This is a genomic window from Sanguibacter hominis ATCC BAA-789 (assembly GCF_012396185.1).
Classification (GTDB): domain Bacteria; phylum Actinomycetota; class Actinomycetes; order Actinomycetales; family Cellulomonadaceae; genus Flavimobilis; species Flavimobilis hominis.
Map to the genome: position 1 here is coordinate 517,935 of NZ_JAAXOW010000001.1, position 57,671 is coordinate 575,605.

51 protein-coding genes and 2 pseudogenes (2 of these 53 cut by a window edge) are annotated in these 57,671 nt (G+C 71.4%); 21 read left to right on the top strand and 32 right to left on the bottom strand.

Annotated elements, in window-relative coordinates; all coding sequences use genetic code 11:
- A protein-coding gene (gene pcrA, locus HF995_RS02380; RefSeq protein WP_168446206.1) for a DNA helicase PcrA crosses the window boundary here: on the bottom strand, window positions 1-2,505 show its 5' portion. 33 nt of this gene lie to the left of the window's left edge; 2,505 of the gene's 2,538 nt are visible here — the first part of the coding sequence; its start codon is at window positions 2,503-2,505; its stop codon lies off the left edge, out of view.
- Window positions 2,506-2,582: 77 nt separating this feature from the next.
- On the opposite strand from pcrA, the gene HF995_RS02385 reads away from it, so the two are divergent.
- Complete coding sequence (locus tag HF995_RS02385; RefSeq protein ID WP_168446207.1) at window positions 2,583-3,068, top strand: hypothetical protein; 486 nt, start codon at window positions 2,583-2,585, stop codon at window positions 3,066-3,068.
- Between the two features lie 9 nt (window positions 3,069-3,077).
- Here the strand turns inward: HF995_RS02385 and HF995_RS02390 are convergent, their stop codons facing one another.
- The 6 genes from HF995_RS02390 to HF995_RS02415 all read right to left on the bottom strand — a co-directional run bounded on the left by HF995_RS02390 (window position 3,078) and on the right by HF995_RS02415 (window position 8,023).
- Entirely contained in the window at window positions 3,078-3,728 is a 651-nt protein-coding gene (locus HF995_RS02390; RefSeq protein ID WP_168446208.1) for a hypothetical protein, read from the bottom strand.
- The gene (locus HF995_RS14025) at window positions 3,728-4,768 is read right to left on the bottom strand and encodes an OmpA family protein (protein WP_168446209.1); all 1,041 of its coding nucleotides are present in this window, start codon (window positions 4,766-4,768) and stop codon (window positions 3,728-3,730) included. Before HF995_RS14025 ends, HF995_RS02390 begins: the two co-directional genes overlap by 1 nt.
- A gap of 96 nt (window positions 4,769-4,864) precedes the next feature.
- Window positions 4,865-5,347 carry a DUF456 domain-containing protein gene (locus tag HF995_RS02400; protein ID WP_168446210.1) on the bottom strand — a complete coding sequence of 161 codons (483 nt, stop codon included), beginning with the start codon at window positions 5,345-5,347 and terminating at the stop codon, window positions 4,865-4,867.
- A 112-nt stretch (window positions 5,348-5,459) separates the two neighbouring features.
- On the bottom strand, window positions 5,460-5,816 hold the full coding sequence (locus HF995_RS02405) for a hypothetical protein (protein WP_168446211.1): 357 nt from the start codon (window positions 5,814-5,816) through the stop codon (window positions 5,460-5,462).
- A gap of 55 nt (window positions 5,817-5,871) precedes the next feature.
- A complete protein-coding gene (locus HF995_RS02410) occupies window positions 5,872-6,564 on the bottom strand; it encodes a LuxR C-terminal-related transcriptional regulator (RefSeq protein WP_168446212.1) in 693 nt (230 codons plus the stop codon).
- 133 nt (window positions 6,565-6,697) lie between these two features.
- Window positions 6,698-8,023, bottom strand: coding sequence for an ATP-binding protein (locus HF995_RS02415; protein ID WP_168446213.1), 1,326 nt, complete (start codon window positions 8,021-8,023; stop codon window positions 6,698-6,700).
- A 138-nt stretch (window positions 8,024-8,161) separates the two neighbouring features.
- Here HF995_RS02415 and HF995_RS02420 point away from each other — a divergent pair, with 138 nt between their 5' ends.
- Window positions 8,162-9,700 (top strand): PspC domain-containing protein, encoded by a 1,539-nt coding sequence (locus HF995_RS02420; protein ID WP_168446214.1) that lies wholly within the window; start codon window positions 8,162-8,164, stop codon window positions 9,698-9,700.
- On the top strand, window positions 9,697-10,365 hold the full coding sequence (locus HF995_RS02425) for a hypothetical protein (RefSeq protein WP_168446215.1): 669 nt from the start codon (window positions 9,697-9,699) through the stop codon (window positions 10,363-10,365). The genes HF995_RS02420 and HF995_RS02425 overlap by 4 nt, the downstream gene beginning before the upstream one ends.
- Window positions 10,366-10,381: 16 nt before the next feature.
- On the opposite strand, the gene HF995_RS02430 is transcribed toward HF995_RS02425, so the two are convergent.
- The 4 genes from HF995_RS02430 to HF995_RS02445 all read right to left on the bottom strand — a co-directional run bounded on the left by HF995_RS02430 (window position 10,382) and on the right by HF995_RS02445 (window position 15,073).
- Window positions 10,382-12,061: an alpha/beta hydrolase gene (locus HF995_RS02430; protein ID WP_210727059.1), complete on the bottom strand. Its 1,680-nt coding sequence runs from the start codon at window positions 12,059-12,061 to the stop codon at window positions 10,382-10,384.
- A 123-nt stretch (window positions 12,062-12,184) separates the two neighbouring features.
- A complete protein-coding gene (locus HF995_RS13570) occupies window positions 12,185-12,793 on the bottom strand; it encodes an aromatic ring-opening dioxygenase LigA (protein WP_210727060.1) in 609 nt (202 codons plus the stop codon).
- Window positions 12,794-13,042: 249 nt separating this feature from the next.
- Window positions 13,043-14,620 (bottom strand): glutamine-hydrolyzing GMP synthase, encoded by a 1,578-nt coding sequence (gene guaA, locus HF995_RS02440; protein WP_168446216.1) that lies wholly within the window; start codon window positions 14,618-14,620, stop codon window positions 13,043-13,045.
- Between the two features lie 42 nt (window positions 14,621-14,662).
- Window positions 14,663-15,073, bottom strand: a complete 411-nt coding sequence (locus tag HF995_RS02445) for a DUF3817 domain-containing protein (RefSeq protein WP_350308702.1) — start codon at window positions 15,071-15,073, stop codon at window positions 14,663-14,665.
- 78 nt (window positions 15,074-15,151) lie between these two features.
- Here HF995_RS02445 and HF995_RS02450 point away from each other — a divergent pair, with 78 nt between their 5' ends.
- Together HF995_RS02450 and HF995_RS02455 are read left to right on the top strand one after the other, a co-directional pair.
- Entirely contained in the window at window positions 15,152-16,927 is a 1,776-nt protein-coding gene (locus tag HF995_RS02450) for an ABC transporter ATP-binding protein (RefSeq protein ID WP_350308703.1), read from the top strand.
- Window positions 16,924-18,678, top strand: coding sequence for an ABC transporter ATP-binding protein (locus tag HF995_RS02455; RefSeq protein ID WP_168446218.1), 1,755 nt, complete (start codon window positions 16,924-16,926; stop codon window positions 18,676-18,678). Before HF995_RS02450 ends, HF995_RS02455 begins: the two co-directional genes overlap by 4 nt.
- 34 nt (window positions 18,679-18,712) lie before the next feature.
- On the opposite strand, the gene HF995_RS02460 is transcribed toward HF995_RS02455, so the two are convergent.
- Window positions 18,713-19,696 carry an SURF1 family protein gene (locus tag HF995_RS02460; protein ID WP_168446219.1) on the bottom strand — a complete coding sequence of 328 codons (984 nt, stop codon included), beginning with the start codon at window positions 19,694-19,696 and terminating at the stop codon, window positions 18,713-18,715.
- A 147-nt stretch (window positions 19,697-19,843) separates the two neighbouring features.
- Between HF995_RS02460 and HF995_RS02465 the strand changes: the two genes are divergently transcribed.
- The 3 genes from HF995_RS02465 to HF995_RS02475 are packed head-to-tail and all read left to right on the top strand — an operon-like array spanning window position 19,844 to window position 25,670.
- Window positions 19,844-22,360 (top strand): phosphoketolase family protein, encoded by a 2,517-nt coding sequence (locus HF995_RS02465; protein WP_168446220.1) that lies wholly within the window; start codon window positions 19,844-19,846, stop codon window positions 22,358-22,360.
- Entirely contained in the window at window positions 22,357-24,441 is a 2,085-nt protein-coding gene (gene pta, locus HF995_RS02470; RefSeq protein WP_168446221.1) for a phosphate acetyltransferase, read from the top strand. The genes HF995_RS02465 and pta overlap by 4 nt, the downstream gene beginning before the upstream one ends.
- Before the next feature lie 20 nt (window positions 24,442-24,461).
- Complete coding sequence (locus HF995_RS02475; RefSeq protein ID WP_168446222.1) at window positions 24,462-25,670, top strand: acetate/propionate family kinase; 1,209 nt, start codon at window positions 24,462-24,464, stop codon at window positions 25,668-25,670.
- Window positions 25,671-25,828: 158 nt separating this feature from the next.
- Here the strand turns inward: HF995_RS02475 and HF995_RS02480 are convergent, their stop codons facing one another.
- From HF995_RS02480 to aceA, 12 genes are all read right to left on the bottom strand, one after another.
- The gene (locus HF995_RS02480) at window positions 25,829-27,517 is read right to left on the bottom strand and encodes a putative PEP-binding protein (RefSeq protein ID WP_168446223.1); all 1,689 of its coding nucleotides are present in this window, start codon (window positions 27,515-27,517) and stop codon (window positions 25,829-25,831) included.
- Window position 27,518: 1 nt separating this feature from the next.
- Window positions 27,519-27,791, bottom strand: coding sequence for an HPr family phosphocarrier protein (locus HF995_RS02485; RefSeq protein WP_098457481.1), 273 nt, complete (start codon window positions 27,789-27,791; stop codon window positions 27,519-27,521).
- 141 nt (window positions 27,792-27,932) lie between these two features.
- The gene (locus HF995_RS02490; protein WP_168446224.1) at window positions 27,933-29,438 is read right to left on the bottom strand and encodes a PTS fructose transporter subunit IIC; all 1,506 of its coding nucleotides are present in this window, start codon (window positions 29,436-29,438) and stop codon (window positions 27,933-27,935) included.
- Window positions 29,435-29,890 (bottom strand): PTS sugar transporter subunit IIA, encoded by a 456-nt coding sequence (locus HF995_RS02495; RefSeq protein WP_098457483.1) that lies wholly within the window; start codon window positions 29,888-29,890, stop codon window positions 29,435-29,437. The genes HF995_RS02490 and HF995_RS02495 overlap by 4 nt, the downstream gene beginning before the upstream one ends.
- Before the next feature lies 1 nt (window position 29,891).
- Window positions 29,892-30,911, bottom strand: coding sequence for a 1-phosphofructokinase family hexose kinase (locus tag HF995_RS02500; protein ID WP_168446225.1), 1,020 nt, complete (start codon window positions 30,909-30,911; stop codon window positions 29,892-29,894).
- Window positions 30,908-31,678, bottom strand: coding sequence for a DeoR/GlpR family DNA-binding transcription regulator (locus HF995_RS02505; protein WP_168446226.1), 771 nt, complete (start codon window positions 31,676-31,678; stop codon window positions 30,908-30,910). The genes HF995_RS02500 and HF995_RS02505 overlap by 4 nt, the downstream gene beginning before the upstream one ends.
- Window positions 31,679-31,894: 216 nt before the next feature.
- Window positions 31,895-33,004, bottom strand: a complete 1,110-nt coding sequence (locus HF995_RS02510; protein WP_168446227.1) for a S1 family peptidase — start codon at window positions 33,002-33,004, stop codon at window positions 31,895-31,897.
- 220 nt (window positions 33,005-33,224) lie between these two features.
- Complete coding sequence (locus tag HF995_RS02515) at window positions 33,225-34,853, bottom strand: succinic semialdehyde dehydrogenase (RefSeq protein WP_168446228.1); 1,629 nt, start codon at window positions 34,851-34,853, stop codon at window positions 33,225-33,227.
- 53 nt (window positions 34,854-34,906) lie between these two features.
- Entirely contained in the window at window positions 34,907-35,344 is a 438-nt protein-coding gene (locus tag HF995_RS02520) for a GNAT family acetyltransferase (protein WP_168446229.1), read from the bottom strand.
- A 63-nt stretch (window positions 35,345-35,407) separates the two neighbouring features.
- The gene (locus HF995_RS02525; RefSeq protein ID WP_168446230.1) at window positions 35,408-36,532 is read right to left on the bottom strand and encodes a GuaB3 family IMP dehydrogenase-related protein; all 1,125 of its coding nucleotides are present in this window, start codon (window positions 36,530-36,532) and stop codon (window positions 35,408-35,410) included.
- Between the two features lie 109 nt (window positions 36,533-36,641).
- Window positions 36,642-38,279 carry a malate synthase A gene (gene aceB, locus HF995_RS02530; RefSeq protein WP_168446231.1) on the bottom strand — a complete coding sequence of 546 codons (1,638 nt, stop codon included), beginning with the start codon at window positions 38,277-38,279 and terminating at the stop codon, window positions 36,642-36,644.
- Between the two features lie 25 nt (window positions 38,280-38,304).
- On the bottom strand, window positions 38,305-39,645 hold the full coding sequence (aceA, locus tag HF995_RS02535) for an isocitrate lyase (protein WP_168446959.1): 1,341 nt from the start codon (window positions 39,643-39,645) through the stop codon (window positions 38,305-38,307).
- 210 nt (window positions 39,646-39,855) lie between these two features.
- Between aceA and HF995_RS02540 the strand changes: the two genes are divergently transcribed.
- The 5 genes from HF995_RS02540 to HF995_RS02560 all read left to right on the top strand — a co-directional run bounded on the left by HF995_RS02540 (window position 39,856) and on the right by HF995_RS02560 (window position 46,954).
- Window positions 39,856-41,352, top strand: coding sequence for a helix-turn-helix transcriptional regulator (locus HF995_RS02540; protein ID WP_168446232.1), 1,497 nt, complete (start codon window positions 39,856-39,858; stop codon window positions 41,350-41,352).
- A gap of 145 nt (window positions 41,353-41,497) precedes the next feature.
- The gene (locus tag HF995_RS02545) at window positions 41,498-42,259 is read left to right on the top strand and encodes an exonuclease domain-containing protein (RefSeq protein ID WP_434060839.1); all 762 of its coding nucleotides are present in this window, start codon (window positions 41,498-41,500) and stop codon (window positions 42,257-42,259) included.
- 6 nt (window positions 42,260-42,265) lie between these two features.
- On the top strand, window positions 42,266-42,721 hold the full coding sequence (locus HF995_RS02550) for a pyrimidine dimer DNA glycosylase/endonuclease V (RefSeq protein ID WP_168446233.1): 456 nt from the start codon (window positions 42,266-42,268) through the stop codon (window positions 42,719-42,721).
- Between the two features lie 120 nt (window positions 42,722-42,841).
- Entirely contained in the window at window positions 42,842-43,204 is a 363-nt protein-coding gene (locus HF995_RS02555; protein WP_168446234.1) for a zinc ribbon domain-containing protein YjdM, read from the top strand.
- A gap of 387 nt (window positions 43,205-43,591) precedes the next feature.
- Window positions 43,592-46,954 (top strand): NACHT domain-containing protein, encoded by a 3,363-nt coding sequence (locus HF995_RS02560; protein ID WP_168446235.1) that lies wholly within the window; start codon window positions 43,592-43,594, stop codon window positions 46,952-46,954.
- Window positions 46,955-47,099: 145 nt separating this feature from the next.
- On the opposite strand, the gene HF995_RS02565 is transcribed toward HF995_RS02560, so the two are convergent.
- Window positions 47,100-47,735, bottom strand: coding sequence for a hypothetical protein (locus tag HF995_RS02565; RefSeq protein ID WP_168446236.1), 636 nt, complete (start codon window positions 47,733-47,735; stop codon window positions 47,100-47,102).
- Between the two features lie 102 nt (window positions 47,736-47,837).
- Between HF995_RS02565 and HF995_RS13575 the strand changes: the two genes are divergently transcribed.
- Both HF995_RS13575 and HF995_RS14030 read left to right on the top strand, forming a co-directional pair.
- Entirely contained in the window at window positions 47,838-48,341 is a 504-nt protein-coding gene (locus tag HF995_RS13575) for a recombinase family protein (RefSeq protein ID WP_210727061.1), read from the top strand.
- A pseudogene (locus HF995_RS14030) lies at window positions 48,341-48,637 on the top strand (recombinase family protein); the annotation flags it as partial. The gene HF995_RS13575 and the pseudogene HF995_RS14030, both read left to right, overlap by 1 nt.
- Window positions 48,638-48,772: 135 nt before the next feature.
- Here HF995_RS14030 and HF995_RS02580 read toward each other — a convergent pair.
- Window positions 48,773-49,420: an SAM-dependent methyltransferase gene (locus tag HF995_RS02580; RefSeq protein ID WP_168446238.1), complete on the bottom strand. Its 648-nt coding sequence runs from the start codon at window positions 49,418-49,420 to the stop codon at window positions 48,773-48,775.
- Window positions 49,417-50,361, bottom strand: coding sequence for an NAD(P)/FAD-dependent oxidoreductase (locus HF995_RS02585; protein ID WP_168446239.1), 945 nt, complete (start codon window positions 50,359-50,361; stop codon window positions 49,417-49,419). The genes HF995_RS02580 and HF995_RS02585 overlap by 4 nt, the downstream gene beginning before the upstream one ends.
- A 70-nt stretch (window positions 50,362-50,431) precedes the next feature.
- Between HF995_RS02585 and HF995_RS02590 the strand changes: the two genes are divergently transcribed.
- A complete protein-coding gene (locus HF995_RS02590) occupies window positions 50,432-50,992 on the top strand; it encodes a helix-turn-helix domain-containing protein (RefSeq protein ID WP_168446240.1) in 561 nt (186 codons plus the stop codon).
- 86 nt (window positions 50,993-51,078) lie between these two features.
- On the opposite strand, the gene HF995_RS02595 is transcribed toward HF995_RS02590, so the two are convergent.
- Window positions 51,079-51,741: a TetR/AcrR family transcriptional regulator gene (locus HF995_RS02595; protein WP_350308704.1), complete on the bottom strand. Its 663-nt coding sequence runs from the start codon at window positions 51,739-51,741 to the stop codon at window positions 51,079-51,081.
- Window positions 51,742-51,766: 25 nt separating this feature from the next.
- Here HF995_RS02595 and HF995_RS02600 point away from each other — a divergent pair, with 25 nt between their 5' ends.
- The 3 genes and pseudogenes from HF995_RS02600 to HF995_RS13735 form a co-directional block, all read left to right on the top strand.
- Entirely contained in the window at window positions 51,767-52,615 is an 849-nt protein-coding gene (locus tag HF995_RS02600; RefSeq protein WP_168446241.1) for an alpha/beta fold hydrolase, read from the top strand.
- A gap of 154 nt (window positions 52,616-52,769) precedes the next feature.
- The gene (locus HF995_RS02605; protein ID WP_168446242.1) at window positions 52,770-53,513 is read left to right on the top strand and encodes a hypothetical protein; all 744 of its coding nucleotides are present in this window, start codon (window positions 52,770-52,772) and stop codon (window positions 53,511-53,513) included.
- An 11-nt stretch (window positions 53,514-53,524) separates the two neighbouring features.
- A pseudogene (locus tag HF995_RS13735) lies at window positions 53,525-53,620 on the top strand (alpha/beta hydrolase); the annotation flags it as partial.
- A 59-nt stretch (window positions 53,621-53,679) separates the two neighbouring features.
- Here HF995_RS13735 and HF995_RS02615 read toward each other — a convergent pair.
- Both HF995_RS02615 and HF995_RS02620 read right to left on the bottom strand, forming a co-directional pair.
- Complete coding sequence (locus HF995_RS02615) at window positions 53,680-54,351, bottom strand: GOLPH3/VPS74 family protein (protein ID WP_168446243.1); 672 nt, start codon at window positions 54,349-54,351, stop codon at window positions 53,680-53,682.
- A 29-nt stretch (window positions 54,352-54,380) separates the two neighbouring features.
- Window positions 54,381-54,776: a winged helix-turn-helix transcriptional regulator gene (locus tag HF995_RS02620; protein ID WP_350308705.1), complete on the bottom strand. Its 396-nt coding sequence runs from the start codon at window positions 54,774-54,776 to the stop codon at window positions 54,381-54,383.
- Window positions 54,777-54,855: 79 nt separating this feature from the next.
- On the opposite strand from HF995_RS02620, the gene HF995_RS02625 reads away from it, so the two are divergent.
- Together HF995_RS02625 and HF995_RS02630 are read left to right on the top strand one after the other, a co-directional pair.
- The gene (locus tag HF995_RS02625) at window positions 54,856-55,263 is read left to right on the top strand and encodes a RidA family protein (RefSeq protein WP_168446244.1); all 408 of its coding nucleotides are present in this window, start codon (window positions 54,856-54,858) and stop codon (window positions 55,261-55,263) included.
- A gap of 145 nt (window positions 55,264-55,408) precedes the next feature.
- Window positions 55,409-55,777, top strand: a complete 369-nt coding sequence (locus HF995_RS02630) for a VOC family protein (RefSeq protein ID WP_168446245.1) — start codon at window positions 55,409-55,411, stop codon at window positions 55,775-55,777.
- Between the two features lie 48 nt (window positions 55,778-55,825).
- Here the strand turns inward: HF995_RS02630 and HF995_RS02635 are convergent, their stop codons facing one another.
- Both HF995_RS02635 and guaB read right to left on the bottom strand, forming a co-directional pair.
- A complete protein-coding gene (locus HF995_RS02635) occupies window positions 55,826-56,740 on the bottom strand; it encodes a pseudouridine synthase (RefSeq protein ID WP_350308706.1) in 915 nt (304 codons plus the stop codon).
- Window positions 56,741-56,765: 25 nt separating this feature from the next.
- Window positions 56,766-57,671: the 3' portion of an IMP dehydrogenase gene (gene guaB / locus HF995_RS02640; protein WP_168446246.1), read on the bottom strand. The gene runs 621 nt beyond the window's last position; only the last 906 of its 1,527 coding nucleotides appear in the window; its start codon lies off the right edge, out of view — the gene reads right to left on this strand; its stop codon occupies window positions 56,766-56,768.

The window sequence follows — 57,671 nt, forward strand, 5'->3', positions numbered from 1 at the left end:
CAGGCGCTTGACGCCGTCGACGCCGAAGTCGACCTTGGCGACCGCGTTGCGGCCGGCCCCCTCGACGAGGACGACCGTGCCGAGGCCGTACGAGTCGTGGGTGACCCGGTCCCCGATCGCGAGGTCCGGGACGTCCCCCTCGGGCCGTGCGTTGCCCGAGCCGAACGACGGCGACGGCGGGTCCTCACGCCGGGTCCGCACCGGACCTGAGCGCGCACCGCTGCCACCCGCAGAGCCGTAGCCGCCTGACCCGTACCCGCCCGAGCCGTACGAGCCCGACCCGCCCGACGAACCGCCGTAGAGCGATCGCCCACCGCCGTAGCCGCCCCGGAGGGTCGACATGCTCGACTCCCGCCGACGCCAGTCCATGAGGTTCTCAGGGATCTCGTCGAGGAACCGGCTCGCGGGGAACTCGTTCGCCTGGCCCCACGCCGACCGGACGGCGGACCGCGTCAGGTAGAGACGCTCGCGCGCGCGGGTGATCCCCACGTAGGCGAGGCGCCTCTCCTCGGACAGCTCGCTCTCGTCGTGCAGCGAGCGCATGTGCGGGAACGTGCCGTCCTCGAGGCCCGTGAGGAACACGACCGGGAACTCGAGACCCTTCGCCGTATGCAGGGTCATGAGCGTGACCATGCCCTGCTCGACGACGGGCCGGCCGTCGCCGTCGCCCGCCGCGTCGTCGGCGGACGGGATCTGGTCCGAGTCGGCGACGAGCGAGACACGCTCGAGGAAGTCGGCGAGGTCGCCCTCGGGGTCGAGCTGCGAGAACTCCGTCGCGACGGCGTGCAGCTCGGCGAGGTTCTCGACACGCGTCGCGTCCTGCGGGTCCTCGCTGCCACGCAGCTCGGCGAGGTAGCCCGTACGGTCGAGGGCGGCCGCGAGCACGTCAGCCGGCTTGGCGCCGGAGTCCGCGAGCGCGCGCAGCTCGGCCATGAGCTCCGCGAACGCGCGCAGCGGGTTGAGCGTGCGGTTCGTCAGACCAGGGATCTCGTCCGCGCGCTCGAGTGCTGCGCCGAAGGACACACGCTCGCGCGCAGCGAAGCCCGCGACCGCGGCCTCGGCGCGGTCACCGAGCCCACGCTTGGGGACGTTGAGGATGCGACGCACGTTGACGTCGTCGTCCGGGTTGGCAATCGCCCGCAGGTACGCGACCGCGTCCTTGATCTCCCGGCGCTCGTAGAAGCGCGTGCCACCGACCACCTTGTACGGCAGGCCGACACGGATGAGCACCTCCTCGAGCGCCCGGGACTGCGCGTTCGTCCGGTAGAAGATCGCGACGTCGCCCGGACGGACGCTGTCCGAGTCGTGGAGCCGGTCGATCTCCTCCGCGACGAAACGCGCCTCGTCGTGCTCGTTGTCCGCGGTCCAGCCGACGATCTTTGCGCCGTCGCCCGAGTCCGTCCAGAGCTTCTTCGGGCGGCGGTCCTCGTTGCGGGCGATCACGGCGTTCGCCGCCGACAGGATCGTCTGCGTCGAGCGGTAGTTCTGCTCGAGGAGGATCGTGCGCGCGTCCGGATAGTCGGCCTCGAACTCGAGGATGTTGCGGATCGTCGCGCCGCGGAAGGCGTAGATCGACTGGTCCGAGTCGCCGACGACGGTCAGCTCGCCCGGCGGCAGCGCGTGCGGTGCCTCGGCCGTCGGCCCTGTGCCCGTGAGCTCGCGGACGAGCATGTACTGGGCGTGGTTCGTGTCCTGGTACTCGTCGACGAGGATGTGCCGGAACCGGCGGCGGTAGTGCTCCGCGACGGCGGGGAACGCCTGCAGCAGGTGCACGGTCGTCATGATGATGTCGTCGAAGTCCAGGGCGTGCGCCGCGCGCAGCCGCGCCTGGTAGCGCGTGTACGCGCTCGACAGCACCGAGTCGAAGCTCGCGCCGCCCTGCGCATCCTCGGTACCGCCGACCTTCTTCGCGTAGTCCTCCGGGTCGACGAGCTCGTTCTTGAGGTCCGAGACCTTGTTGAGCAGGACGCGCGGCGGGAACTTCTTCGGGTCGAGGTCGAGCTCGCGCGCGACGAGCGTCATGAGCCGCTGCGAGTCCGCGGCGTCGTAGATCGAGAAGCTCGACCGCAGGCCTGCGTGCTCATGCTCGCGGCGCAGGATGCGCACGCACGCCGAGTGGAACGTCGAGACCCACATGCGCTGCGCCTGCGGGCCGACGAGCGCCTCGACACGCTCGCGCATCTCGGCGGCGGCCTTGTTCGTGAACGTGATCGCGAGGATCTGGCTCGGGTATGCCCGGCCGGTCGCGAGGAGGTAGGCGATCCGGTGCGTGAGCACGCGCGTCTTCCCCGAGCCGGCACCCGCGACGATGAGCAGCGGCGAGCCTGCGTGCTCGACCGCGGCACGCTGCTCCGGGTTGAGCCCCGTGAGGAGGGCCTCGGCGTCGGCGCCCGGTGCGTCCTCCGGCTCCGTGTCCTCGAAGGTGCGCGGCGCGACCGTCGGCAGGCGTGCCTCGCCGAGCTGGCCGAATCCGGGCAGGGACAAGGAGTCGAAGAGAGATGTCATAGCCCGTCAAGGGTACGTCGAGCCGCTGACACCGTGGAGGTGGCCCCGACGCGCGGGCCGCCACACGCTGGCACATAATGTCGACGCCGACCACCGTCGGACCCGACCCCACCCTGGAGAAGAAGTCGATGCAGGCCACGACGCCGGAACGACCGAGCACGATCCGCACCGTCCTCGCGCTCGTCGCCGGTGCGCTCACATGGGTCCCGATGTACTTCGTGGCCGTCGCGGTGATCAGCGCGACGGTCGGGGACGACCTGTCGAGGCTCGGTGGCGCCCTGCTCCTGGCGGGCATCGCCGCACCGCTCGTCTCGGCGACGGTGACGGTGCTCGTCCTCCCGCCGTCGACCCGGCGCCGCCTCCTGCCGGCGACCGTCCTCGGCACCGTGCCCTCGGCGCTCGTCATGACCGGCGTCGCGTGGAGCACCAACGTGGAAGCGAGCGGCCGCGGGTTCGACGTCGGGAGCGGGCTCGGTCGGAGCCTCGCGTTCGTCGTCGTGATCGCAGCGGTGACCGCGCTCGTCGTCGCGTGGCTCAGCCGACGCTCCTCGCGCAGCGCCTGACCGGCGCGGTCAGGAGCGCGTGACGGGCACCTCGGTCACGGTGGGGAAGCCCGGTACGTCGACGGAGACCGTCGTGGTCGCTGGATCGAGCGGCGGCAGCGTCGCGTACACCGTGACCCAGTCACCGTCGAGCGTCTTGGGCGAGGCCGAGCACAGGCAGAACGTGCCGTCAGGCGGCGTCTTCCCTTCGGCAAGACCGAGGTAGGGCAGCAGCACCGTCTGCGCGGCCGGGTCGGTGACCGACAGGTCACGGACGTCCATGGTCAGCGGGGACCACTCGTTGAACGCGTCGAGCGGAACCGTCTCCTCGGCTCCGGACGTCGTGCGCAGCGTGACAACGAGCCGGGTGCTCGACTCCCCTGCCTCGACCGCGACGACACCGGCCTGCGCGTCGAAGGTTCCGTCGCCGGTGTCGGGGATCTCGCCCTCGACGACCTTCATCGGCTCCGTCTCGCCGACCTGCTCCCCCGCCATCGCCTCGACGTCGGCGACGGTCGGGCCCTCGAGCTCGGTAGCCGTGGCCCCGGGAGTGGGCGTGCTCACCGAGCCAGATGCCGTGGGTTCGGGCGCGTCGTCGCCCGTGCAGCCCGCGACGAGAAGTGCCGCGGCGAGGAGGCAGAGCGCTCCGCGCGCCCTCTGGGCGCTTCTCGGCGTGGTCATCACTTCGCCACCTCGTAGTCGACGGTCACGCGCCGGTTCTTCGCCTTGCCCGCGTCCGTCCCGTTCGAGGCGACGGGCTCCGACTGACCGCGCCCCGCGACCGTGATCGTGACGCCCGGCACGGTCGTCGTGATGAGGTCCGCGACCGTCTGGGCGCGGCGCTCCGACAGCTCCTCGTTGCCGATCCGCTCGTCCGGGACCGAGTCTGTATGACCCGTGACCTTGACCGTGGTCGCGCCGCGCTCCGCGATCGTCTTGCCGAGCGCCTCGACCTTGGCCTTGCCCTTGGCTGACAGCGTCCACTCGCCCGACGCGAAGAAGAAGTCGGCGGCGAGGTTGACCGAGACCTCCTCGGTCGTCTCCTCGGTCGTCGTCGCCTCCTCGGTGTCCGCGACGCGCGACATGAGCGCGAACGTCGACCGTCCAGGGTCCGCGGACGCCACGACGTCGGCGGGAGGAAGGGCCGGCCATCCCTCGCCGAGCGGGACGAGATCGCTGTCCACCGCGGGTTCCAGCGCGCCGTCCTCGACCGGGACGTTCGTGACGCTCACGCCCCACTCGAGCTGGACGTCCACCGTCGTCGTCGAGGCGGGCAGCTCGGGGAGCATCGCGTACACGACGACGAGACGGCCCGGGTCTGCCGTCAGCTTCGTCGTGTCGGACACGAGACCGCCAGATCCCTCGACGATCAGCGGACGGTACGCCGTCAGCCCGACAGGGTCCGTCACCGTCACGGCCGCCGCCTGGCCGATCTTGAAAGGGTGCGTGCCTGGCTGGAACGCGAGGTTCGTGCGCAGCTGCGCGCCCGACGCCGTCGCTGTTCCCACCGAGTAGTACACCGCCGTCGCACCAGGGACCCGCCGCACGGCGTGCACGGCACCGACGACCCGGACGCCCGACGCCTTGCCGAAGTGCGGATAGGTGAAGGTCCCAGCGACCGGAATCTCGGGTGCCGCGGGAGCCCCCTCGCCGGCTGCCTGGGTCGCGCCGAGGGTGAGGCCGACCAGGACGGTCGCTGCCACGAGCCATGTGCGTCTCACGAAAGAATGCCCCCTGAGGACTGGTCGGACGGCCAGGTCGGGGACCATCGTCCACCGGCGTGAGAGGTGCGGCAACCGCGGGCTCGATGCTGCGCCTCAGGTCAGCAGCACGCCGACGACCCAGGCGCCCGCGGCGACGAGCGCACCCGCGAGCTCGACGAGGATCGTGATGCCCGTCGCGTGCAGCGCGACGCGCGTCGCAGCCCACGCGGCCTGAGCGTCCTTGCGGCGGGCGAGCTCGGCGAGGAACACTCCGAGAGGGAACCCGAGCAGCAACCCGACGACAGGGACCACGAAGAACCCGACGATGCCGACGACGGCGCCCCACACGAGCGTCGAGCCGGGGACGTCCGCCTTGCGCAGGTGCTTCCCGGCGAGGACGTACTTGCCGACGGCCGCGAGCGCGACGGCCGCGACGCCCACGGCGAAGGCGGTCCACGCGACCCAGCCGCCCGTGAGGATCGCCCAGACGACCACGGCGCCGAGCACGATGAGCGAGCCCGGCAGGACCTGGACGACGACACCGACGAGCCCGAGCAGCACGACCAGCCCGACGAGCACCTCTCCCCACGCATCCACGGGACCACACTAGGTGCGGGTACGGGGCCGCGCCCGTGTCGGAGCCGTGCCCGGACGCACGAGACCCGGAGCACCGTCGTGGCGCTCCGGGTCTCGTCGGTGCTGTGCGGCGTCAGGCCGTGTGGGTGTTGCCCCAGCCGATCGCGAGCGAGACGTTGAGGACGACGAGGGCGAGGATGCCGCCGATGTAGCCCTTCGTGACGCGCTCGGGCTTCTTCTCACCCAGCACGGTCATGACCGTGATGACGATCGTGACGAGCAGCTTGATGCCGATCTTCACCTGGTTGACGGAGCCGTCGTTCATCTCTTTGAGGCCGACCATGAGGACGCCGGTCACGAGCGCGGTGAGCGCGGCGTGGAGCGCCCCCTTGGCGATCTTCGCGTCCTTGAGGTTCGCGACGAGCGAGCCCAGGATGAAGGCCCACGAGAGGAGGTGGAGCACGAGCATGACCTTGTAGACGATGTCCATGGGCTCATCCTAGGAGAGGAACCGACGCGGTGTCAGTAAAACGTGATGACCTTCGTCACAGGAGCTTTCGTGCGGCCGCCCACCGCGTCAGCTCGTGCCGGGACGACAGCTGCAGCTTGCGCAGCACCGCCGACACGTGCGTCTCGACGGTCTTGATCGAGATGAACAGCTCGCTCGCGACCTCCTTGTACGAGTAGCCGCGCGCGATCAGCCGCATGACCTCCTGCTCGCGGGCCGAGAGCCGGTCCAGCTCGTCGTCGTGCACAGCGACGTCCGCCGCAGCCGTCCCGAACGAGTCCAGCACGAAGCCCGCGAGGCGCGGCGAGAACACCGCGTCGCCCGACGCGACCCGCACGACGGCGTCCGACAGCTCCGGCCCCGAGATCGCCTTGGTCACGTACCCGCGAGCGCCCGCCCGGATGACCGCCACGACGTCCTGCGCCGCGTCAGAGACCGACAGCGCGAGGAACCGCGTCACCGAGCGGACGTCCTCGCAGCGCGCGAGCACCTCGGCACCGCCGCCACCCTGCCCGCCCGGCAGGTGCACGTCCAGCAGCACGACCGACGGCCGCAGCCGCGAGACGAGCTCGACGGCCTCGTCGACGTCCGACGCCTCCCCGACGACGCGCACGCGTCCGTCGAGGCTCGCCCGGACACCAGCCCGGAACATCAAGTGGTCGTCCACCAGCACGACGTCGACCGGGAGACCCTCCCCGTCCCGCACCTGCGCCGACACCTGATCGTTCATCGCCCGCTCTTCCCGTACAGCCACCCGCGCGCCGATCGGCGCACCGGGACCACCGTACCGGGACACAGGGAGGCAGTGGAGGGCATTGCGACTGGTCAGGCGGCCAGGCCGCCGCAGGGCGCGTCGCGGCCGGTCAGCCCTCCGCGCTGCCCGGCGTCGGCGCGCCGACCGGGTCGTCGCGATGGATCGGCACGCTCAGGTGCACCTCGGTGCCCCGCTCCGGGCGGCACGTGATCGTCGCCTCCCCGCCACGACGCCGCACCCGGCCGAAGATCGACTCGCGCACCCCGAAGCGGTCCGAAGGGACCTGGTCGAGGTCGAAGCCCTCGCCACGGTCCCGCACGAACACCTCCGCGCGGTCGTCACGCACCTCGAGGTACAACGACACGGGGGGGCGGCCGTGCGCGACCGCGTTGACGAGCGCCTCGCGCGTAGCCTGCAAGAGCGCCGTCGTCGCCGCCGTCGGCACCCCGTCGCCGACGACGACCGTGTCGATCACCGCCGACGACGCCGTCTCCTCGTCGTCACCCCGACGGCCGTCCTCGACCTCCGCGACGAGCGCGCGCAGCTGCGCCGCGATCGACGTCCCCTCAGGCGGACGGTCCGCGTACAGCCACTCGCGCAGCTCACGCTCCTGCGCACGCGCGAGACGCGCGACGTGCTCCGGCCGGTCCGCCGAGCGGCGGATGAGGGCGAGCGTCTGCAGCACGGAGTCGTGCAGGTGCGCCGCGATGTCCGCACGCTCCGACTCGCGTGCACGTGCCTCCTGCTCCGACCGCAGCTGCCGCACCAGCCGCACCCACCAGGGCGCGAGCACGAGCGCGAGGCCCGCGATCACCGCGACTGCCGCGACCGCCGCGTCGACCACGACCACCCACGGCCGGCCGCCACCGACGAAGAGCAGGACGCCGACGAGGACGAGCAGCAGCCCGCCCGCGAGCTGGAGCAGCCCGTTCGGCGACCGCCCGCCCGCACGCGACAGCCAACGGCCGCGCTCGACCGAGTCGAGCTGCCCCCACGCGAGCGCGGCGCCCGCCACGACGATCATCGTCGGCAGCACCCACTTCACGTCGACGTGATGACCCGTGCGGTCGGCGACGAGGAGGACCGCACCCGTGAGCAGCAGGGCACCGACCGCGACGTCCTTGACCGGGATCGACCGGAACCGCTCCTGGAGGGAACGGCTGAGCCGCTGCGCCGAGACCGGCTGCGCGCTGCGCGCCGCCTCGGCCGGGTCCCCCTCGGGGACGAACAACCACAGGAAGAGGTAGAGCGCAGGGCCGGTCCCGCCGACGAGGGTCAACGCGACGAAACCCAGACGGACGAGCCGCACGTCGAGCGTGAGATGGGCCGCGAGACCTGAGGCGACACCGCCCACCCATCGGCCACGGCGCGGCCGCCGCAACGGCAGCCCGCCGGTGCGGGCCGCCGGTCCGACGCGGGGCGGAGGTGCGTTCATGGGACTGATCCTCGCACCGCAGCCGCGCTCTCCGGGACCCTGAGGCCGCAGGACCAGGGTCTCGGGGAGCAGAAGTCAGGGTCGGTTCAGGGAGACACCCGATGGTCCCGCCCGCACCGCCGGCGGCAGGCTGGAGCCATGGACACGACCAGCACCCCTCCCAGCCAGCCGGACCCGTCCGGCGCGGGCCCGGCCTGGCAGCCGGGGTCCCAGCAGCCGCCATACGGCTACACCGGCCAGACGCCGAACCCCGGCGCCGTGCCGCCCCCCGGGGGCGCACCCCGCACCCCGTCCAGCCCGTCGCTCGACGGCTTCTTCGACTCGATCCGCCGCTACGGCATCGTGCGGACGGACGAGCGGTGGGTCGCGGGCGTCTGCGGCGGGATCGCGCGGCGCTGGAACGTCGACGTCGCGCTCGTGCGCGGCCTCGCCGTCGTCTCCCTCCTCCTCGCCGGCGCCGGGCTCGTCCTGTACGGCGCCGCGTGGCTGCTCCTCCCCGAGGAGGCGGACGGCCGCTCACACCTGCAGGAGCTGTTCCGCGGCAACTTCGACATCGCCGTGGTCGGCGGCTTCCTCGCCGTCGTCATGGGCCTGTCGTGGGACAACCCGTGGCGCTGGTTCACGCCGTGGGGCGGCCCGATCGAGGGCCTCGCCTGGGCCGTGCTCGTCGGCATCGTGATCGTCGCGACGATCAGCGCGGTCTCCGGACGCCAGAACGGCCCCAAGCCGGGACCGGGCCCCGTGCCCCCGCCTGGCCAGGCCCCGTTCTCCGGCCCGACGCCGCAGCCTGGCCCGTACGCCGCAGCACCCTCGCAGGCGGGCCCCACCGCGCACGCGACGCCCCAGCAGGGGCCGTACACGACGCCGCCTCCCGCGGGCGCGTGGGCAGGCAGCCCTGCGCCCGCTCCGTCCCCGTCGACCGGGTCGTCGCAGTGGGACGAGCTGAACTCGTTCGTCGGCAGCAACCTCGGCGGCACCCCGCCGAGGCCCGCACCAGCGCCGAAGCCCCGCGGTCCCGTCGTCAAGGGCGCGGGTCCGGTCACGGTCAGCATCGTCGTCGGCGTCTCAGCGATCGTCGCGGCCGTCCTCCTCGCGCTCTCGCGGACCGGCGACTTCACGGGCCCCGTGCTGCTGACGTCGCTCGGTGTCCTCATCGGGCTCAGCGGGCTCGCGACCATGATCTCCGGCATCCGCGGACGCTCGACGGGCGCGCTCGGCGGGATCGCAATCCTCGCGATCCTCGCCGCCGGCCCGACAGCCGCGTGGCACTCGCTCGACCTCAACATCTCCGAGGCGCAGGGAGTCGTCATGGGCGACGAGAACTACTCGCCGACGTCGGTCGCGACCGCCGAGAAGGGCTTCGCGATGGGCCTCGGCAACTGGGTCCTCGACCTCACCGAGGTTCCCCTCACCCCGGGCACGACAGTCACGGTGCCCGCGACGTTCGCCGCAGGCGAGCTCACGATCCTGGTTCCGGAGGGCTCCGCGTGGACGGCCGGAGTCCGGCTCAACGCGGGCTCGGTGAAGGTGGTCGCGGGCGACGACCTGCACGGGTCCGACGGCGTGAGCGGCTCCGAGCGCCGCTACACCTCCAGCGCCGTCGAGGACGGCGCCACCCCGACGCTGGACCTGTCCGTCTCCGGGCTGGCCGGCCAGATCAGGATCGAGGAATCATGAGCACCGACGACACGACGCAGCCCCTGCCCACGACGCCGGGCACCTACGCCACGCGCCCCCTGCCCGCCGCCGACGCCGCCAAGGCCAAGGAGGGTGCAGACGGGTACGAGCAGGCACCGACGACCGAGGTCCTCCCCACCACGGACGCCGGCGACCTCGGCGAGCCAGCGGTCACCGCCGTGGACGACCACTCCGTCGATGCCGACGCCGCAGCCCAGGAGGACGACGCGACCCAGGACGACGACGACGCGGCCCCGGTGACCGAGGCCGCGAGCACCACCGAAGCGAGCCCCGCAGGCTCGGGCACGCCGGGCAGAGACGCCAGCGGCACCCCCGCCGGGTACGCCGCGAGCACCCCGGGCGGGTACACGACGGGCGGGTACACGACAGGCGGGTACCCGACGGGCGGCTACGCCCCCGGCTCCCCGACCGGCGCCTGGACGCCCTCCTCCCCCGCGCCGCGCGAGCCGCGCCCGGTCTCGACCGCGGTACGCACGTCGACGATCGTCTGGGGTGCGATCCTCGTGGTCGCCGCGATCGTCGTCCTCGCGACGGCCGCCGGGATGAGCCTCGACCTCGAGCTCGTCGGGATCTTCGTCCTCGGCGGTGCGGGCCTCGCCCTCCTCGTCGGGACGGTCGCGACGCAGGCGCGCCGCCAACGCTGAGGCGCCCGGCAGACGCTCAGCGGGACTCGGCCAGGGCCGCGCGCACGCGCGCGGTCGCCTGGCCGTCCCAGCCCTCGGGCTGGACGATCGCGGCCCACAGGTCGACGGCGTCCAGCCCGTAGGCGTGCCCGTGCCCGTCGGGGACGTCGAGCGAGAACACCATGTCGAGCGAGACCTGCCAGAACGTCACGACCGGGAACCAGCGCACGCCCGGGTCGACGTCGGGCCCCGACGGCTCATGGAGCCAGTCGGGGCGCTTCAGCAGCAGATCGGTCGACCACCACGTGACGGGGTCGCTCGCGTGCTGCCAGAACACGATCCGATGGTCGCCCCAGGGCGCGCCGTCGAGCTGAAGGTCCTCGGGTGAGGCTGCGAACCTGATCGCCGCGCCGCCGTCGACCACGGGCAGTCGCTCGAGGGACCCGGCGTCACGGTTCGCGGTGATCGTCGCCCACGGTTCGGCGAACCCGGGTGTGCCGACGAGCAGCGCTCCGTCGACGCCGGTGACGAGCGCCTCCGCGTCGGGGAAGGCCGCCTGGCTGCCGTACGACCCGAGGCTCTCGCCGAACACGACGAGCCGCGGTCGCTGCGCCTCAGGGATCGACGCGAGGCGGACCTGGACCGCCTCGAGGAGCGCCTGCCCTGCGGCGCGCGGGGTGTCGCGGTCGACGACGAACGCGACCGGGCTCGGCAGGTAGGAGTACTGCATCGCGGCGATCGCGCTGTCGCCGCTCGTCACGTGCTCGAGCGCGGACGCGATGGTCTCGTTGACCCAGCCGGTTCCCGTCGTCGTCGCGACGGCGAGCGTGCCTCGTCCGAACGCGCCCGTGCGGTCGAGCTCGGCGACGACGTGGGCGGCGACGTCGTGCACGTCGCCTTCTGGCCCGGCCGCGTCGCGGCCCGCGTAGACGCGGATCGGTTCGAGCGCCGCGCGCCGGGTGACCGCCGCGAGCGCCTCGGCGTCGCTGCCGCCTGCGACGAAGCGCCGTCCTTCGCTGCCGAGCGTCTCCCACCGCTCAGGGGACTCGGGAGACCCGGAGCGCAGCGGGCTCGTCGGTCGGACGACGCCTTGCGGAGTGTCCCGGTCGGCGACCTGGGCCGCCCGCTCGGCGGTAGCGACGAGGCCGCGCCGGACGGTCGCGTCGGCTGCGAGCACGACGAGGACGACGACGAGCATGACCCCGATGAGCCGCGCGACCGGCGCGGGCAGGAACCGGTCGAGGCGCAGGATGATCCGTTGGCAGAGCGCGCGGATACCGCGTGCGACGAACAGGATCGTGGCGGCGATCAGGAGCGCGAGCGGCAGCACCGCGAGGTACGTCCCGTACGGTGCGCTGGTCCTGCCGACGAGCTCGCGGACGATCTTCTGCCAGTACGTCCCCATGACGAGCGCGAGCGGGACGACGACGGCGCTCGTCCACCCGAGCACACGCCACCCGAGACGCCGGGTGCGCACGGAGAACCGAGGGCTCACGCCGCAGCCCCGCACCACCCACACGACGAGGCACCCCAAGCCGTACCCGATCACCGAGCTGAGCCCCGTCGCGACCGCCTGGAGGTACCAGGCGCGTGGGAGCAGCGACGGCGTCATCGACGCCGCGAAGAACGTGAGCGCGAAGGCGAGCGCGACGGGGTGCAACCTCTCGGCGTGCCCGTAGGCCCAGCCGATGACGGCGGTGCGTGCACGTGCGGGCATCTCCCGATGCTAGCGAGTGGCTCGCGCGGCACCCGGGGCGGCCGTGGAGATCTCTGGCTGCGGACGCAGCGAAGGGCCGCACCGTCGTGGTGCGGCCCTTCGTCAGGGGTGGTGCAGGGTGCGTCAGACCGTGTCGACGCGGGTCGCGGCGACCGGGGCGGCGGCGAGGCGCTGGAACGCGAAGCCGATGACCAGGAACATCACGCCGAGGCCCATGACCAGCGCGGAGACGCCGTAGGCAATGACCGAGCTGAAGAGCGAGGCGCGGAGGAAGGAGCCGTTCATGACCGTGTTGCGCTGGCCCTGGGCGGCGGCAGCCTGCTCGGTGTTGGAGATGACCTCGGGAGCGGCGGCGAGCTCGTTGAGCTTCGCGATGTCCATCTTGTCGACCGCTGCGGCGATCTCCTCGGAAGCGGTCGCGTCAGCGGCCTTCGCGGCGTCCTTGAACTCGGTGACCTTCGCACCGAGCTGGGCGTACGTGAGGCCGTCCGATGCCTTGAGCGCGTGCTTGTTGATGACCTCGGCCTGGGCGTAGGCGGTGAACGGGCCGCCGACCTTCTTGCCGGCGAGCATGTCGGCGTCGGCGGAGATCGTGATCTCCTCGGCCTTGAGCTGGCTGGTGATCATGCCCCAGACAGCGCCACCGGCGATGATCAGGACAGCACCGGCGATGAACGAGATGATCGCGACGATCGCGACCGGCTTGCTGGACTTGGCGACTGCAGCAGTCATGGTGTTTCCCCTCGTGGGCCGTCCCCCTTCTCGAGGGCCGGACTGTTTTCCGATGCCTCAAAACTAGAACGCCTCGCGGTCCCGCCAGGGGGACCAAGGGCTCAATTTTCACGGCTCTTCCAGACGAGTCTGGCAGCAAGGGCCCTTGGATCAAGACCAAGGTCCCGGCTCGGCGCGTCGAGGGCAGGACGAAGGGCCCGCCCCCTTGCGGGGGCGAGCCCTTCGTCATGCCACGACGTCAGATCGTGGTCACTCCCACTCGATCGTGCCCGGCGGCTTGCTCGTCACGTCGAGCACGACACGGTTGACGTCCTTGACCTCGTTCGTGATGCGCGTCGAGATCGTCGCGAGCACCTCGTAGGGCAGGCGCGACCAGTCCGCCGTCATCGCGTCCTCGGACGAGACGGGACGCAGGACGATCGGGTGACCGTAGGTCCGGCCGTCGCCCTGGACGCCGACCGAGCGGACGTCGGCGAGCAGCACGACCGGGCACTGCCAGATCTCCCTGTCGAGACCAGCCTTCGTCAGCTCCTCGCGCGCGATGAGGTCCGCGGCGCGCAGCGTGTCGAGGCGCTCCTGCGTGACGTCGCCGACGATGCGGATGCCGAGCCCGGGGCCCGGGAACGGCTGACGCCAGACGATCGCCTCGGGAACGCCGAGCTCGAGACCGACCGCGCGCACCTCGTCCTTGAACAAGGCACGCAGCGGCTCGATGAGCGAGAACTGCAGGTCGTCCGGCAGGCCGCCGACGTTGTGGTGGCTCTTGATGTTCGCCGTGCCCTCACCGCCGCCCGACTCGACGACGTCGGGGTAGAGCGTGCCCTGGACGAGGTACTTGACCTCGCCGCCGTGCTCGCCCGCGTCCGCGACGACCTCACGCGCAGCGTCCTCGAAGACGCGGATGAACTCGCGGCCGATGATCTTGCGCTTCGTCTCCGGGTCGCTCACGCCCGCGAGCGCGTCGAGGAAGCGCTGCCGCGCGTCGACGACCTTGAGCTGGACGCCGGTCGCCGCGACGAAGTCCTCCTCGACCTGCTCTGCCTCCCCCGTGCGCAGCAGACCGTGGTCGACGAACACGCACGTGAGCTGGTCGCCGATGGCACGCTGCACGAGCGCGGCTGCGACGGACGAGTCGACGCCGCCCGAGAGACCGCAGATGACACGGTCGGAGCCGACCTGCGCGCGGATCGCGGCGACCTGCTCCTCGATGATGTTGCCCGGCGTCCAGCTCGGCTCGAGGCCGGCGCCCACGTAGAGGAAGTTCTCGATCGCGTCCTGGCCGAGCGGGGAGTGCTTGACCTCGGGGTGCCACTGCATGCCAAACAGGCGGCGGTTCGTGTCCTCGAACGCGGCGACGGGCGAGCCCTCCGACGTCGCGAGCACCTCAAAGCCCGCGGGCGCCTCGTGGACCGCGTCGCCGTGGCTCATCCACGTCGTCTGGGCGCCCGGCGACCCCTTCAGGAGCGAGCCGGTGCTGCGGATCTCCACGCCGGTGCCGCCGTACTCGCGGGCGCCCGTCTGCGCGACGGTGCCGCCGAGCGCCTGGGCCATGGCCTGGAATCCGTAGCAGATGCCCAGGACCGGCACGCCGGCCTGGAACAGGGCCGGGTCGACCGAGGGGGCACCCTCGGCGTACACGGACGCTGGTCCGCCCGAGAGGATGATCGCGGCGGGGCGCTTCGCGAGCATCGCGTCCACCGGCATCGTGTGCGGCACGATCTCCGAGTAGACGCGCGCCTCGCGGACGCGTCGCGCGATCAGCTGGGCGTACTGGGCGCCGAGGTCGACGACGAGGACGGGACCGTCAGGGTTCGAGGTGGTGGTCACCCGACAAGGATAGTGGGCGCCCCCACGGCCGGTCGCGGCGTCTCAGGGCGCCTGCGTCACACCCGGGGCTGCGTCGCTGCCGCCGCCCGCCGCGGCGCGCTCCGCGCCGTCGAGCAGCGCCGTCGCCTCCGCGTGGACCTTCTTCTCGACGACGAACGACATGACGGGCACGACCCCCGCGAGCACCATCGTCACGAGGCGGCCGAACGACCACCGCATCTTCGACCACAGGTCGACGACCGTGACGAGGTACACGACGTAGATCCAGCCGTGCGCGAACGGGATCCACCTGAGGTACCGCATGACCGAGTCGGGCGCGTGGAACGCGTACTTCAGCAGCAGCTCGACGCACAGCACGAGCAGGAAGGTGCCCGTCACGAGCGCGAGCACGCGGTACCGGGACACCGCCCCGCGGGCGCGGGCGATCCTCGTGGGCAGGTCGATCGCGGTCACTCGTGCTCCTCCAGGCTCGGTGCGGGCCGTGCGGAAAACATGTTCGTGGATGTCAGGCCCACCGCCCATGCTAGAGGGGTGCGACACCTTCCCCTCCCCCGGCTCGGAACCCCCGACACCCGTTCCCCGGCGCGCTTCCTGTGGTGGCAGGCGCGCCAGCAGAAGGGCGTGCTCGCGCTCGCCCTCCTCATGGGCGTGCTCACGTTCGGGGCGCAGACGGTCATGCCGTACGTGGTCGGGGCCGCGCTCGACTCAGGCCTGGAGTCGGGGCTCGACGCGGAGCTCGCCCGCTGGGTGCTGATCCTGCTCGCTGCCGCCGTCGTGCAGGTCGTGACGGCTGCGCTCGGCCACCGCGCCGACGTCGTCAACTGGATGCGCGCCGCGTTCGCGTCGGCGGAGCTCGTGAGCGACCGCGTGACGGTCGCGGGCCACACGATCAGCGAGGAGCTGCCGACGGGCGAGGTCGTCACGACCGTCGCGAACGACGCGCTGCGCCTCGGCGAGGTCTACGCGAGCGCCGCACGCCTCGTGGGTTCGGTCGTCGCGTACGTGGTCGTCGTCGCGGTCATGGTCCCGATGTCGCTCGAGCTCGGGCTCGTCGTCGCGCTCGGCCTGCCGGTCGTCGCGGCCGTGCTCGCGCTCCTCGTCAAGCCGCTGCAGGCCCGCCAGGCGACGCAGCGCGAGACGCAGGGCCGGCTGACGACGCTCGGCTCGGACACCGTCTCGGGCCTGCGCATCCTGCGCGGCATCGGTGGCGAGAAGGTCTTCGCCGACCGCTACCGCGCGCAGTCCCAGAAGGTCCGCCGGGCGGGAGAGCACGTCGCCGTCACGCAGTCGTGGCTCGACGCCCTCCAGGTGCTGCTCCCCGGGCTCATGGTCGCGCTCGTGCTGTGGCTCGGCGCCCGTCAGGCGGTCGCGGGGACGATCACGCCCGGCGAGCTCGTGACGTTCTACGGTTACGCGGCGTTCCTCACGTGGCCGTTGCAGAACATCACCGAGTGCATCCAGTTCCTCACGCGCGCCGTGATCGCGTCGCGCAAGATCATCCGCGTCCTGTCGACCCAGCCCGCGACGGGCACGACGCCCGTGCGCGCGGCGATGCCCGCGCCGGGTGCCGAGCTCGTCGACGAGACGAGCGGCGTGACCGTCACCCACGGGCGCGTGACCGCCCTCGTGTGCGCGGACCCGGACGAGTCGGCGGCCGTCGCGACACGCATGGCGCGGCTCGACGACGACGCGGAGGCAAGCACGCCCGTGCGCCTCGGCGGGGTGCTCCTGCGTGACCTCGACAAAGCCGGGCTGCGGTGTCGGGTCGTGCTGAGCGAGGCGACACCGCACCTCTTCTCCGGGACGCTGCGCACCGAGCTCGACGTGCGCGGCACGGCGTCCGACAGCGACATCCTCGCCGCGCTGCACGTCGCGGACGCGCAGGACGTCCTCGACTCCACGCCGGGCGGGCTCGACGGAGAGCTCGCCGAGAAGGGCCGCACCCTCTCGGGCGGTCAGCGCCAGCGCGTCTCGCTCGCCCGCGCGCTCCTCACGGACGCCGACGTGCTGCTCCTCGTCGAGCCGACGAGCGCCGTCGACGCCCACACCGAGGCGCGCATCGCCGAGCGGCTCGCCGCTGCACGGCGGGGCCGCTCGACGCTCGTCGTCACGGCGAGCCCCCTCGTCCTCGAGCACGCCGACGAGGTGCTCTTGCTGCGCGACGGCGTCGTGCGCGCCCGAGGCACGCACCACGAGCTCCTCGCCGCGACCACCGAGGCCGGGCACCACTACCGGACGATCGTCGGGCGCTCGCTCGACGAGGACGACGACCGCGCCGACGAGCGCAGGACGGAGGTCGCACGATGAGCGCGACGAAGCTCCCTGTCGCCGACAGCGCGACCGTGCGCCGGCGGACGGCCGCGCTGCTGCGCAAGCACTCCCGCACGCTCGCGGGAGTCACCGGCCTGCACACCCTCGCGGCGCTCGCCGGGCTTGTCGGGCCGCTCCTCGTCGGGCGTCTCGTCGACGACCTGTCCGGCGGCACGACGGTCGCGCACGTCGACCGCACGGCGCTCGTGCTCGTCGCCGCGGTCGTCGCCCAGGCCGTCCTCGTGCGGTACGCGCAGCGCAACGCGCGGATCTACGGCGAGTCGCTGTTCGCCGAGCTGCGCGAGGACTTCGTCGACACCGTCACCGGGCTGCCCCTGTCGACCGTCGAGAGCGCCGGCACCGGCGACCTCGTCGGCCGCACGACGAACGATGTCGACCGCATCCAGTACGCCGCCCGCTTCGGGGTGCCGCGCGTGCTCGTCGCCGTCGTGACGATCGTGTTCACGCTCGCCGCGTCGTTCGTCCTCGCGCCGCAGGTCGCAGTGATCATGCTCGCGCCGGTGCCGCTCGTCGTGCCCGTCGTGCGGTGGTACCTGAAGCGTGCGACGCCGGGCTACCAGCGCGAGTCCGCCTCCTACGCGCGCCTCAACGGGACGATCACCGAGACGGTCGAGGGCGCACGCACGGTCGACGCGCTCGACCTCGGTGCGTCGCGTCGCGCCCGCGTGCGCGACGACCTGAGCGAGGCCTTCCAGGCTGAGCGGTTCACGCTCTACCTGCGCACCGTGCTGACGCCCGGCATGGACTCCGCATTCATGCTCGCGCCGATCCTCACCCTCGTGTGGGGCGCGTTCCTCGTCTCCCAGGGCTGGGCGACGATCGGTGCGGTCACCGCGATCGTCCTGTACGGGCGCCAGATGGTCGGGCCCGTGTGGGAGCTCGTGTTCTGGTTGGACGAGATGCAGGTCGCCGCGACGTCGCTCGCGCGCCTGTTCGGTGTCGACCTCGTCGACGACGACCGCACCGCGTCGGGCGAGGTGCCGACGGCGGAGGACGTGCGGGCACGCGCCGTGCGCTACGCGTACCGCGAGGGCCACGACGTGCTCCACGGGATCGACCTCGACCTGGCCCCGGGCGAGCGCCTCGCGGTCGTCGGGCCGTCGGGAGCGGGCAAGTCGACGCTCGGACGCATGCTCGCCGGCATCCACCCGCCCACGGGCGGCTCGGTCTCGGTCGGTGGCGTCCCGCTCGTCGAGCTCCCGCTCGAGGACCTGCGCGGGCACGTCGCGCTCGTGACGCAGGAGCACCACGTGTTCGTCGGGACGGTCGCGGACAACCTGCGGCTCGCTGCCGCGGACGCGTCCGAGGAGGACCTGCTCGCGGCTCTCGACGCGGTCGCCGCCCGCGGGTGGGTCGAGGAACTGCCCGAAGGCCTCGACACCGCGGTGGGCTCGGGTGGCCACGCGCTCACGCCCGCGCAGGCGCAGCAGGTCGCGCTCGCACGTCTCGTGCTGCTCGACCCGCACACGCTCGTCCTCGACGAGGCGACGTCGCTCCTCGACCCGCGCGCCGCACGGGACCTCGAGCGGTCGCTCAACGCTGTGCTCGAGGGCCGCACCGTCGTCGCGATCGCGCACCGCCTGCACACGGCGCACGACGCCGACCGCGTCGCCGTCGTCGACGGGGGGCGCATCACGGAGATCGGTCCGCACGCCGAGCTCGTCGCAGCTGGCGGCGACTACGCGACGCTGTGGCACTCCTGGCAGTCGGACTCCCCGACCAGGTGAGACCGGCCGCGGGCGGGCCTGGTGCTCTCGAGCGTCAGGCCCGCTCGTCGTCCCGCGCCGGCGAGGCGTCCCCGCTCGTGGGCGCGGGCTCGGGCTCGGCGCGCGGCTGGAGCGCCTCCCAGCCCGTGAACGCGTCGTCGTCACGCTCGGCTCGGGACTCGTCGCGCACGGCCTGCAGCCACAGGCCGACCGCGAACAGGCCGAAGATCCACCACTGCACCGCGTAGAACAGGTTCTGCAGGTTGAGGCCGCCGTCAGAGCCCTCGAGGCGCGGACGGTCGAGGAGTGCGAGGCTCTCCGCCCCCGGGTCCGCAGGATCGCTCGCCGACTGCACGAGGTACCCCGAGTACACGGGGCCGCCCCACACGTTCGCGAGGTGGCCCGAGCTGATCGAGTCGGTGATCCCCTCGCCGACCATGCCCGTGCCGACCGACTCGGACGTCTGCAGGTACCCGGTCACCGTCACGGTCCCGGGCGCGGGCGCGACCGCGTCTCCCGGCGACGCGACCCAGCCGCGCACGACGGGCAGGACGGGCGGGCCCGAGAGGTCCGCCCACGTCGCTCCGCCGGCGCCGTCGTCCGACACCCGGAGCGGAGAGAGCACGAGGTAGCCCGTGAGGCCGGCGTGGGCGCGGCCCTCGACGAGGAGCTGGCCGTCCTCGAAGGTTCCCGTCACGCTCACGGTCTTGCCGACGAGCGCACCGCTCATCCCGACCTGCGGCGCGAGGACGTCCCCGATGGGCACGGGGCCTGCGGAGGTGAGCTCGTCGATGCGGTGCTGCTCGGCCTGCGCGCCGCGCTCCTGCGCGCGCTCGAGCTGCCAGCGACCGAGCGCGCCGCACCCGACGGCCACGACGACCACGACGACGAGCAGGACGAGCATCCGGGGGCTCAGCGCCGTCCGGACGAGATCTGCGGGTGAGAACCTCCCGCCCGGGGCCGTCGTGACCGACGTCTCACCGTGATCGTCCGCGGGCCCCTGGGACGCGTGTTCTCCGCAGGATTCCGCGCTGCTCATGCCCTCACGGTACCGGATGACCTAGGTCCCGATCCCGGCACGTGGGACTTCTGGGAACCCGCGGGTAACGGGCACCGCTGTCACAATCAGGGAGGATTGAGAAAGTCAGGAGTCCGCCAAGTTGTGCACCCGCCCCGGAGGCAGCAGATGAGCGTTCCCGTCGTTTCAGACCCCACGACCACGACAGCGGCCCAGACCGCCGACCCGCAGCGCTGGCGCCGCGGCCCCGGCGCACCGGTCGCACCCGAGACCCTCGCACGCGTCGACGCGTGGTGGCGGGCCGCGAACTACCTGTCCGTCGGGCAGATCTACCTGCTCGCCAACCCTCTCCTGCGCACGCCGCTGACGCGTGACGACGTCAAGCCGCGTCTCCTCGGCCACTGGGGCACGACGCCCGGGCTGAACTTCCTGTACGCCCACCTCAACCGGGTCATCCAGGAGCGCGCGCTCTCCACGATGTACATCACGGGCCCCGGCCACGGCGGTCCCGGCCTCGTCGCGAACACCTACCTCGAGGGCACGTACACCGAGACGTACCCCGACATCACGCAGGACGACGAGGGCCTGCGCCGCCTCGTGCGGCAGTTCTCGTTCCCCGGCGGCATCCCCTCCCACGTCGCACCGGAGACCCCCGGCTCGATCCACGAGGGCGGCGAGCTCGGGTACTCCCTGTCGCACGCGTACGGGGCAGCCTTCGACAACCCCGACCTGCTCGTCGCCGCCGTCGTCGGTGACGGCGAGGCCGAGACGGGCCCGCTCGCGACGAGCTGGCACTCCAACAAGTTCGTCAACCCGGCGAAGGACGGCGTCGTCCTGCCGATCCTCCACCTCAACGGCTACAAGATCGCCAACCCGACCGTCCTCGCGCGCATCAGCGAGGACGAGCTGCGCGCGCTCATGGTCGGCTACGGCCACGAGCCGCACTTCTTCACCGGCGGGTTCGACGACGAGTCCCCCGAGTCGCTCCACGGCCGGTTCGCCGCCCTCCTCGACGAGGTGCTCGACGAGATCGCCGACATCAAGGCGCGCGCCGCCACGGGCGACGAGTCGCGGCCGCGCTGGCCGATGATCGTCCTGCGCACCCCCAAGGGCTGGACGTGCCCGCCCGAGATCGACGGCAAGCGCACCGAGGACTCGTGGCGCGCCCACCAGGTGCCGCTCGCGAGCGCGCGGGACACCCCCGAGCACCTCGAGACGCTCGAGCAGTGGCTGCGCTCCTACCGCGCCGACGAGCTGTTCGACGAGACCGGCCGCCTGCGCCCCGAGGTCGCCGCGCTCGCCCCGGAGGGCGAGCTGCGCATGAGCGCCAACCCGCACGCCAACGGCGGGCTGCTCATGAAGGACCTGCGCCTGCCCGACTTCCGGGACTTCGCCGTCGAGGTGTCGGAGCCCGGCGACTCGCTCAGCGAGGCGACGCGCGTGCTGGGCGACTACCTGACCGAGGTCGTGCGGCTCAACCCGACGAACTTCCGGATCTTCGGTCCCGACGAGACGGCGTCGAACCGGCTGCAGTCGGTCTATGCCGCGACGTCGAAGGTGTGGAACGCCGACTACCTGCCCACGGACATGGGCGAGCACCTGGAGCGCGCGGGCCGCGTCGTCGAGATGCTCTCCGAGCACCAGTGCCAGGGCTGGCTCGAGGGCTACCTGCTGACGGGCCGCCACGGCCTGTTCAACTGCTACGAGGCGTTCATCCACATCATCGACTCGATGTTCAACCAGCACGCCAAGTGGCTCAAGGTCACGCGTGAGATCCCGTGGCGCAGGCCCATCCCGAGCCTCAACTACCTGCTGTCGAGCCACGTGTGGCGTCAGGACCACAACGGCTTCTCGCACCAGGACCCGGGGTTCATCGACCACGTCGTCAACAAGAAGGCGGAGGTCGTCCGCGTCTACCTGCCGTTCGACGCGAACACGCTCCTGTCGACGTACGACCACTGCCTGCGCAGCCGCGACTACGTCAACGTCGTCGTCGCAGGGAAGCAGCCCGCGCCGAACCTGCTGTCGATGGACGACGCCGTCGCGCACACGACGCGCGGCATCGGCATCTTCGACTGGGCGGGCACCGAGGTGCCCGGCACCGACCCCGACGTCGTGCTCGGGTGCGCGGGCGACGTGCCGACACTCGAGGTGCTCGCCGCGGCAGACCTGCTGCGCCAGCACATCCCCGAGCTCAAGGTGCGCGTCGTCAACGTCGTCGACCTCATGCGGCTGCAGGACGCGACCGAGCACCCCCACGGCCTGACGGACCGCGACTTCGACAACCTGTTCACCACGGACAGACCCGTCGTCTTCGCGTACCACGGCTACCCGTGGCTCATCCACCGCCTCACCTACCGCCGTGCCGGCCACGCCAACATCCACGTGCGCGGGTACAAGGAGGAGGGCACCACCACGACACCGTTCGACATGGTCATGCTCAACGACCTCGACCGGTTCCACCTCGTGATCGACGTGATCGATCGCGTGCCAAGCCTGGGCTCGAAGTACGCGAGCCTTCGCCAGCACATGCAGGACGAGCGCCTCAGGGCGCGCGAGTACACGCGGAGCCACGGGGAGGACCTCCCCGAGATCCGTGACTGGGTATGGCCCGACGCCGGTAACACCGGTGCGGGCACCGACGGTCAGAAGGCGACCGTCGCTACTGGAGGCGATAACGAGTGACAACGACGGGTCGGAACATCTACATCACCTCGGCGGAGGGCGAGACCGGCAAGTCGACGGTCGCGCTCGGCATCGTCGACCTGCTCACGCGACGCGTGCAGAGGGTCGGAGTGTTCCGGCCCGTCGCCCGCTCGACCCAGCAGCGTGACCACGTGCTCGAGCTGCTGCTCGCGCACGACGGCGTCGACCTCGACTACGAGCAGTGCGTCGGCGTGACGTACGACGACGTGCACGCCGACCCGGAGGCCGCGCTGTCGACGATCGTCACGCGCTACCACCAGGTCGAGGCGCGCTCCGACGTCGTCGTCATCGTCGGCACCGACTACACCGACGTCGCCGGTCCCACCGAGCTCGGGTACAACGCGCGCATCGCGGCGAACCTCGGTGCGCCCGTCCTGCTCGTCGCTAACGGCAACCGTCGCACGCCCGAGTCGGTGCGTCAGAGCGTCGACGTCGCGATCGCCGAGCTCACGGGCCATCACGCGCACGTCGTCGGTGTCCTCGCGAACCGCTGCAACCCCGCACAGGTCACCGCCGTGCGCAGCCAGCTCGCGACGCCCGAGCGGCCCGCGTGGGCCATGCCCGAGGACCCGTACCTCACCGCACCGACCGTGCGTCAGCTCACCGAGGCGGTCGACGGCACCCTCATCGCGGGCGACGAGGAGCTCATGGGCCGCGAGGTCCTCGACGTCCTCGTCGGCGCCATGTCGATCGAGCACCTGCTCGACAGGATCACCGACGGCTCCGTCGTCATCACCCCCGGCGACCGCTCGGACATCCTGCTCGGCCTGCTCACCGCGCACGCGGCCAACGGCTTCCCGAGCCTCGCCGGCGTCATCCTCAACGGCGGGTTCACGCCGCCGCCCGTCGTCACCCGGCTCGTCGAGGGCCTCGACGCCCGCCTGCCGATCATCACGACCGACCAGGGCACGTTCCGCTCCGCGTCGATCGCGTCGCAGACGCGCGGCCTCGTCACGGCGAGCACCCAGCGCAAGATCGACACCGCACTCGCGCTGTTCGAGCAGCACGTGGACGGCGACGAGCTGCTCGACATGCTCGCGGTCGCCCGCACCGAGGTCGTCACGCCGCTCATGTTCGAGTACGAGCTGCTTAGCCGGGCCCGCGCGGACCGCAAGCACATCGTCCTGCCCGAGGGCAACGACGACCGCATCCTGCGGGCCGCGTCCACGCTGCTCCAGCGGCAGGTGGCCGACCTGACGATCCTCGGCGACGAGCGCGACATCCTCGCGCGCGCCGCGGGCCTGGGCCTCGACCTGTCGGGCGCCCAGATCCTCGACCCGTCCGAGGGTGAGCTCTTCGAGCGGTTCGCCGAGGAGTACACGAAGCTGCGCGCCCACAAGGGCATGACGGTCGAGCGTGCCCGCGAGATCGTCCGCTCGGTCTCCTACTTCGGCACGATGATGGTCCAGCTCGGCCTCGCCGACGGCATGGTCTCGGGTGCCGCGCACACGACCGCGCACACGATCAAGCCGTCGTTCGAGATCATCAAGACCGTCCCCGACGTCTCGGTCGTGTCGTCGGTGTTCCTGATGTGCCTCGAGGACCGCGTCCTCGTCTACGGCGACTGCGCCGTGAACCCCGACCCGACCGCCGAGCAGCTCGCGGACATCGCGATCTCCTCGGCTGCCACGGCCGCACAGTTCGGCGTGGAGCCGCGCATCGCGATGCTGTCCTACTCGACGGGCGAGTCCGGCACGGGCGCCGACGTCGACAAGGTGCGCACCGCGACCGCGATCGTCCGCGAGCGCCGCCCCGACCTCTCGGTCGAGGGTCCGATCCAGTACGACGCCGCGGTCGACGCGTCGGTCGCGAAGACGAAGCTACCCGACTCGGCGGTCGCCGGCCGGGCCAACGTGTTCATCTTCCCGGACCTCAACACGGGCAACAACACCTACAAGGCCGTGCAGCGCTCGGCCGGCGCGATCGCCGTCGGCCCCGTCCTGCAGGGCCTGCGCAAGCCCGTCAACGACCTCTCCCGCGGTGCCCTCGTCCAGGACATCGTCAACACCGTGGCCATCACGGCGATCCAGGCCCAGGGCCAGTCGCCGGCCGGCGCCTGAGAACAAGGAGCAACAACCGCATGAACCCGATCACCGCGCCGAACGGCACCGTTCTCGTCATCAACGCCGGATCGTCGTCGATCAAGTACCAGCTCGTCGACCCGGTCGGTGGTGAGGCGATCGCCTCGGGCATCGTCGAGCGCATCGGCCAGGACGTCGGCATCGTCACGCACAAGTACGCGGGCTCGGAGGCGCGCCTCGACCAGCCGGTGGCGGACCACTCGGTGGGTCTGCGGCTCGTCCTCGACCTGTTCGCGAAGCACGGACCGGACCTGGACGCGGCGCACATCGTCGCCGTCGGGCACCGTGTGGTGCAGGGCGGGGCCGTGTTCTCCGGGCCTGTCGTCGTGACGGACGAGGTCGTCGAGCAGATCCGCGCGCTCGTGCCGCTCGCTCCCCTGCACAACCCCGGCCACGTCGCCGGGCTCGAGGTCGCGCGCGAGCTGCTGCCCGACGTCCCGCACGTCGTCGTCTTCGACACGGCGTTCTTCCAGACGCTCCCGAAGGCTGCGTACACGTACGCGATCCCGCCGGCGGTCGCGGAGGCCAACCAGATCCGTCGCTACGGCTTCCACGGGACGTCGCACGAGTTCGTGTCGAAGGCTGCCGCCGAGTTCGTCGGGCGTCCGCTCGAGGACCTGCGTCAGATCGTGCTGCACCTCGGCAACGGCGCGTCCGTCTCGGCGGTCCGCGGCGGCCGTGCGGTGGACACGTCGATGGGCCTGACCCCGCTCGAGGGTCTCGTCATGGGTACGCGCTCCGGTGACATCGACCCGGCGGTGATCTTCCACCTGCACCGCGAGGGCAAGATGAGCATCGACGAGATCGACACGCTCCTCAACAAGCAGTCGGGCATGCTCGGCCTGACGGGCGAGAGCGACTTCCGGGCGATCCACGACCTGGTCGCGGAGGGTGACGCGTCGGCTGTCCTCGGTCTCGAGGTGTACGCGCACCGTCTGAAGAAGTACGTCGGTGCGTACCTCGCGGTGCTCGGGGGCGCGGACGTCATCACGTTCACGGCTGGGATCGGCGAGAACGACGACGTGGTGCGCTGGCAGGCGCTCGCCGGGCTCGAGGAGCTGGGCATCGAGCTCGACGCGGACCTCAACGCGGGCCGGATCAAGCAGCCGAAGGTCATCTCGACGCCGTCGTCGCGTGTCACGGTCCTCGTCGTGCCGACGAACGAGGAGCTGGCGATCGCGCGTCAGGCGGTCGAGCTCGCGGGCTGACGAGCGAGAGACGGCCGGGCCGCGACCGGCCCGGCCGTCCGCTCACGCAGGCTCCCCGCGCGAGGTAGGGGTCTGCACGTGAGACAGGGGCCTGTACGTCACGACGTGACGTGCAGGCCCCTGTCTCGTTGCTCGGGCGGGCGGCTCAGCCCGGCGGCTCAGCCGAGGGCGAGCGCGGCCACCACCTCGGCGTCCATCGCCGCGACCGCGGCCTCGCGCGCCGTGGTCGCGTCCGCGGCGCCGAGCGCCGCGTCGGCGACGGCGCGCGCCTGCTCGCGCGTGTGCGCCGCGAGCGCGAAGCGCACCGCCGGGACCGCGGTCGCGGACATCGACAGGCTCGTGACGCCGAGGCCCGCGAGGACGACAGCCATGGCCGGGTCGGCTGCGGACTCGCCGCACACGCCCGCGGGTTTGCCCGCCTCCCCCGCTGCGGCGGCCGTCGCCGCGACGAGGTCGAGGACAGCCGGCTGCCAGCGGTCGATGAGGTCGCCGAGCGCGCCGCACAGGCGGTCGGTAGCCATCGTGTACTGCGCGAGGTCGTTCGTCCCCATGGACACGAAGTCGACCTCGGCGAGGATCGCGCGGGCGCGCAGCGCTGCCGCAGGGACCTCGACCATGACGCCGACCGTCGTCAACCCGTGGGACCGGGCGGCAGCGGCGAAGTCGCGTGCCTCGGCTGGCGTCGAGACCATCGGCGCCATGACCCACGGCTCCACGCCCGTCTCGCGCGCGGCGTCCGCGAGGGCGGCGAGCTGCGTGTCGAGGAGGTGCGGGACGGTCCGCACGAGGCGGTAGCCGCGCACGCCGAGGGCGGGGTTCTCCTCCTCGGCCTGGTCGGCGAACGCGAGAGGCTTGTCGGCGCCTGCGTCGAGGGTCCGTACGACGACCTTGCGACCGCCCAGGGCGCGCAGGACGCGCGCGTACTCGCGGGCCTGCTCCTCGCGCGTGGGGGCAGTCGTCCGGTCGAGGAACATCACCTCGGTGCGGAACAGGCCGACACCCTCGACGGCCGCCGGGGCGACCCTCTCGGCGTCGTCGGGGCTGCCGATGTTCGCCAGGAGGGCGACCGGCGTGCCGTCGGCGAGAGCGCCGGCAGAGGTGTCCTCGGCGAGCCGCGCGGCGAGCTCGGCGCGACGCGCGAAGACCGCTGCGACGTCGTCCGACGGGTCGGTCTCGACGGTCCCGGCGAGCGCGTCCACCGCGACCGTCGTGCCCTCAGCGAGGTCGAGCGCCCCGGCGACGCGGACGACGCACGGGATGCCGAGCTGGCCCGCGATGATCGCGGTGTGGCTCGTGGTGCCACCGAGCTCGGTCACGATGGCCCGCACGAGGCGCAGGTCGAGCGCAGCGGTGTCGGCGGGGGCGAGGTCCTCGGCGACGATGACGGCCGGCCCGGTCAGGGAGGGCACCCCGGGCTGGGGCAGCCCGAGGATCTGGGCCGCGACCCGGTCGCGGACCGACCGCAGGTCGGTCACCCGCTCGGCGAGCAGGCCGCCCGCCGAGGTGAACATGTCGACGAACGTCCCCACGGCGGCGTCGAGCGCCGCGACCGGCGCGGCACCGTCGGCGACGCCGGCGAGGGTCTTCTTGCGCAGGGCGCGGTCGGTCGCCATCTGTGCGGTCGCCCGCAGCACGGAGGCCGCCGGCTCGACGGCGCCGTCAGCCTGGGCCCGCAGGCGGCCCGCGACCACGTCGAAGGCGTCGACGACCGCGGCCTCGGCTGCCTCGCGGTCTGCGGGGGCGCTCTCGGAGATCCCGGCCGCCGGCGGTCGCGCGACGTGCACGACAGGGCCGATGGCCGCGCCGCGGCCGACGCCGGCCCCGGTGAGGATGCGGTCGTCGGTCATGTCAGTCGTCCTCGTCGAGGTCGCGCTCGAGGAGCGCGACGAGCTGGTCGAGCACCTCGTCGGCCTGGGGGCCCTCGGCCTCGAGCGTGACCTCGTCGCCGTGCGGCACACCGAGGGACATGACGAGCAGGATGCTCGCGGCGTCGACCGGCTCCTCGGAGCCGTGGGCGATCGTCACGTCGACGCCGGAGTCGGCGACGGCCTGCGTGAAGATCGAGGCGGGGCGGGCGTGCAGTCCCGAGCGGGACGCGACGGCGACGGTACGGCTGGGCATCTGGAGCTCCTGGGGGTGCGGGCAGGTGATGCTGCCCTGGGTGGTGGGTCTGTGCGAGCGCCGCGACGGTGGCGGCGCTGCTCCGGCCGGGCGGCCGGCGAGGGCGCGTGCCGGGCGTGGGGCCCGGCACGCGCCGGTGGGTCAGGCGGCGGCCAGCTCGTCGGCGGTGCGCTCCGCCTCGACGACCGTGTTGTGACCGATCTTCTTGAGCGCGATCACGACGACCGCCGAGACGACCGCGCCGATGACGACGGCGGCGAGGAACCCGAACGGGTTGCCGATGAGCGGCAGGACCCAGATCCCTCCGTGGGGCGCCTGCAGCGACGCGTCGAACGCCATGATGAGCGCGCCGGTCGCAGCCGAGCCGATCATCGAGGCGGGAAGCACCCGGAACGGGTCGACGGCGGCGAACGGGATGGCTCCCTCGGAGATGAAGGACGCGCCGAGCAGCCAGGCGGCCTTGCCGTTCTCCTGCTCCGCGTGCGTGAACATCTTCTTCGCGAGGACGGTCGAGGCGAGCGCCATGGCGAGCGGTGCGACCATGCCGGCAGCCATGACGGCAGCCATGACGCGGTACTCGGTCGCGCCTGCGGTGAGCCCCACCGTCGAGAGCCCGGTGACGCCGAACGTGTACGCGACCTTGTTGACCGGACCGCCCAGGTCGAAGCCCATCATCAGTCCGATGATGGCGCCCAGGAGGATCAGGTTGGCGCCCGTCAGGCCGTTGAGCCAGCTCGTGAGCCCGTCCATGAGCGCGGCGAGGGGGCGGCCGAGCACGACGAGCATGAGGAGGCCCGTCACGAAGGTCGACAGCAGCGGGATCACGACGACAGGCATGATGCCGCGCATCCCCTTCGGGACCTTCCACCGGCTGATCCACAGCGCGAGGAAGCCACCGATGAAACCGGCGACGAGGCCACCGAGGAACCCGGCGCCCACGGTCACGGCGATCGAGCCGCCGACGAACCCGGGGACGAGCCCAGGACGGTCAGCGATCGCGTAGGCGATGAACCCTGCGAGCACGGGGACGAGGAACCCGAAGGCCGCACCGCCCGCCGCGTTGAGGAGGACCGCCCAGTCCTTGAGGTCGAACGCGTCGAAGCCCGAGATGATCTCCTTGACGGGCACCTTGGTCACCTCGACGGCACCGTTCTGGTCCCAGGCGACGCCAGCCAGCATGAACGCGAGGGCGATGAGGATTCCGCCTGCGGCGACGAACGGGATCATGTAGGAGATGCCGGTCATGAGCCACTGGCGCACGCGTGTGCCGACGCTCGCGTCCTTGTCGACCTTGGTGGTCGGTGCGGCGGGAGCGTTCGCGGCAGGTGCCGCGACGGGGCCCGCCTCGACGGCAGCGATCGCCTGGGCGAGGACGCCGGGCGCGTCGTGCACAGCCTTCTTGACGCCGACGTCGACGGTGGGCTTGCCCGCGAAGCGGTCGCGGTCCTTGACCTCGAGGTCGGCGGCGAAGATGACGCCGTCGGCTGCGGCGATGACGGCGGGGTCGAGCGGGGAGCTGCCCGCCGAGCCCTGGGTCTCGACCTGGACGTCGTGGCCGGCCGCCTTGCCGGCCTGCTCGAGCGCCTCGGCGGCCATGTAGGTGTGGGCGATGCCCGTGGGGCAGGAGGTGACGGCGACGAACTTCACGAGGCCACGACCTCTCGGGTGACGATCTCGGCGACGGTCTCGGCGTCGGGCGCGGCGCGCAGCGAGTCGCGGAACGACTCGTGCACGAGGCGGCGCGCGAGGGACGCGAGGATCTTGAGATGGTCCGCGTCGCCCTCGGCGGGCGCGGCGATGAGGAACACGAGCGTGGCCGGGCCGTCGGGAGCGCCGAAGTCGACACCGGCGGGCACGCGGCCGACGGCGAGGGACGGGGCGACGACGTGCGCCGAGCGCGCGTGCGGCAGGCCGATGCCGCCGGGCATGCCGGTGGCCATCTTGGCCTCGCGCTCCTGGACGTCGGCGAGGAAGCCCTCGGCGGACGTCACGCGTCCCTCGGCGACGAGGAGGTCGATGAGGGCTCGGGTGACCTGTGCGCGGTCGGTCCCGGGCAGGTCGAGGGCGACGAGCCCTGGGGTGATGAGGTTGGTGCTCACGTCACAGCTCCTTCAGTGCGATGCGGCGGGGCGGGTCGGTCAGGGTGCGCACCTCGTCGAGGTGCAGGTCGTTCGGGGTGGGGACGGCAGATCCGGGGAGCAGCACGGCCGCGCGTCCCCACGCGGCCGCATGCTGGAGCGCGAGCAGCGGGGAACCGACGCCGTGGCGTCCGTCCCCCTCCTGCGTCGCGACGGAGAGGTAGCCGGCGAGGGTGCAGTCCCCTGCGCCGACGGTCGATCGTGGGACGAGGGCGTCGCCGCCGGCCCACCAGGTGCGGACGTCGCCGGGTGCGGCGTCGGCGTGGTCGCGGCGGACGAGCAGGAGCCCGTGGGCGCCGAGCGAGACGAGCACGGAGCGGGTGCCCCGGTCGATGACCTGGGTCGCGGCGTCGACGACGTCGCCGACCGTGACGAGCTCGCGTCCGGTGAGCTCGGCGAGCTCCTCGTCGTTGGGCTTGATGAGATCGAGCCCGCCGGTCTCGACGGCGCGGGCGAGCGGAGCGCCGGAGGTGTCGAGGACGAGGCGGGCGCCGAGCCCGGTGCACACCTCGGCGACGTGCCCGTAGAAGTCGTCGCCGAGACCTGCGGGCAGGCTGCCCGCCCCGACGACGACGGGCGAGTGCCCGGCGGCGGTCGCCTGGGCGACCTCGTCGCGCAGGGCGTCGAGCAGCTCGCTCACGTCGTGGCTGCTGAGCGTGTCGCCGGGGGCGTTGATCTTGGTCGTGGTGCCTGCGGCGTCGACGAGGGTGACGTTGGAGCGGGTGTCGATGTCGACGGGGACGGGGTGGGCCGGGACGTGGCTGGCGGCGAGCTCGGCGATCATCTGCGCGCCGTCGGGGCCGCCTGCGGGGAAGATCGCGACGCTCGCGGTGCCGGCGGCGGTCAGCGCGCGGGTGACGTTGAGGCCCTTACCGCCTGCGTCGACGCGGGTGGCGTGCGCGCGGTTGATGCCGCCGAGGTGGATGGTCTCGGCGGCGTAGGTGCGGTCGAGGCTGGGGTTGGGGGTGAGGGTGATGATCATGCGAGCTCCACGGTGAGGCCGGCGTCGGTGAGCTCGGCCCGCAGGTCTGGGTCGAGGGCGTCGTCGGTGAGGAGGAGGTCGACGTCGTCGAGGTCGACGACCTTGGCGAAGTCGGAGCGGCCGACCTTGGAGTGGTCGGCGAGGACGACGACGCGGCGCGCGGCGCGGACGAACGCCCGCTTGATGCTCGCCTCGGCGAGGTCGGGCGTGGTGACGCCGCGGTCGGGGGTGATGCCGTTGGCGCCGAGGAAGAGGATGTCGGCGTGGAGCTCGCTGAGGACGCGCTCTGCCCAGGGGCCGACGCTCGCGAGCGTGCGGCCGCGCATGAGGCCGCCGACGAGGTGGAGGGTGATGTTCGGCCGGGCGGAGAGGACGGTGGCGATCGGGAGGCCGTTGGTCACGACGGTGAGCTCGCGGTCGCTCGGGAGGAGCTCGGCGAGGCGGACGGTCGTGGTGCCGGCGTCGAGGAGGATCGTCGCCTGCTCGGGGAGCTCGGCGAGCTGGCGGACGGCGGCTCTCGCGATCCGCTTCTTCTCTGCGGCGTTGCGGCTCTCCTTGTCGGCGATCCCGGGCTCGATGCCGAGCGTCTCGATCGCGACCGCGCCACCGTGGACGCGGCGCAGCAGGCCCTGCCGCTCGAGGACGGACAGGTCGCGCCGGATCGTCTCGGGTGTGACGGCGAGGGCGGTGGCCAGTGCTGTGACCTCGACGCGTCCTGCGGTGCGGGACTCGGCGAGGATCGCGCGGTGGCGCTCGGGTGCGTACACATCAACTCCGTCGTTGCCTCGACACCCCCATTCGGATGTCTGTATGTACTTGTATATGCCCGATCATGTCCGGATGCAAGGGCCTGAGTGGCCCCGATCACGTCCTCGCAGGTCGTCGACGTGACGAACGGGCGAGCCGGATGTCCGACCTTGTCCGTCCAGACATGACAAGACGCCCACGCTCGGGAGAGTGCGGGCGTCTCGTCGTCGCTCCCGTCAGCCGGTGACTGCGGTGAGACCCATCGAGCTGAGCGCGCTGCGAGAGCTCGTGAACCAGTTCCGCGCGACCCCGTCGCGCACGTTCGTGCCTGAGTGGATCCCGTAGGCGCTGGTGCCGTAGAACCACGGCCCGCCGCTGTCGCCGTTCCTCGAGCCGGTCGTCCCCTCCGTCATCGCGAGGCCACAGACCGTGTAGGAGAGGTTCGGATACTTGGTGCAGGCGGACACGTACTTCACGTCGTTGCAGCCGGTTCCCGTCCCTGACGCTGCACCGAAGCGGCAGACTCGTGTGCCGGTCTTGAGCACGGGGTGCGAGGAGACGCTCCGGAAGCGGCCCCAGTCGTAGCGGAACTGCGCGTTCCCGCTGATCCTCGAGCGGTGCCACTGCACATCTCCTTCCGAGTTGTCGGTGACGATGCTCGCGCTGTAGAGACTGTCCCCGCTCGTGACGCTCAGGTCCTGAGGGCAGTGCTTCGCGGTGAGCACGCCCATGACCGAGCCGGACCGCGCCGTGAAGGCGGTCGTGCATCGCAGCGTGGTGGTGCCGGGCGTCATGAGGGCCTGGCCGCCGGTCAGCGCCTCGTCGGTGTTCTCGAGCGTCCGGTCGACGGCGACCGTGACCGCGCCCTCTGCCTGGTCGCTGACCGGGGCCGGGGCCGCCTCCTCGTACGCCTCGACGGCTGCGGTCTCGACGGGGACCTCGGCGCGCCGCTCGTTGATCGCGACCTCGACGTCCCCGGTCTCGGGCGTGACGAGCGTCGTGAGCTCGCCGTCGTCCGGGAGCACCTCGGCGACGGCATCGGCTACGGCCTGGTTGACCTCGGCCGCGTCTGCCTCGGAGAGGGTCGCGTCTCCGCGTGCCGTGATCCGCGGGTGGTCCGCGAGCACGACCGCGACCTCGTCGGGCACCTCGCCGACGAACGCGATGTACGCGTTCCCGTCCTCGGTGTATCCGGCCGCGGAGTACGTGTCGGCGTACTTCTCGATCAGCGGGTCGAGGACCGCGTCGACCTCGCGTTGAAACTCGAGGCGACTCTCGAGGACGCCGGGGTCGACACCCGACTCCTCGGCGTCTCTGGCGATGTCGACCGCAAGGGCCTTCGCCACGGGATCGCCTTCACCCGCTCGAGCGACGTTGACGCCGCCCCAGGTCCACAGCGCCATCGCTGCTGCGAGAAGACAGGTACTCCACTTGCGCGATTTTCCAGTCACGTGTGCCCCCACGACCACGTCGGACGGGGACCGACCTGAAGCGCTCCCCTTGTCTGCGACGCTAGCCGCTCGATGTGACGGGGGCAACAGTCGTACCCCGGTGACCCCCGCTCGCTCAGGGCAGGCGCAGCGCCTTCAGAGCTCGCAGCCCGGAGGTCAAGACCTCCTGCCCCTTGCCGCCCGGCAGCGCGAACAGCTCGTCGAGCGACGCGCCGTGACGCACAAGCCGCTGTCCCACGACGGTCTGCGCCTCGGTCATCTGCTCGATGCTCTCGCGACCGTGCCGACGGCCGACCCCGGACGACCCGAATCCGCCCATGGGCGCACCGACCGACCCCCACGCTGCTGCGTAGCCGTCGTTGATGCCGACCGATCCTGAGCGGACCTGCGCGGCGAGCTCGCGGCCGCGCCGCAGGCTCGACGTCCAGATGGACGCGTTGAGGCCGTACTCGGTCGCGTTCATGACGCGGATCGCCTCGGCGTCGTCGCGGACGCGTTGGACGGCCACGACGGGCCCGAACGTCTCCTCGGTCGCGCACAGGGCATCGGCCGGGACGTCCGTGAGGACGGTCGGCTCGTAGAAGAGCTGCCCGAGGTCGGTGCGGTGCACGCCGCCGACGAGGACGCGGGCGCCGCGCGCGATCGCGTCGTCGACGTGCTCGGAGATGCGCTCGAGCTGGGCCTCGTTGGTGAGCGAGCCCATGTCGTGCGTGTAGTCGAGGCCTGGACCGACGCGCAGCTCGCGCACGCCCTCGACGAAGCGTGCGAGGAACTCGTCGGCGACGGCCTCGTGGACGAGGAGCCGCTCGATCGACATGCAGAGCTGGCCGGTGTTCGCGAAGCATGCGCGCACCGCACCGGCGACCGCCGACTCGAGGTGGGCATCCGCCGCGACGTAGAGGGGGTTCTTGCCGCCGAGCTCGAGGGTCATCCCGATCAGGCGGCCGGCGGCCTGCTGAGCGACCTTGCGGCCGGTCGCGGTCGAGCCGGTGAACACGAGGTGGTCGACCTGGTCGATGAGCGCCTCGCCGATGTCACGGCCACCCGTGACGACCTGCAGGACGCCCTCGGGAAGGCCTGCTCGCGCGAGCGCGTCCGCGGCCCACAGGGCCGTGAGCGACGCCTGCTCGTCGGGCCGCAGCACGACGGCGTTGCCCGCGAGCAGCGCGGGCAGCGCGTCGGCGAGAGCGAGCGTGAGCGGGTAGTTCCAGGGCGAGATCACGCCGACGACGCCGACCGGGCGGCGGTGCACGGTCGCGGCCGTCAGGACGGGCAGCATGCCGGCGACCCGGCGGGGACGCAGGTAGCGCGGCCCCTGGACGCCGTAGTGCCGGCAGACCTGCGCGACGTCGGCGACCTCCTCGAACGCGCTCGCGCGCGCCTTGCCGTTCTCGAGCTGGATGAGGTCGAGCACGGTCGACTGCTCCGCGAGGACGATGTCGTGGAGAGCGAGGAGCACGCGTGCCCGCTCGGTCGCGCTGCGCCGCGCCCACTCCCCCTGCGCCTCGCGCGCACGCCCAACCGCGGTCGAGACATCCTCCAGGGTCGAGCGTGGGACGCTCGCGATCGGCGCGCCCGTCTGCGGTGAGTGCACGAGGCGGCTCCCGCCGCCCGGCGACGCGACGACGCGCGCCACGAGGTGCGCGACGTCGCTGGGCTCGAGGAGCAGGGTCGCGGTCGGCTCGTCCACGTCGACGAGGCCGGAGGCGTCAGGGCCGCCGGGCGCCGTGTTCTCGTTGGTCATGGGTTCACGGTACGCGGCGTCCCTGACAGTCGGCCGCAGCCAGGGCGGGACGGCTAGAAGCCGCCTGGCGCGGACGTGAACCGGCGCCCGAGCACGACCGTCTCCTGGTCGTCGTACCCGAGGCGCTCGTAGAACCCGAGGACGGCGTCGTTCGTGCGGCGGACCATGAGCTGCACCTTGACCGCGCCCGCCGCCGCGAGCCACGCCTCGGCGGCGACCACGAGGGCGCGGCCGTGTCCCGAGCCCTGCGCGCCCGGCGCGACGCCCAGGTAGTAGAGCCAGCCGCGGTGGCCGTCGTACCCGGCCATGACGGCGCCGACGACCGCGCCGCCGTCGCGCGCGACGAGGACCGTCGACGTCTCGCCCATGACCGCGTCCTGGAAGTCCCGGACCGGGTCGTTCCACGGTCGCGTGAGCTCGCAGTCGCGCCACAGCGCCACCACGGCGTCGACGTCGGTCAGCTCGGCAGGCTCGATCGTCACGGTGCTCATGATCTCCTCGGGGGACGGCGAAGGCCGCGAGCGCTCAGCGGTCGCGGCCTTCGGCGGACGGTGTCAGCGGGGCTGGTAGGGCGAGACGACGACCTCGACGCGCTGCAGCTCCTTGAGGTCGCTGTAGCCGGTCGTGGCCATCGCGCGGCGCAGGGCGCCGACGAGGTTGAGCGTCCCGTCGGACTGGCGGCCCGGGCCGAACATGATCTCCTCGAGCGAGCCGCACGTGCCGACCTGGACACGCTCGCCGCGCGGGAGCTGCGGGTGGTGAGCCTCGGGGCCCCAGTGCCAGCCCTGGCCGGGCGCCTCGTCGGCGCGCGCCAGAGCGGCCCCGACCATGACGGCGTCGGCGCCGCACGCGACGGCCTTGACGAGGTCGCCGGAGCGGCCGATGCCGCCGTCGGCGATGACGTGGACGTACCGGCCGCCCGACTCGTCGAGGTAGTCGCGACGTGCCGCGGCGACGTCGGCCACCGCGCTCGCCATCGGGGCGTGGATGCCGAGCGTCGTGCGCGTCGTGTGGGCGGCGCCGCCGCCGAAGCCGACGAGGACGCCGGCCGCGCCCGTGCGCATGAGGTGCAGCGCTGCGGTGTACGTCGAGGCGCCACCGACGATCACGGGGACGTCGAGCTCGTAGATGAACCGCTTGAGGTTGAGCGGCTCAGCGTTGGAGGAGACGTGCTCCGCCGAGACGGTCGTGCCGCGGATGACGAACAGGTCGACGCCCGCGCCGACGACGTCCGCGTAGAACTCCTGCGTGCGCTGTGGCGACAGGGCGCCGGCGACGGTCACGCCCGCGGCGCGCACCTCCTGGAGGCGCGCCTTGATCAGCTCGGCCTTGATGGGCTCGGAGTAGATCTCCTGCATGCGGTGCGTCGCGTCCTCGGGGGCGAGGCGCGCGATCTCGTCGAGGAGAGGCTGCGGGTCCTCGAAGCGGGTCCACAGGCCCTCGAGGTCGAGGACGCCGAGGCCGCCGAGCTTGCCGAGGGCGATCGCGGTCGCGGGGCTCATGACGGAGTCCATCGGGGCGGCGATGATCGGCGTCTCGAAGTGGTAGGCGTCGATCTGCCAGGACACCGACACGTCCTGCGGGTCGCGCGTGCGCCGGGAGGGCACGATCGCGATGTCGTCGAAGGAAAATGCGCGGCGTCCGCGCTTGCCGCGGCCGATCTCGATCTCGTTGCTCACAGGCCCAAGGCTACCGCGCCGGCGGCCTCCTGCCTGAGCCTGAGGGCCGGACGCGCCGGTCCCCGGCACCGCGAGGGCGGTACCGGGGACCGGTGGTCGGGTCGGGACGTCAGGCGAGGTAGCGGCTGTACGCCCCGATCGTGAGGAACGTCGGGAAGTCCTCGCCGAGGGCGACGTCGCGGAACACCTGCGCGGCGTCGTCGAACCTGTTGCCCGGGGTGCGGGGCAGGTCCTCGACGACCTGGGTGACGAGCGCGTCGACGCGCTCGGCGGTGATGGGCGAGCCGCCCGTCGTGCGGGTGCCGTTGTGGATCCACTGCCACACCTGGGAGCGGGAGATCTCGGCGGTCGCGGCGTCTTCCATGAGGTGGTCGATCGCCGCGGCGCCGACGCCGCGCAGCCAGGACTCGATGTAGCGGATCGCGACGGACACGTTCGCGCGCAGGCCTTCGGGCGTGACGCCCGAGCCGGACGCCGACGCGACGTCGAGCAGGTCCTTCGCGGTGACGTGGACGTCCTCGCGCAGGCGGTCGCGCTGGTCGTCGCGGTCGCCGAGGATCGCCTCGAACTCCTCCCGCGCGAACGGGATGAGGTCGGGGTGCGCGACCCACGTGCCGTCGAAGCCGTCCGTGGCCTCGCGCCGCTTGTCCGCGCGGACCTGCGTCTCCGCCCGGGCGGTGACGTCGGGGCGGCGACGGTCCGGGATGAAGGCGCTCATGCCGCCGATGGCCTGCGCGCCGCGCTGGTGGCACGTCGAGACGAGCAGCTCGGTGTACGCCCGCATGAACGGGACGGTCATCGAGACCGTGCCGCGGTCCGGCAGGACGAAGAACGGTCCGCGGCAGCGGAAGTTCTTGATCATCGAGAACAGGTAGTCCCACCGGCCGGCGTTGAGACCGGCGCAGTGCTCGCGCAGCTCGTACAGGATCTCGTCCATCTCGAACGCCGCGGGCAGCGTCTCGATGAGGACGGTCGCCCGGACGGTGCCGCGCGGGATGCCGAGCGTCTCCTGGGCGTGGATGAAGATGTCGTTCCACAGCCGGGCCTCGCGGCGCCCCTCGAGCTTCGGCAGGTAGAAGTACGGTCCGCGACCACGGGCGATGAGCTCGGCCGCGTTGTGGAAGAAGTACAGGCCGAAGTCGACGAGCGTCCCCGAGGCGGGCGTCTGCGTGCCGGCCCGGTCCTCGAACCGCATGTTCTTCTCGATGAGGTGCCAGCCGCGCGGACGCATGACGATCGTCGGCAGGTCGGTCAGCTCGGAGCTGCGCATCGTGTAGCTCTTGCCCTCGGGCGAGGTGTAGCTGAGCGTCCCGCGGATGCCCGCGTGCAGGGACGCCTGCCCGCCGACGACGTTCTCCCACGTGGGGCTGAGCGCGTCCTCGTGGTCGGCGAGCCACACGTTCGCCGAGGAGTTGAGGGCGTTGATCGCCATCTTCGGGTCGGTCGGACCGGTGATCTCGACGTGCCGGCGCTCGAGGCCGGGGCCGGGGCCGGCGACGCGCCAGGTGCGGTCCTCGCGGACGTGCCGCGTCTCGGGGAGGAAGTCGGGGTCGACGCCGTCCTCGATGAGGGCGCGAGCACGCTGGCGGGCCTGGAGGATCTCGTGGCGGCGGGCCGCGAAGAGCTCGTGGAGGGAGGCGACGAACTCGAGCGCCTCGGGGGTGAGGATCTGCGCGGCTCCGGGGACGTCCGGGCCGGCGACGATCATGCGGGCGGTCGTGGGCGGGGCGGGGGCGATGGTGCTCATGGTCGTGCTCCTTCGGGCCTGCAGGTCAGAACTGGGCGGTCTCGGTGGAACCGTGGAGCGCGAGGGTGGCGCTCGTGGGGTTCAGTGCCGTGGCGACGCGGTCGAAGTAGCCGGTGCCGACCTCCCGCTGGTGGCGGGTGGCGGTGTAGCCGTCGGTCTCGGAGGCGAACTCGGCCTCCTGGAGCTCGACGTAGGCGCTCATGCCGCGGTCGCGGTAGCCGCTGGCGAGCTCGAACATGGAGTGGTTGAGGGCGTGGAACCCGGCGAGGGTGATGAACTGGAACTTGTAGCCGAGGTCCGCGAGCTCCCGCTGGAAGCGGGCGATCTGGTCGTCGTCGAGGTGCTTCTTCCAGTTGAACGACGGCGAGCAGTTGTAGGCGAGCATCTTGCCCGGGAACTGGGCGTGGATGGCCTCGGCGAACGCGCGGGCGAGCTCGATGTCGGGCTCGCCGGTCTCGACCCAGATGAGGTCGGCGTAGGGCGCGTAGGCGAGGCCGCGGTTGATGACGGCCTGGAGGCCGGGCTCGGTGCGGTAGAACCCCTCGGTGGTGCGCTCGCCGGTGAGCAGGTCCTGGTCGCGGGGGTCGATGTCGCTCGTGATGAGGTCGGCGGCGAGCGCGTCAGTGCGGGCGATGATGATGGTCGGCGCGCCTGCGACGTCGGCTGCGAGGCGGGCCGAGGACAGGGTGCGCACGTGCTGGGCGGTGGGGATGAGGACCTTGCCGCCGAGGTGGCCGCACTTCTTCTCGGACGCGAGCTGGTCCTCCCAGTGCACGCCTGCTGCGCCCGAGGTGATCATCGAGTGCATGAGCTCGTAGGCGTTGAGGGCGCCTCCGAAGCCGGCCTCGGCGTCGGCGACGATCGGGGCGAGCCACTCGCGGCTCGGGGAGCCCTTCTCGGCGGTCTCGATCTGGTCGGCGCGCATGAGCGCGTTGTTGATGCGGCGGACGACGGCGGGGACGGAGTTCGCGGGGTAGAGCGACTGGTCCGGGTACGTCTGCCCCGAGAGGTTGGCGTCGGCGGCGACCTGCCAGCCGGAGAGGTAGATCGCCTCGAGGCCGGCGCGGACCTGCTGGACGGCCTGGTTGCCGGTCAGCGCGCCGAGCGCGGGCACGTGGGTGCGGGTGTGCAGGAGGTCCCACAGGCGCTGCGCGCCGCGGCGGGCGAGGGTCGGGTCCTCGCGGACGGAGCCGCGCAGGGCGATGACGTCCTCGGCGGTGTAGTCGCGGCGGATGCCGGCCCAGCGGGGGTCGGTCGCCCACTCGTGGGCGAGCTGCTCGGCGGTCTGGGTCTGCGTGCCGGGGAGGGTGCCAGCGGCCGTCGACGTCGCGACGTCGGTCCGGCGCGCGCCGGCCTCGGTGCGCAGATCTTCCGTCCCCTGCTGCGAGATGGGGGTGGTGGTCTCGTCGATGGTGCTGGTGGTGGTGCTCACGGTGTCCTCCTGGGCGGGTCGGTTGCGTCGTTGCTTCCGTGGTTCCACCGTCCTTCGTCGCGCAAGCCCCCGGGAACCCCCGTCTGCGAAGAAGTTCCCGGAAACTTCTGTTGTCAGGAAGTGAGGCGGGTGGGAGGCTGAATCATGGCAACGACGCCCCTCTCCGCAGCCCCTGCAGCACTGTCGACCGATTCCCCCGCGACGCCCCCGGAGACCGCTGACGCGCTGACCATCGGCCGCCGCATCCGGCACCTGCGCCGCGAGCGCGGCCTCACCCTCGACCATCTCGCTGCGGCGCTCGACCGTGCGCCGTCGCAGGTGTCGATGATCGAGACGGGCAAGCGTGAGCCGCGGTTCGCGCAGCTCGAGACGATCGCGCAGGCGCTCGGGGTCGATGTCGCGTCGCTCCTCGAGCCGGGCGCGCCGACGCGTCGCGCGGAGCTCGAGATCGAGCTCGAGCGCCTGCAGCGCGGGCCTGCGCTCGCGGCGGTCGGCGCCGCGCCGGTGCGGGTGGGGCCGTCGCTGCCGATGGACGCGCTCGAGGCGATCGTCGCGCTGCACCGGGAGATCGCGCGTCTGCACTCGGAGCGGGCGGCGACGCCGGAGGAGGCGCGCCGCGCGAACGCGGAGCTGCGCGCGATGATGCGCGCGCAGGACAACCACTTCCCGGAGCTGGAGCGCCGTGCGCGTGAGCTGCTCGACGGCGTCGGGCACGTGCGTGGGCCGTTGTCCGCGCGAGTCGCGGCGGAGCTGGCGGGGCACCTTGGTTTCACGTTGCACTACGTGAACGACCTGCCGCACTCGACGCGGTCGCTGATCGACACGCGGCACATGCGCGTGTACCTGCCGACGCGGTCGTCGGACCCGCGGTCGGTGCTGCTGCAGGCGTTGTCGTCGCACGTGCTGGGGCACACGGAGCCGCGCTCGTATGCGGAGTTCCTGCGGCAGCGGGTGGAGGCGAACTACCTGTCGGCGGCGCTGCTGGTGCCGGAGGCGGACGCGGTGCGTCAGCTGCGGGAGGCGAAGGACGCGCACTCGATCTCGGTCGACGACCTGCGTGACGCGTTCGGCGTCTCGCACGAGACGGCGGCGCACCGCTTCACGAACCTCGCGACGGTACACCTGGGGATACCGGTGCACTTCATGAAGGTCCACGAGAGCGGGATCGTGCACAAGGCGTACGAGAACGACGGCGTGCGGTTCCCGTCGGACGCGCTGGGTGCGATCGAGGGGCAGCCGGTGTGCCGGTTCTGGACGGCGCGCACGGTGTTCGAGGTCTCGGACCGGCTGTCGCCGTTCTCGCAGTACACGGACACGCCTGCGGGGACGTTCTGGTGCACGTCGCGCACGCAGGAGTCGCACGACGGCGAGTTCTCGGTGAGCGTGGGCGTCCCGTTCTCGCTGGTGAAGTGGTTCCGGGGCCGGGACACGACGTCGCGTACGGAGTCGCGCTGCCCGGACCCGTCGTGCTGCCGGCGGCCGTCCGGGGAGCTCGCTCAGCACTGGGAGGGGCACGTGTGGCCGTCGGCGCGGCCGCACGCGTCGACGCTCGCGACGCTGCCGGTGGGCGCGTTCCCGGGGGTGGACCAGACGGAGGTCCTCGAGTTCCTCGAGCGGCACGCGCCGCATGGCGCAGAGTAGGGGCCGTCACCGTGTGCGGCGCTCCTGGCTGAGAAGCCTCCGGGGTGTCGTTCACCGGTCATGTCAGTCGCTGCTGGCAGGCTCGTCCCCAAGGACGAACCACACCGGCTACGAAACTGACGAGGACGGGCGAACCATGACCGAGATGCTCCCTACCGAGGCCCTCTTTCCTGCTCCGGCGGCTGCGGGCTCCCTGCACATGTCGTGGGCCGAGGGCCCGCTCCTGGGCTTCGACACGGAGACGACGGGCGTGAGCACGTCGACGGACCGCATCGTGACGGCGGCGCTCGTGCACCGTCACCCGCTGCTCGGCACGAGCGTGGAGACGTGGCTGATCGACCCGGGTGTCGAGATCCCGGAGGGCGCTGCGGCGATCCACGGCATCACGACGGAGCATGCCCGTGAGCACGGGCAGCAGCCTGCGGTGGCGCTCGAGGAGATCGCGAGGCAGATCGCTCAGGCGCTCGGCGAGGGGACGCCGCTCGTGGCGTTCAACGCGACGTTCGACCTGTGCATCCTCGATGCTGAGCTGCGCCGCCACGGCTTGCGCACGCTCGCGGAGCGGCTCGGTGCGGAGCCTGTCGGCGTGATCGACCCGCTGGTCCTCGATCGTGCGGTGGACCGGTTCCGCAAGGGCAAGCGCAAGCTGATCGACCTGTGCGCCGTGTACGGCGTGAACGAGGCGGGTGACCTGCACACGGCGGACGTGGACGTGATCGCGACGCTCGACGTGCTGGAGGCGATGGCGCGCCGGCACCCGACGCTCGCGGAGATGACCCTGCCGGTGCTGCACGCCTATCAGGTCGATGCGCACCGCGCGTGGGCGTCGAGCTTCAACGACTGGCGGGCCCGGCAGGGGTTTGACGGGCCTGGTGCGGGCCTCTCCTGGCTCGTCGACGAGCGCTGACGGGCGGTGAGGATCTGGTCGCTGCACCCGCAGCACCTCGACCGTCAGGCGCTGATCGCGTGCTGGCGCGAGACGTTGCTCGCGCAGGCGGTGATCGCGGGCCGCACGCGGGGGTATCGCAACCACCCGCAGCTCGAGCGTTTCGTCGCGACGCCGCAGCCGATCGTCTACGTCGGTGCGTACCTGGCTGGGCTGGCTGTGGAGGCGGACGCGCGCGGGTACCGCTTCGACCGGACGCGCATCGACGAGCTGCCGACTGACCTGGCGGCCTTTGATGGCGCGATGGAGGTGACGACGGGGCAGGTGGCGCTCGAGTGGCGGCACCTGCTTGCCAAGCTTGATGCCCGCAGCCCAGACGTGGCGGTGGTGCAGCGGGAGCGGGTGGGCGACGGCGCGCCCGGGGTGCACCCGATGTTCCGGGTGGTCGAGGGGCCGGTCGCGTCGTGGGAGCGGGCGGTCTGACGCTCAAGGCCGTTGGGCTCCCTGGGCGGGGGTGGTGCGGGCCTATGCTCGTGGCTGCGCCGCCAGGCGCACGGCCGCGCCGGTTCCGGCGCGGCCCCGATCGCGTTGTGGAGAACTCGAGTGTCTGACCAGCTGCCCCCTTGCCCTGCGTGCGACAGCGAGTACACCTACGAGCAGGGTGGCCTCCTGGTGTGCCCGATGTGCGCTCACGAGTGGACGCCCGGCGCTGACTCTGGTGACGACGCCGCTGCTGACACGACGGTCAAGGACTCGGTGGGCAACGTCCTTGAGGACGGTGACACGGTGACGATCGTCAAGGACCTCAAGGTCAAGGGCGCTGGCGGCGGCGTGGTGAAGGTCGGCACGAAGGTGCGCGGCATCCGCCTCATCACCGACGGCGTGGGCGATCACGACATCGACGCGAAGGTCCCGGGCTTCGGTCAGATGCAGCTCAAGTCGAGCGTCGTCAAGAAGGTCCTCTAGCGCTGGGTGGGGTCCCAGGTCGGGTTCGCTGCAATACGACCTAATCTTCAGTACAGAATCAACCATCTGACCAGGTAATTCGCGGATTCCGCGCGCACGCCCTATGGCTCGTAGCCAGCGTCCATCACTGTCACCAGGGGCCGATGACTGCGGCGGGCGCCCCGGCTCCGGATGACCGGACCGCCGCCGAGCGGATCAGCGACGCCACTGCGTCGTTCCGTATCACCCGCAGTGGGCCCGACGCCAGCTCTGATGGCCCATAGAACTGAGCGTGGAGCACCGAGTGTCCCCGCTTGCGACGATGCCAGCGGGGTAAGTTGGACCCAAATGGAGAAGGTTCCCGACGGCGGCAACTAGACGATCGGGTGGTGGAAACGGAGTCGACCCATGCCCGAGAGCCGGCATCGCTACCTCTACGAGCGCCTCGGAGACCACGACTTCCAACAGCTCGTCAGTGCACTGCTTGCGAGCCAGTTCTCTGACTATGTCCCAATGGCTCTCCGTCAAGCTGATGGTGGCCGGGACGGTCTGCGCAAGGTCGATGCCTCGAAGGTTCTGATCTATCAGGTCAAGTGGTCGGTCAGCGGCAAGGAGAAGGACCCGGTCACCTGGCTTGACCAAGTCGTCAAGAACGAGGAAGCCAGCCTGAAGCGACTGGCCGCACAGGGAGTCCGCTACTACACGCTGGTCACCAACGTGGGCAGCACCGCCAAGGAGGACTCGGGCACGTTCGATCGGTTGGCCAAGAAGCTCCAGGCGTATGCGAAGGACTTCGGCTACGAACAGATGACCTGTATTTGGCGAGAAGCGCTGAATCCGTGGGTCGACAACGCGCCGACCGAGACGAAGTGGGCCTACGCCGAGATGCTCGCAGGGTGGGACCTCGTCCGGTACCTCGTTGCTGAGCAGGTGGGTGCGGGCAAGGACAAGTCGCATCGTGACTTGATTCGCAAGGTCGCCGCCGCCCAGTGGGAGGACGACATGCGGGTCAAGTTCAGCCAGTCCGATGTGGACCGAGAGAAGGTCGTGGACCTTTTCGTTGACGTCACCGCCGACCGCGTTCATGCTGCGGCCAGCAAGCACCGGCAAGTCCAGCCGCCGACCACGGTGGGTGGTGCTGCCGCCTACCTGTTGCGCGCAACGGCGCCCTTCACCCTCGTCCGCGGTGCACCTGGACAGGGCAAGTCGACCCTCAGTCAGTACCTCTGCCAAGCCCACCGCGCATCGTTCATCCCTGAGAGCGATAGACCCGACTCGCTACCCGAGCTGGATCAGCCGAGGTTCCCGATCAGACTGGACCTGAGCGACTACGCGCTCTGGCTGGGCGGAAACGATGTGTGGGACCACTCCGAGGAGCGCAGGCAACGCAAGGCCAAGGCGCGCACGGGCGAGCAGGCTACGATCGAGTGCTTCCTCGCCGATCTGCTGACCCACGAGAGCGGAGGCATCGCGACAGGCGCTAAGACGGTGCAGGACATTTTCGACCGCGTCCCCAGCCTGGTCGTGCTGGACGGTCTCGACGAAGTCGGCAGCGCCACTATCCGAGGCAGAATCGTCAAAGAGATCGACAAGTTCGTCGGGCGGGGGAAGGCCTACACGAACCCACCCAGGGTCGTGGTCACCACTCGTCCCAGCGCTGGCGAACTGCCAGAGCCGTCTCAAGACCTCTTCGAGATCGTGACCCTCAACCAGCTCACCGGCGAGCAGCGCGACTCCTACCTGCGCAAGTGGTGCACGGTTCGGGGGATCAGAGGTAAGGACGGTCGCGCTCTGCGAAGGAGCTTTAAGGAGAAGAGCCGCGAGCCCTACATCAGCGAACTCGCGGGCAACCCGATGCAGCTGACGATCCTGCTCGACCTTCTCCATCAGCAAGGAGCAGCCACTCCCACTCAACGCACCGACCTCTACGACAAGTACGTCGAGCTGCTGTTGGCTCGCGAGGCGAACAAGCACCCCAAGGCAGTCCGTGACCACAAGGAAGAACTCCTTGAGATCATCCCCTTCCTCGGCTGGTACCTCCACGCACACACCGAGGAATCGCAGATCAACGGTCGGATGAGCGTGGGCGAACTCAAGGAAGCCATGCGGCACTTCCAGCGCACCTACGGCAACCGCGAGTCGATCGTCGATCAGCTCTTCGAAGGAGCCAGCGACCGCCTCTGGGCGCTGACGAGCAAGGTCGACGGAACCTACGAGTTCGAAGTTCTCTCCCTGCGCGAGTACTTCGCCGCCCGGTTCCTATACCACAACGCCGGCGAGGACAACCCCGACTTCGACACCACGACCGTTCTGCGCGAACTGATGCGCCGACCGTACTGGCTCAACACCGCCAGGTTCTATGGGGGCAACGCCAAGGGCAACGGAATCTACCCCCTGACCGCCGGTATCGAGGACGAGTTGGCACACACGACCTCGCCCGCCTCCTACCTCGCCGCCTGGGCGCTACTCACCGACGGCGTGTTCCTACGCCGTCCCCGCGAAGCACGCAAGATCCTCACAGCACTATGCTCAGACACCGGAATCAGGCTCCTGCTCTCCGCGCTCGACCGACGCGACATCATCGCGCTACCCGAGTTGCCTGACCTCCCCGACCAGGACGGACCGGACCCCACATGGGTTCGGCTCACCACCCTGGTCAGTAAAGACCCGGCTGACAGCAACAACACCCAACGAGTACGCGCTCTGCGCGAGCTGCTGAACCAACGCACCCAGTTCAGCGAATGGTGGTACGCACAGCTCACCGCAGCAGTCGGCACTCCTCAACAGAACGCGTGGCTCGGCATCGGCGCCGAGTGCGAAGCCGGCGCGGGCGTCGCGGCATCGTTCGAGAACATCGATCTGTCCAACGGCGCCGCCGAGCTCTTCCTCAGCACGGGGCTTGTCCCAACCCCCGGGAGCGCACTCGAAGCAGCGCTTCTCGACGCTGTCTTGGACGGCGAATGCCCCTGCGTGACATCGACCCGGTCGATGCCAGCGCAAGTCGCGGCCGCCCTCTCCCCACGTGACTTCCTTACGAGTTCCAAGACCGGCTTCGTTGGCAGCGATGACAGGACGAAACGTCGCCGAACCGAGGCGATCAACCAGCTCCGAAGGGCAGAGTCGCCCTACACCGACATCGCCAAGCAGCGAGCCTTCAAGGCCGGGCAGAAGGGCAGCACCTTCCCTTGGGCTGAAACTGCCTCCGCCTTGCACACCCACGTCGGACGCCGTTGGCTCGCGTCCGAGATCGCGATCATCGGTGCCGCGTCGCCCTTTCCGCCCGCATACACCAAGAAGCCCGGCTCATCCGCTTTCGGAAGCACGGGCCACCCCGCTGAACTCCTTGCCCGAGTCACCGCCAACAGCAACAACGCTCAGTGGTGGCGTGAGCAGTTCGGTGTCCTCGACGACGACCTGGCCAGAGCCGAGTGGGCACTCGCTCTATGGTGCGTAGCTTCCGGGCCCGTCGTGACAGAGCTGTGGTCATCGGTGGAGTCTGTGCTCAACGAACTCCCCGCGCCACGTCGCAGCACAGTTCTCCGAGCCGCCGAACAGATCGCCCGTTACGGCTGGCTGAAGGATCGGCCGGTCACCACGGCCACGGGGGATCCAGAGCTTGCTGCTCTGAACGAGCTCCGAACCTCGGCACCGTCGGCGGCAGAGCGAGACGCTGTAGCCTCGAGTGACAGTTCAGAGACTGTGCTCTCGCTGCTCAGCGTGGCGCGGGGAGGGAAGTGGCTCAAGGTCGATGCAAAGCCCGTCTACCGATAGAAGCAGCGCTCACCACCGGCGCGGGCGTGACCTTGCGTCGACTGGACTCCGTGCGCACGGCATCATCCAAGACCATGGGCTGGTCCGACGTGGAGTAGGCCGAGGCGTGCGAGCAAGCGGCGGGTCGGGAGCGAGGCAATCGGCGCTACTGGTCGGCGTTGCCCCCTCCGTCTCTTTCAAAGAGGATCTTGTAATGGAGCTTCTCCAGCTCATCCTCAATTTCCCAGAATTCCTGCGCGAGCCACTTCAATGCGCTCTTCATGAAAGCCCTGCTGTCCTTCGCGGGCGCGTCGGTCCGATACCTCCGCTTCATGGACACGAAATCATAGGGATCGCCTGTCCAAGGGTGCTTGACGAAGGATCCGTCAACCCAGATGCCATGAACGACAAAGTGACGAAACTCCAGGGCTGTCTCTAGGCGATCAACAAGTTCGTCCGGGGCCTTTTTCCGAAGCGCTCTGACGAGGCGCGAGCTAGTGTCGTCGTATCCAGGTGCCCGCTTGTCCCAGTCGCCTGACGTTGCCTGCAAGAAGGTGCCACCGGCATCTTCGGCCCACGCAGCAGCGATAACCACCTCTCCGATCAGCTGCGGAAGGTCAGGGCTAACCTGCCGCCGGTTCGCTTGGCGAACGAGGGCGTCCGGGTCGGCCGCAATCGCCTCCTTCAAGCGGTAGAGCAAGGCCGTTCCCCTGGCGATCTGCTCAGCCGCTGGACGCACCTTGAGGTCAGGTGGAACTAGCCATTCCAACAGTTCACTTATGAGGTCATCGTCCTCGGCCATGTCCTGATGATGTCAACGGCATCGATCTTCGCCAAGCATCACCACGCAGGTGAGGGCCATGGAGATCGCCGCCCTCCTACCCTGAGAGAGGGAGGTGGAGGTATGATGACGGAGCAGCCGGCAGTGTATCTGCGGATCTCGCAGGATCGCACCGGCTTGCAAGCCGGCATCCAACGCCAGCAAGAAGACTGCCTCGCCCACGCCGCGAAACTCGGGTTCACCGATCCGCAGGTGTTCATCGACAACGACGTCTCCGCGATCGATGGGGGCCGGCGGAACGGATACGACGCGCTGGTCGCGCAGGTGCGGGCCGGGGTGACGCACATCATCGTCTGGCACGTCGACCGCCTCCACCGGCAGCCCCGCGAATTCGAAGACCTCATCGACCTCGTTGAGCAGCACCCGGTGCGGATCGCGGCCGTCCGTGGTGGCGGGTTCGATCTGAACACCACCGAGGGCAGGCCTATGGCCCGTCAGCTCGTCGCGATCGCCGCGTACGAGTCCGGGCACAACCGCGTCAAACGCGCCAACAAGCGCCTCGCAGAGCAAGGTGTCTGGCACGGCCCCGCCCCGCCCGGTACGGATACGGACCCGGCGGTGTTCTGATCCCGGAGCAGGCGGCGGTGATCCGGCAGATGGCCGACCGCCTCCTCGCTGGAGAATCCCTCCGCTCCATCACCGCCTGGCTCAACCGCTCCGGCATCCCGCCCCTGCGGGCGGGCGCCGGGACGTCCGGGCTGTGGCACCCGTACACGGTCCGTAGCGCGCTCACGTCAGCCCGTGTCTCCGGGCAACGCGCCTACGCCCCCGACACCCGCGCCGATCCCTCGGGCGGGCGGGAGATCCTCGGCCCGGGTGACTGGGAACCGATCATCACCCCGGAAGAGACCGCGCAGATCCGCGCGATCCTCACCGATCCCCCCGTCGCCGCACCACACCGGCACGGCCGACCCTATTGGGTGGGATCGCGTGCTGCGGGAAGTGCGGCGTCGGGCTCACCATCACCGGGACCCTCATCGGGGTCTACCCGCTCGCGGTCACCCCCGCCGCAGCAGCACGACGGAGTCGTCGAGCACCGCCGGGCTCCCGTCGGGCGCGGTCACCTCCCGCGTGCGCGTCTCCGCGATCTCGACCGTCCAGCCCTCGCCGAGCAGGTTGAGCGCCTCGGCCTCCTCGTCAGGCTTCAGGAACTGGCCGTGACCTTGCCGATCTTCGGGCGGCACCCAGGACGGGTAGTCGGCGTGCGACACGACCAGCAGGTGCCCGCCCGCGTCGATCTGCCGGGACAGCCGTCTGAGGATCGTCGTCCGGTCGAGGGCGACCGGCGACTGGAAGAAGCTCGCGGTGACGAGGTCGAAGCGGTCGTCGGTCGTCCACGTCGCCAGGTCGGCGGCTACACAACGCGCACGGTCAGCCCGGCCGACGCGCGCCGCTTCCTCGTTGGCGCGGCGCACGGCCGTCGGGGAGATGTCGACGCCCATGGCCTGCCAGCCGGCGTGCGCGAACCACAGGACGTCGCCGCCCTCGCCGCAGCCCAGGTCGAGGGACCGGCCAGGCTCGAGCCCGATCGCGACGTCGGCGGTGGTGCGGTTGACCTTGCCCGACCACACGCGTTCCTCGCCCGCGTACCGCTCCTCCCAGAACCCGCCCGGCGCGACGTCGCCGACGTGCCCGTGCCCGCTCATGCCGCCGCCTCCGCGAGCGCGCGAGCGGCGTCGTCCGCGACGAGCGCCATGTTCACCATGCCGCCGACGCGCGCACCCGCGCCCGACGACATCGGCACCGTCGCACCCGGGTCGACGACGTTGCCAGCCGCCCAGATCCGCTCCGCGCTCGTCTTCCCGAACGCGTCGACGGCGAGGAACGACCCGACCGGCGTGTCCGCACGGTCCAGCCCGAGGTGCGCGACGGCGCCGTCGTGCGGCTGCGCCATCGCTCCCGTGAACAGCGCGTCGAGCTCGACGACGCGACCGTCCGCGAGGCGCACGCCCGTGACGGCACCGCCGTCGCCGAGCACCTCAGCGACAGCCGACTCCTCAATGGCGACGCCCCGCGCCCGCAGCCGCGCCGCGACGTCGGCATCCAGCGGGTCGCCGAGGCCCGCCGTGAAGAACGTGACGTGGTCGCTCCACTGCCGCACGAGCTCCGCCTGGTGCGGCGAGAGCGGCGACGCCGCGAGCACGCCCAGGCGCTGGCCGCGCACCTCCCAGCCGTGGCAGTACGGGCAGTGCAGCACGCCGCTCCCCCACCGCTCGGCGAGGCCCGGCACGTCGGGCAGCACGTCCGTCATGCCCGTCGCGAGGACGAGCGCACGCGCCGTGAGCGGCGTTCCACCGTCGTCGAGCGTGACGACGACGCCGTCGTCCGCGAGGTCCACGCGTGCCGCGCGTCCGGGCCGCACCTCGACGCCGTACCGCGCCACCTCCTCACGACCACGCGCGAGAAGGTCCTGAGGCGGCACCCCGTCGTGGCCGAGCACGCCGTGCATGTGCGAGGCGAACCTGTTGCGGGGCGAGCCCGCGTCGATCACGAGCGTGCGCCGCAGCGCGCGCCCGAGCATGAGTGCGGTCGCGAGCCCTGCCGCGCCGCCGCCGAGGATGATGGCGTCCCAGTCGGTGTCTTCCATTCCGTCAGCCTGCGGGTGACAATGCACTCATGGCAATACACTTTGCGGTAATGGCAAGCGAAGGAGAGTCGTGGAAGAGCTGAGGCTCGTCGGCCCCCGCCTGCGGGACGCGCGCACCGCCCGCGGCTGGACCTTGGCAGACCTCGCTGGCCGCGCCGGGATGTCCGTCAGCACGCTCTCGCGCCTCGAGTCCGGCAAGCGCCAGGCGAGCCTCGAGCTGCTCCTGCCGCTCACCAAGCAGCTCGGCGTCAGCATCGACGACCTCGTCCGCACCGCGACCCCCGACCCCCGCGTGCGCCGCACACCGCGCCAGCGCGACGGCATGACCGTCACCCCGCTCGCCCGCGAGGGCGCGCGCGTCGCGACCTACCGCATCACCTACGAACCCCGTCCTGAGCTTCCGCCCCTGCGCACGCACGCGGGCTTCGAGTGGCTGCACGTCGTCTCCGGGCGCCTGCGGCTGCGCGTCGGAGAGCGCGACCTCGTCCTCGGCCGCGGCGAGTCCGCGCAGTTCGACACGAGCACGCCGCACGCCCTGTCCGCAGCAGGCAGCCACCCCGCGACGATCATCAGCATCTTTGACGAGACCGGCGAGCGCACCCACACGGACGTCCCCGACGCGCAGGACTGACCGCCCGACGCCGCGAAGGCCGCTCAGCCCGACCCCGGGCACGACGACGGCGCCTCGCCGGCCGCGACCGGGCCGCGAGCGACGCGTCACGCTACCGGCGCGAGCCCGGCGTCGATCAGTGTCGCGGCCGCGGCGCGGGCCGCGTCGGCCCAGCGCGGGTCGTGCGTCACGGCGGCCATGGTCTGCACGCCCTCGGCGAGCAGGACGAGCTGCTCCGCGACGTCGGGCCCCAGCCCCGCGTCGACGGCGAGCCCGGTGACGTAGGCCGCGAAGCCCTCCTTGTGGGCGCGCACGGCAGCCGCGACGTCATCGTTCACCGCGCCGATCTCGCCGAACGTGTTGACGAAGCCGCAACCGCGGAACTCCTCGTCGGCGGTCCACTCGACGAGGTAGTCGTAGATCGCAAGGAGCTTGTCGCGGGGCGTCGTGGCTGCGTCGACGCGGCTCGCGACGCACTCCTGCCAGATGCCCGTGCGCCGCTCGAGCACCGCCTGGACGATGGCGTCCTTGGACGAGAACTCGCTGTACAGGCGCTTGAGGGAGACCCCTGCGGCGGTCCGCAGCTCGTCCATGCCGACGGTCTGGATCCCGCGCCGGTAGAAGAGGTCGTCGGCGGTCGCGACGACAGCGTCCCGGGTGCTCTGGTCAGCCATCTGCTTGCCCTTCTCCTTCTCGTCACCGTGCGCGGGTTGCGCGGAGAACGTTCGTTCTCTAGTGTAGTCGACATCGGAGAGAACGACCGTTCTCACCGAAGGGACGGACAAGGAGAGCACCATGGCCTACATCACCACCGGCACCGAGAACTCCACCAGCATCGAGATCTACTACGAGGACCACGGCCCTGCAGACGCCGCCCCCGTCGTCCTGATCCACGGCTACCCGCTCGACGGCCGCTCCTGGGAGCGCCAGACGCGCGTCCTCCTCGAGGCCGGCCACCGCGTCATCACCTACGACCGCCGCGGCTTCGGCAAGTCCAGCCAGCCCGCGACCGGCTATGACTACGACACCTTCGCCGCCGACCTCCACACCCTCCTCGAGACCCTCGACCTCCGCGACGTCACCCTCGTCGGCTTCTCGATGGGCACCGGCGAGCTCGCCCGCTACGTCTCGACCTACGGCACCGCCCGCCTCCGCGCGCTCGGCTTCCTCGCCTCGCTCGAGCCGTTCCTCCTGCAGACCGACGACAACCCCACCGGGCTCCCCCAGTCCGGGTTCGACGACATCGCCGCGACCGCGCGCGCCGACCGCTTCGCCTGGTTCACCAGCTTCTTCGAGAACTTCTACAACCTCGACGAGACGCTCGGCTCCCGCATCAGCGAGGAAGCCCTCCGCGCCAGCTGGGCCACCGCCGCCGCGAGCGCACCCGACGCCGCCTACGCCGTCGTCCCCGCCTGGCTCACCGACTTCCGCGGGGACCTCGCTGCCGTCCGAGAGGCCGGCCTGCCGACCCTCATCCTCCACGGCACCGCCGACCGCATCCTCCCTGTCGACGCGACCGGTCGCCCGTTCCGCGACGCCCTCCCGGACGCCACGTACGTCGAGATCGACGGCGCACCGCACGGCCTGCTGTGGACGCACGCCGACGAGGTCAACGCAGCGCTCACGGAGCTGCTCTCACGCTGACGACAGCCTGACAAGCCCCCTGCGACGGAGCGCGCCGCACGACGGCATGCCCGCGCGGGGGGCTCACGCTGCCACGGTTGACCGTCTTCGCAGGTGACGGTACCTTCGGCGCGACGGGCGGACTCCGCACGGCGACACGCACAGGGGGCTCACCATGTGGCACACCATCTCTACCCGTCCCGACCGCCGCAGCCGTGCGCTCCGCTCCGTCGCCGTGGCGAGCGCACTCGCCCTCGCGCTGGCCGGATGCTCAGACGACGAGCCCGTCGAGGAGACGGGCGGCATATCCGTCCTCTTCGTCATCACCGGACGCGGCGACACGCACCCTGACGGCAAGGGCCCGCTCCGCCTCGAGGACCCGAACCGCATCGCCCAGATCACCGAGGCCGCCGGTCAGCAAGTCCGGTGGAGTACGCGCTACCGGTTCCCCGTCGACGTCAAGGGCGCAGACGGTACGACATGGCAGGTCGACGGCTTCTTCGGTGGTGACCCGACTCATGGCGACCTCCTCCGCCCCGAGCCCGCCGCAGCCGCCATCGACTTCTCCGGCGCCGTCACCCTTCTCGTCCCCGACCTCGCCAAGGACGGCGAACCGACCGAGATCACGTTCGACGTCGCGGAGACCACCGCCGAGGACCTCGCCGCCGAGGAAGGCTCCAAGGACGACGCTGCCCCCGCGACCCTCTACCTCAACGAAGCTGCGTTCACCGAGCTCGTCGAGAAGGCTGGCAGCGTGGGCTGGGGCGACGCCGCACGCACGACCGGGAAGGGCGGCCCCGCAGAGCCGGAGGTCCTCACGGTCCAGGGCGAGTTCCCACCGCCGCGCGACAGCGACGCCCAGCAGGCGCTCTGGGAGAAGCTGAAGTCTGCAGGCTTCTTCCTGCCGTTCCTCTCCTGAGGCTCGCGCTCGACGCCACGTACGTCGAGATCGACGGCGCACCCCACGGCCTGCTGTGGACGCACGCCGACGAGGTCAACGCAGCGCTCACGGAGCTGCTCGCACGCCGACCGACGGACGAGCTGCCGGGCGGCGACCGTCGCGTCGCTCCCGGCAGTTCTCGTCGTCAGCTCGCGGCGGCCGCCGTAGCCGCCAAGGCCGCGGTGATCCCCGCCTGGACCGCGGAGACAGCCTGCATGACCGCGTCGCCCGCCACGTTCCCCTCAGCGACCGCCTTCGCCCGGTGCCTCAGGTCGCGCTTCGACAGCGCGTCCGTCGGCACGACCTTCGGCACCTGACCGATCGCGTGAAGCAGCGCGACCAGGGTCGCCTCGAGCGGCGTGGGCGTGCGTCCGCCGACGAGGACGTCGTACAGCGCGGCACGCACACGCGCCTCGTGCGCGGAGTCGACCGCAGGCCAGCGCGTCGTCGGGAAGATCCCCAGGATCCGCTCCTCAGACGCACGCACGATCCCGCGCGCCGCGAGGCGCTGGTACACCGCTGAGCGCAGGTCCTTCCGCAGCCGCTGGATGACCTCCTGAGGCTTCGCCGGGCGGCGCCCGACGAGCTGCGCGACACCCGCGTCGAGCATCGCGTCGCCCGACGGCGCCGCGCCCGTGACGACGACCCGCCCGGGCTTGACCTCCTCGCCCGGACCGGTGATCCGGACCAGGCCAGCGCCGACCAGGTCGAGCAGCAGAGCACCACCGAGCGAGAGGTCGACCCGGGCGGCATCGGTCAACGTCCGGCCGGTCGCGTCGTCGGTGAGCAGGAGGGCAAGGTCCTCGGTGATGAGCATCCCCCCACGCTACTGCCCACCTGCGGCCGTCACCTGTCGCCGTCGACCTCGCCGTCGAGCATGTCGTCGTACACCTGCCGGGCATGCTCGACGGCCGGCATGTGCGTCACGCACCACGCGAGGAGGGCGTCCACCGGCTCGCGCATCGTCTTGCCGAGCGGCGTGATCCGGTACTCCACGGCCACGGGCCGGGTGGCGAGCATGCGCCGCTCGACGACGCCGTTACGTTCCAGACGGCGGAGCGTCGCGGTGAGCGACTTCTGCGTGACCGTCGGGATCGCGCGGCGCAGCTCGTTGAAGCGGCACGGCCGCTCGCACAGCTCGCTCAGCACGCTGAGCGACCACTTGTCGAGCACCTGGTCGAGGAGCTCCCGGTGCGGCATCTCGATGCGGAGCGTGTGCGCGGCGGGCGGTGCGGTCTCCACGGCGATACCTGGTCTCGTTGAAGTGTCCTGGAACTACTTGGTATCAAGCATATACCGAACCGATCGACAGGAGACCGACATGACCGTCCAGCTCTTCACCCCGCCCGGCCTCGCCACCGGCACCCCGTACCACCACGTCGCCGTCGCCACCGGCACCCGCCACGTGCACGTCGCCGGCCAGGTCGGCGGCCACCTCGACGGGACCCCGCTCGCACCTGACCTCGCCGGCCAGGTCGTGCAAGCACTGCACAACACCGCCGTCGCGCTCCGCGGCGCCGGCGCCACGCTGTCCGACGTCGTCCGCCTCACCCTGTACGTCACGCGGTGGACCGAGGACCAGATGCCCGAGCTCCTCGACGGGCTCGACCGCGCCGCAGGCGAGCTCGGCCTCACCCTCCCCCTGCCCCCCGCGTCGCTCATCGGCGTCGACGCCCTCTACGCACCCGACGTGCTCGTCGAGATCGAGGCGACCGCCATCACGGACTGAGCAGCGCCACGACCGCACCCGGCGGCACCCCCTGGGCGCGAAACCCGCACCAGGGGGTGCCGCCATGGTCCGTGTCGGAGCCTCCTCCTAGCGTGGGGCTGTCAGGTGTCCGTCAGGGACACCGCCATCCCGGAGGAGACGCACCATGGCTCACGGCGACATCACCCACATCGACATCCCCGTCAGCGACATGGCCCGCGCCACGTCGTTCTACAGCGAGCTCTTCGGCTGGCAGATCGACACCATGCCCGGGTTCGAGGACTACCCGATGTGGCAAGCGCCCAACAAGATCAGCGGAGGCGGCCTCGCGCCGCGCAGCGAGGGCTTCACCGCTCCCCGCTCCTACGTCGAGGTCGACTCGATCGACGAGTCCCTCGCGAAGGCGGTCCAGCTCGGCGCGACCGTCGCCATGGCGAAGACCGAGATCACCCCGACCTCGTGGTGGGCCGTCTTCGAAGACGCCGACGGCAACCCGATCGGCCTCTACGAGGACCACACCCCCGCAGACGCCTGACACGCCGCACGTCTTGCCGGGAGGGCGCGCTTCCCGGCAAGACCAGCGTCACGCGCCCGCGAGCCTGCGCCGCGACGTGAACGAACGACGCTCCCCCGTCAGCGGGTCGTCGAACGCGATCGACCGAGCCAGCAGCTGCAACGGGTCGGAGTAGTCGTCCGGCGCGACCTCACGCACCGCCGGGTACAGCTCGTCGCCCACGAGCGGCAGCCCGAGCGACGCCATGTGCACCCGCAGCTGGTGCGTGCGGCCCGTCGACGGCGACAAGCGGTACAGCCCGCGCCCACCTGGTGCGGCACCCAGCAGCTCGACGCGTGTCACCGCGTTCACCTCGCCAGGAACCTCGCGCGCCTGCAGCACCCCGTGCTGCTTGACGATGCGCGACCGCACGACCGTCGGCAGCCCGACGTCGTCACGCACCGGCGCGACCGCCTCGTACACCTTGCGCACCGCCCGCTGCGCGAAGAGGTCCTGGTAGACGCCGCGCACCTCGCGGCGCGCGGTCAGCACAAGCACCCCCGCCGTCGGGCGGTCGAGCCGGTGCGCAGGCGAAAGCTCGGGCAGCCCGAGCTCCCGGCGCAGCCGCACGAGCACCGTCTCCGCGACCCACGCACCCCGCGGCGTCACCGCCAAGAAGTGCGGCTTGTCGACGACCACCAGGTCGTCGTCCTGGTGCAGCACCTCGACCTCGAACGGGACACGGGCCTCGACCGGCGGATCCCGGAACAAGAACGCGAGACCGCCCCCTGGATAGGGCGACGCGAGCGAGTACGGACGCCCCAGCTCGTCGACCACCTCACCCGCCGCGACCTGCTCACGCACACGCGCCGCGTCCGCCGGGAAGCGAGCCTCGAGAAAATCGACGAGCGAACCCCACGCCTCGTCGCGCGGCAGCGCGACACGCGTCGGGTTCAGCCCGTCGCGCACGGGCAGCGGTGCCGGGCGCCGCCCCCGCCTGCTCACGAGCTCCCCGACGTGCGGGGCACGCTCAGCGACCCGTGTAGTTGGGCGCCTCGACCGTCATCTGGATGTCGTGCGGGTGCGACTCCTTGAGCCCGGCCGCAGTGATGCGGACGAACTTGCCGCGCTCCTGCAGCTGCGGGATCGTGTGCGCGCCGACGTAGAACATCGACTGGTGCAGGCCGCCGACCAGCTGGTACGCGACCGCGCCGAGCGGGCCTCGGTACGGCACCTGACCCTCGATGCCCTCCGGCACGATCTTGTCGTCCGACGCGACGTCCGCCTGGAAGTAGCGGTCCTTCGAGTACGACACCTTCTTGCCGCGCGACGCCATCGCGCCGATCGACCCCATGCCGCGGTACAGCTTGAACTGCTTGCCGTTGATGAACACGAGGTCGCCCGGCGACTCGTCGCAGCCCGCGAGGAGCGAGCCGAGCATGACCGTGTCCGCGCCCGCGACGAGCGCCTTCGCGATGTCGCCCGAGTACTGCAGACCGCCGTCGCCGATCACCGGCACACCCGCCGGGCGGCACGCGAGCGACGCCTCGTAGATCGCCGTGACCTGGGGCACCCCGACACCCGCGACGACGCGCGTCGTGCAGATCGAGCCCGGCCCCACGCCCACCTTGACGCCGTCCGCACCCGCGTCGACGAGCGCCTGCGCGCCCGCACGGGTCGCGACGTTGCCGCCGATGACCTGGACGTCCTTGAAGTACGGGTCGTTCTTGAGCTTGGTGATCATCTCGAGCATGAGGCGCGCGTGGCCGTTCGCGGTGTCCGCGACGAGCACGTCGACACCCGCGTCACGCAGGGCACCCGCACGGTCCAGGGCATCCCCGAAGAAGCCGATCGCGGCGCCGACACGCAGGCGGCCGTCCGCGTCCTTCGTCGCGTCCGGGTACTGCTCGGTCTTGACGAAGTCCTTGACCGTGAT

Coding starts and splice junctions, on each gene's coding strand:
- HF995_RS02385 (WP_168446207.1), top strand. CDS start 2,583: ATGTCGACGCCGACCACCGTCGGACCCGACCCCACCCTGGAGAAGAAG.
- HF995_RS02390 (WP_168446208.1), bottom strand. CDS start 3,728: ATGACCACGCCGAGAAGCGCCCAGAGGGCGCGCGGAGCGCTCTGCCTC.
- HF995_RS02405 (WP_168446211.1), bottom strand. CDS start 5,816: ATGGACATCGTCTACAAGGTCATGCTCGTGCTCCACCTCCTCTCGTGG.
- HF995_RS02410 (WP_168446212.1), bottom strand. CDS start 6,564: ATGAACGATCAGGTGTCGGCGCAGGTGCGGGACGGGGAGGGTCTCCCG.
- HF995_RS02415 (WP_168446213.1), bottom strand. CDS start 8,023: ATGAACGCACCTCCGCCCCGCGTCGGACCGGCGGCCCGCACCGGCGGG.
- HF995_RS02420 (WP_168446214.1), top strand. CDS start 8,162: ATGGACACGACCAGCACCCCTCCCAGCCAGCCGGACCCGTCCGGCGCG.
- HF995_RS02425 (WP_168446215.1), top strand. CDS start 9,697: ATGAGCACCGACGACACGACGCAGCCCCTGCCCACGACGCCGGGCACC.
- HF995_RS02430 (WP_210727059.1), bottom strand. CDS start 12,061: ATGCCCGCACGTGCACGCACCGCCGTCATCGGCTGGGCCTACGGGCAC.
- HF995_RS13570 (WP_210727060.1), bottom strand. CDS start 12,793: ATGACTGCTGCAGTCGCCAAGTCCAGCAAGCCGGTCGCGATCGTCGCG.
- HF995_RS02455 (WP_168446218.1), top strand. CDS start 16,924: ATGAGCGCGACGAAGCTCCCTGTCGCCGACAGCGCGACCGTGCGCCGG.
- HF995_RS02460 (WP_168446219.1), bottom strand. CDS start 19,696: ATGAGCAGCGCGGAATCCTGCGGAGAACACGCGTCCCAGGGGCCCGCG.
- HF995_RS02465 (WP_168446220.1), top strand. CDS start 19,844: ATGAGCGTTCCCGTCGTTTCAGACCCCACGACCACGACAGCGGCCCAG.
- HF995_RS02475 (WP_168446222.1), top strand. CDS start 24,462: ATGAACCCGATCACCGCGCCGAACGGCACCGTTCTCGTCATCAACGCC.
- HF995_RS02480 (WP_168446223.1), bottom strand. CDS start 27,517: ATGACCGACGACCGCATCCTCACCGGGGCCGGCGTCGGCCGCGGCGCG.
- HF995_RS02485 (WP_098457481.1), bottom strand. CDS start 27,791: ATGCCCAGCCGTACCGTCGCCGTCGCGTCCCGCTCGGGACTGCACGCC.
- HF995_RS02500 (WP_168446225.1), bottom strand. CDS start 30,911: ATGATCATCACCCTCACCCCCAACCCCAGCCTCGACCGCACCTACGCC.
- HF995_RS02515 (WP_168446228.1), bottom strand. CDS start 34,853: ATGACCAACGAGAACACGGCGCCCGGCGGCCCTGACGCCTCCGGCCTC.
- HF995_RS02520 (WP_168446229.1), bottom strand. CDS start 35,344: ATGAGCACCGTGACGATCGAGCCTGCCGAGCTGACCGACGTCGACGCC.
- aceB (WP_168446231.1), bottom strand. CDS start 38,279: ATGAGCACCATCGCCCCCGCCCCGCCCACGACCGCCCGCATGATCGTC.
- HF995_RS02540 (WP_168446232.1), top strand. CDS start 39,856: ATGGCAACGACGCCCCTCTCCGCAGCCCCTGCAGCACTGTCGACCGAT.
- HF995_RS02545 (WP_434060839.1), top strand. CDS start 41,498: ATGCTCCCTACCGAGGCCCTCTTTCCTGCTCCGGCGGCTGCGGGCTCC.
- HF995_RS02560 (WP_168446235.1), top strand. CDS start 43,592: ATGCCCGAGAGCCGGCATCGCTACCTCTACGAGCGCCTCGGAGACCAC.
- HF995_RS02565 (WP_168446236.1), bottom strand. CDS start 47,735: ATGGCCGAGGACGATGACCTCATAAGTGAACTGTTGGAATGGCTAGTT.
- HF995_RS13575 (WP_210727061.1), top strand. CDS start 47,838: ATGATGACGGAGCAGCCGGCAGTGTATCTGCGGATCTCGCAGGATCGC.
- HF995_RS02580 (WP_168446238.1), bottom strand. CDS start 49,420: ATGAGCGGGCACGGGCACGTCGGCGACGTCGCGCCGGGCGGGTTCTGG.
- HF995_RS02585 (WP_168446239.1), bottom strand. CDS start 50,361: ATGGAAGACACCGACTGGGACGCCATCATCCTCGGCGGCGGCGCGGCA.
- HF995_RS02600 (WP_168446241.1), top strand. CDS start 51,767: ATGGCCTACATCACCACCGGCACCGAGAACTCCACCAGCATCGAGATC.
- HF995_RS02605 (WP_168446242.1), top strand. CDS start 52,770: ATGTGGCACACCATCTCTACCCGTCCCGACCGCCGCAGCCGTGCGCTC.
- HF995_RS02615 (WP_168446243.1), bottom strand. CDS start 54,351: ATGCTCATCACCGAGGACCTTGCCCTCCTGCTCACCGACGACGCGACC.
- HF995_RS02625 (WP_168446244.1), top strand. CDS start 54,856: ATGACCGTCCAGCTCTTCACCCCGCCCGGCCTCGCCACCGGCACCCCG.
- HF995_RS02630 (WP_168446245.1), top strand. CDS start 55,409: ATGGCTCACGGCGACATCACCCACATCGACATCCCCGTCAGCGACATG.